Raw genomic sequence first — 57,671 nt, 5'->3', positions numbered from 1 at the left:
GGTGGCGGGAAACGAACTGCCCAATGAAGGGGCCCACGGCCATCGCCGCCGCAACGTACAAGGTCATCAGGCCGGCCACGGTTCCGGCATCCAGGCCCTGCCCCGAGATCAGGAACGGATATCCCCAGGTCATGGCGAAGACGGTGCCGCTGAACTGGATGGTGAAGTGGCTCCACATCCCCAGCCGGGTACCCGGCTGGCGCCAGGCCCGCGCGAGCGAGGCGCCCGTGGCTTTCAACCCCTGCTGCGCCTGCGGCGCGGGCGCACCGGGCGGGTGGTCCTTCAAGAGCACCAGCACCAGGACAACCGCCACGCCCGCCATTCCCGCCAGCATCAGGAAACCGGAGGTCCAGCCGAAGGAATGCAGGACAAAGGCGAAGGGAAGCACACTGAAAAGCTGCCCGAGCTGGCCTGACATGCCCGTCAGCTGGGTGACCAGGGGAACCCTGGCCGGCGCGAACCACAACGGAATCAGGCGGATCACGGAAATAAAGGTCATGGCGTCCCCGGCGCCCACCAGAACCCGCCCCGCCACACCGCCGGGGATGGTGTCGGCGAAGGCCAACTGGAGCTGGCCAAGACCCATCAGGACGGCTCCACCGGCGATCATGGCGCGCGAGCCGAATCTGTCCACCAGCAGGCCCACGGGGATCTGCAGGCCGGCGTAGACCAGCAATTGCAGCACCGTAAAGAAGGAGATGGCGGACGCGCCGGCATGGAACCGCTCGGTGGCCTCAAGTCCCACCACACCGAATGACGTGCGCTGGGAGACGGCCACAAGGTAGGCGAAGATGCCGATGGTCCAGATCAGCCAGGCTCGGGGTGCAGTCACCCCCTCATTATGCCCGGGCTGCTGCCCGGACCAGGGCACGCGTCTGCCAGGCGGACGCCGTGGGGCGGGCTACGGGTGCGGGTTCTCGCGGGCCAGGTAAGCCTCCACTGCCGCGCCCAGCTCGTCCCCGTTGGGCAGTTCGTCATTTTCATCGGCCAGGAGGGAGCGCCGGACGGTGCCTTCGGCCTTCTCGTCGTACCGCTCCTCCAGCCGGGTGACCACGTGCTGGACATCTTCGGAGGCGGCCACCTGCTCGGCGATCTGGCGGCCCACTTCCCGGCCCGCTTCGCGCAGCCGGTCCGCCGGCAACATCAGGGACGTCGCGGCACCGAGGAATTCGAGTCCGGCTACGGCGGCCGGCGGGTATTCCGCCTCAGCGAGGTAGTGCGGAACGTGGATCACGTAGCCGGCAACATTGCGCCCGGCTTCCATCAGCCGCAGCTCCAGGATGTGGCCCACGGCCGCCGGAACGTCAACGGTGGGCTTCCAGACCGAGATGCCCTCGATCAGTTCCGGACGGTTGCCGTGGACGGTCACACCCACCGGGCGCGTGTGCGGCACCGGCATGGGAATGGAGTGGATCCAGGTCACGAGGTTCACGTCCAGCTTTTCCACAATGCCGACGACGGCGCGCGCGAACCGCTCCCATTGAAGGTCAGGTTCAAAACCGGCCAGCAGCAGGAAGGGGCTGCCGAGCCCGTCCGTCAGCTTGTAAAGCGCCAGCTTAGGCTGCTGATAGTCCTGCAAGTGATCTTCCACAAAGGAGATGTGGGGCCGCCGCGACCGGTAGTCGATGAGCTGGTCGGCGTCGAACACCGCCACTGTCTCGGCGTCGAGGGTGTCCAGGAGCTCAACATTGATCTGCTTCACCACGTGGCCGGCATCGGCGAAGCCGGTGAAACCCATCACCAGGTTCAGCCCGTGGAGCGCCGGGCTGTGGAACAGCTCGATGTTGCTCGCATAGAGCGCATCGGGGTCCAGCAGGGAACCGGAAATCCGTTCAAGCACGGCGTCGTCCTTTCAAGGAGTCGGGTGAATATCTTGTATAACGCGGCTAGGCACCCCTGAATTCCGCCAGCGGGTGTGGCGCAGGTCTCAGGAGATTCCGCTGCCGCGGCCCGCAGCGGCTACGATCGTGAATGGCCCGCCGGACGGGTTTACCGGCACCCCGGCGACGTCCCGATCGGACGGCCGCCGGATTTCCATGGCCGAGCGCCTGACATCCATACCAGCGCGAACAGCCTTTTCGAGAATTGAGGACTTACCCCGTGGTCAAGAATACTGAAATCAACCTTAGTACCCTCGCTAAGGACCTGAAGAGGACCCCCAGTGACGCCGTTGTCATCGGCGTGGGACAGGGATCGGACGGCCCCGTCCTGCTTGAGAATCCGCTGACCGCAAAATCGGCTGAAGCGCTCACAGATTCCCTGAAGGTCCTGGGCGTCACCGGCGCCGCTGACCAGGTCGTCCGGCTGCCCGGCCTGCCGGAAACGGGTTCCGGGGTCCTGGTCCTCGCCGGCGTCGGCAAGGTGGCCGCTGGCCGCCCGCTGACCGAAGAGGCCCTGCGGCGTGCCGCAGGTTCCGCCGTCCGCCAGCTCAGCGGCCTGCCCACCGTTGTCCTCGCGCTCCCGACGGCGGGAGTCGCCGACGTCGCGGCGGTCGCCGAAGGTGCCGCCCTGGGAGCCTATTCGTTCACCGAGTACCGGTCGTCCAACGACGGGCTGAAGGATCCGGTCCGCAACGCAGTGATCTACACGGACGTTACCGCCAATGATGCGCTGCGCTCTGCCCTGACGCGGGCAGGCCTGATCGGCAAAGCCGTCAACGCCACGCGGTCCCTGGTCAACCAGCCGCCCAGCCACCTCTACCCCGAATCCTTCGCCGAGGCCGCCAAGGAACTGTCCAAAGGCCTGCCTGTTAAGGTCACGGTCTGGGACGAAAAGCGCCTCGAAAAAGAAGGCTTCGGCGGCATCATGGGCGTGGGCAAGGGGTCCACGCGACAGCCCCGCCTGGTGAAGGTCGAATACGCCCCCGCAAAGGCCACCGCAAAAATCGCCCTGGTGGGCAAGGGCATCACGTTCGACACCGGCGGAATTTCGATCAAGCCGGCCCTTGGCATGGGTGACATGAAGAGCGATATGGCGGGCGCCGCCGTCGTCCTTAATACAGTGCTGGCCATCGCGGGACTTGGCCTGCCGGCGAAGGCGACCGCCTGGCTCTGCATCGCAGAAAACATGCCCTCCGGTGCGGCCTCACGGCCGGCGGATGTCCTTACCATGTTCGGCGGCAAGACCGTTGAGGTGCTGAACACCGATGCCGAGGGCCGCCTGGTCATGGCAGACGGCATCGTCGCGGCGAGCCTCGAATACCCTGACGCCATCATCGACGTCGCCACCCTCACCGGTGCGCAGCTCATCGCCCTCGGCAACAGGACCGCCGGCGTGATGGGCTCTGACAGTGTCACCGGACCGCTCAAGGCCGCCGCCGACCGTGCCGGCGAACTGGTGTGGCCCATGCCGCTGCCGGAGGAACTGCGCCCGAGCATCGACTCCCAGGTGGCCGACCTCGCCAATATCGGTGAGCGCCACGGCGGCATGATGACCGCGGCTGTTTTCCTGCGCGAGTTTGTGGGCAAGGCCAAAGACGGGGAGCAGATCCCCTGGGCGCACATCGACATCGCCGGCCCCTCCTTCAACAACGGAAGCCCTTACGGCTACACCCACAAGCAGGGCACGGGCTGCACGGTCCGCACACTGGTTGCTTACGTGGAGGACATCCTGGCGGCTGCCGCCTGACCCCTGGGGAACCCTGACCTGTGCCCTTGAGTTGTCACGCGGCCGTTTGACCTGCGACCGCAGAACCGGCCGTGATCCGTTGGCCACATGGCCGCGTGACACTCGACACAAGCGCCCCACAAAGGCGGCGCCAAGGTGGAGCATGGATGAGGGGTTCGCTAAGGTGAACCCCGGTAGTCACAAATGCACGAGAACCTGCCTGCTGACATAATCACGGCAGTACAAGTTCCAAGACCAGATGATGCGCACGATCGCGTCATCGTTCACGCGAGGGAGCGTCTAAGTGGCCGATCAGGCAACTGCGCAAGAATTCGACATCCTGGTACTAGGTGGCGGCAGCGGCGGATACGCCACAGCCCTGCGTGCCGTACAGCTTGGCTTGACCGTTGGTCTGGTTGAGAAGGCCAAACTGGGCGGCACCTGCCTGCACAACGGCTGTATCCCCACCAAGGCCCTGCTGCACTCCGCAGAAGTTGCCGACCACGCCCGCGACGGCGCCAAGTACGGCGTCAACGTGGACCTCCAGTCCATCGACATGACCGCCGTGAACGCCTACAAGGACGGCATCGTTGCCGGTAAGTTCAAGGGCCTGCAGGGTCTGATCAAGGGCAAGGGCATCACCGTCATTGAGGGCGAAGGCAAGCTCACCGCCCCGGACACCATCACCGTGAACGGCACGGCCTACAAGGGCAAGAACATCGTCCTCGCCACCGGCTCCTACTCCCGCTCCCTTCCGGGCCTGGAAATCGGCGGCCGCGTGATCACCTCTGACGAAGCCCTGAAGATGGACTACGTGCCCAAGAGCGTCATCGTCCTGGGCGGCGGCGTCATCGGCGTCGAATTCGCTTCAGTATGGAAGTCCTTCGGCGTGGACGTCACCATCGTTGAGGGCCTGCCGTCCCTGGTGCCCAACGAGGACGCTTCGATCATCAAGGTCCTGGAGCGCACGTTCAAGAAGCGCGGCATCAAGTTCAACACCGGCACCTTCTTCCAGGGCGTCGAGCAGGACAACGACGGCGTCAAGGTCACCCTGGTGGACGGCAAGACCTTCGAAGCGGACCTTCTGCTGGTGGCTGTCGGACGCGGACCGTCCACGGCGGGCCTGGGGTTCGAAGAAGCGGGCGTCACCATTGACCGCGGCTTTGTCATCACCAACGAGCGCCTCCACACCGGCGTCGGCAACGTCTACGCCGTCGGCGACATCGTTCCCGGCGTGCAGCTGGCACACCGCGGATTCCAGCAGGGCATCTTCGTCGCCGAAGAAATTGCCGGCATGAAGCCCGTGGTTGTCGACGACATCAACGTCCCCAAGGTCACCTTCTGCGATCCCGAGATTGCCTCGGTGGGATACTCCGAGAAGGCCGCCAAGGAGAAGTTCGGCGAAGACAGGGTTGAAAGCACGGAATACAACCTGGCCGGTAACGGCAAGAGCGCCATTCTGGGCACGGGCGGCATCATCAAGTTCGTCCGCGAAAAAGACGGCCCGGTTGTTGGCGTCCACATGATCGGCACCCGCGTCGGCGAGCAGATCGGCGAAGCCCAGCTGATCGTCAACTGGGAAGCCTACCCGGAAGATGTTGCCGGACTCATCCACGCGCACCCGACGCAGAACGAGGCACTCGGCGAGGCCGCAATGGCCCTGGCCGGTCGCCCGCTACACGGCTAATTACAGCCAGCAGCACAGCAAGACAACAGGGCTTGGTGCACCCGGCGTGACCCGCCGGGTGCACTAAGCTCGAACAAGCCAGCCATCATCCGCACAAAAGATCAATAAGGAGAACGGGGACGACATGTCTGAATCCGTTAACTTGCCCGCCCTCGGTGAGAGCGTCACCGAAGGAACCGTCACCCGCTGGCTCAAGCAGGTAGGTGACCGGGTAGAGGTGGACGAACCGCTGCTCGAGGTTTCCACCGACAAAGTAGACACCGAAATCCCCTCTCCGATTGCCGGCATCATCGAGGAAATCCTCGTAGCCGAAGACGAGACCGCTGAAGTAGGCGCTCCCCTGGTCCGTATCGGCGACGGCTCCGGCGGCGGCGCAGCCCCCGAAGCAGCAGCACCGGCCGAGGAAGCCCCCGCCGCACCGGCTGCAGAGGCACCGGCTGAAGAGGCCCCGGCCGCAGAAGCACCGGCTGCAGAAGCTCCCGCAGCGGCTGCACCCGCAGCTTCGGACGGCGAAAGCCACGACGTCACCCTCCCGGCACTGGGCGAGAGCGTCACCGAAGGAACCGTCACCCGCTGGCTGAAGGCCGTGGGCGACACCGTTGCAGTGGACGAACCGCTGCTCGAGGTATCCACGGACAAGGTTGACACCGAAATCCCGTCCCCCGTCGCGGGAACGCTGCAGGAAATCCGTGTCAACGAAGACGAAACCGCCGAAGTTGGCGCCGTCCTCGCCGTCATCGGCTCCGGCGCGGGAGCCCCTGCAGCCTCCGCACCGTCACCAGCAGCAGCGCCGGAACCCGCCGCCGCGCCTGCCGCACCGGCGCCCACAGCGGCACCGGCACCCGAAGCACCCAAGGCAGAGCCTGCTCCGGCGGCACCTGCCGCGGCAGCAGCACCTGCTCCCGCTACGGCACCGGCAGCCGAGCCTGCCGCCGGCGGCGAATCCGGCTACGTGACGCCCCTGGTCCGGAAGCTGGCCAATCAGCACGGCGTGGACGTCGCATCACTGTCCGGCACCGGCGTCGGTGGGCGCATCCGCAAGCAGGACGTCCTCGCCGCTGCAGAAGCCAAGGCCGCTCCCGCTGCAGCAGCACCGGCCAAGCCGTCCGCCGCTCCCGCCGGCCCGGCTGCCTCCTCCCTGCGTGGCACCACCCAGAAGGCACCCCGCATCCGCCAGGTCATCGCCCGCCGTATGCGCGAATCCCTCGAAATCTCCACGCAGCTCACACAGGTGCACGAGGTGGACATGACCAAGGTGGCCAAGCTCCGCCTTAAGGCCAAGAACTCCTTCCTGGCCCAGAACGGCGTCAAGCTCACCTTCCTGCCGTTCATCGCCAAGGCCGTGGCCGAGGCCCTGAAGCAGCACCCCAAGCTCAACGCTGCGTACGACGAGGACAAGCAGGAGATCACGTACCACAACGCCGAGCACCTGGCGATCGCAGTGGACACCGACAAGGGCCTCCTGGTTCCGGTCATCTCCGATGCCGGCAACCTGAACCTGGCCGGGCTGGCCGCCAAGATCGCCGACGTTGCCGGGCGCACCCGCGACGGCAAGATCGGCCCGGACGAACTGTCCGGCGGAACGTTCAGCATCACCAACATCGGTTCGGTCGGCGCCCTGTTCGACACCCCGATCATCAACCAGCCTCAGGTCGGCATCCTGGGCACCGGGGCGATCGTCAAGCGCCCCCTGGTGGTGGCCGATGAGAACGGTGACGACTCGATCGCCATCCGCTCCATGATGTACCTGTCCCTCACGTACGACCACCGTCTGGTGGACGGCGCGGATGCGGGCCGCTTCCTCCAGACCCTGAAGGCCCGCCTTGAAGAAGGCGCCTTCGAGGCCGACCTGGGACTCTAGCCCCAGGCCAGAACCGCACGACGGCGGTGCACGCGCCGGTGGGAAACCACCGGAAGGCGTGCACCGCCGTCACGGTTTAAGGCGCAGCGCTGTCTCCGCCGACACAGAAACTCTGCGGCCGGCCTTACTACATGGTGTAGAACCCCTGCGTAGACTGGTCGCATGATTATCGTGTACAACATCGTGGTCTTCCTGCACATCGTCGGCGCCGCCATGATCGTCGGCATCTGGATCGGGAACATGAAGACTCCCACGGTCCACCCCCGGCAGTTCGACGGCGCGGCCCTTCAGCTCATCACCGGCATTGTGCTGATGGGCCTGATCCCGGCCCTGGACATGGACGCGAACTACTTCAAGCTGGGCATCAAGTTCGCGATCGCCCTGGCCGTTGGCGTGCTGGCCTTCATCGGACGCCGCAAATACAAAAAGGGCGAAGACATCAGCAAGGGCCTGGCCCACGGAGTTGGCGGACTTGCACTGCTCAACGTGGCCATCGCCACGCTGTGGAACTGAACGCCGGCTGAACCACTAACGACGGCGCCGCTCCCCCTCTGTGGGGTGCGGCGCCGTCGCTGTTTAACGGCCAAGCGGTGACCGCCACGCAGCCGCCAGGCGGCTGGGTTGCACAGTCACAATCCACTGAGAGCGGACACCCTGTGCACGGCCGCCGCTCAATCCCTAGGATTGGAACCGGCGGGGCCAGGCAACGGCCGGTCCCGGTTCGAACCGACTTTGAGGAGTGGACATGGCAGCAACACGCACCGCGCACACAGTATGGAACGGCGACCTGATGACGGGGTCGGGTCAGACCACGCTGGACAGCTCCGGCCTGGGCACATTTGAGGTTACCTGGAAGGCACGCACCGAAGCGGCCGAGGGCAAGACCAGCCCGGAAGAACTGATCGCCGCAGCGCACGCGAGCTGCTTCTCGATGGCGTTCAGCAATATGCTCGCCCAGGCCGGACATGCTCCGGAAGAAGTCAACACCAAAGCCGACGTGACGTTCGTTCCCGGCACCGGCATCACCGGGAGCCACCTGACCATGTCCGCAAAGATTCCCGGCATCTCCGAAGATGAGTTCCAGCGGATCGCCGGCGAGGCCAAGACCGGCTGCCCGGTTTCCGGCGCGCTGGCCAGCATCGAGATCACCCTGGACGCGTCCCTGGAATCCTGATCCGCTCCGGTGGCTGCCGCGTTCGCTATGGACACTGACCGCTCCTGAGACAGAGCAGGCCCTGCCCCGCCCGGACTAACCGGGAGGAGCAGGGCCTTCTTTGTTCTGTGGCGCCGGGCCGGCCTTATTCGCCGTGCCGGCGGGCCGGAAGCGGTGCGGGCTTGAGGCGGCGGTAGCCCTCGCGGACCGGGGGCTTGTCCGTGGGCAGCTCCTGGATCATTTCCTTGAGCGCACCGATCCCGTATTCCAGCTGGGGGTCCCTGCCGGCGGCATAAGCGTGCGGCGGGTAGAGCACTTCGATGTCGGGATCCACGCCGTAGTTTTCCACGGACCAGCCCACGCCGCCACCGAACCAGGTGGCGTACCGCGGCTGGGTCACGCCGGTACCGTCGGCCAGGGAGAACCTGTTGTCGATCCCCACCACACCGCCCCACGTGCGCGTGCCGATCACCGGGCCGATCCCCCGCAGTTTGGAGACCTGGGTGATGATGTCGCCGTCGGACCCGGCAAATTCATCGGCGAGGATGATCACCGGACCCCGCGGCGCGTGGTGCGGGTAGGTCCGCGGACGTTCGCCGCGGGGCATGCTCCAGCCAGTGACCTTCCGGCCAATCAGCTCCGCAACCAGCTGGGACGTGTGTCCGCCACGGTTCCGGCGGACATCCACGATGAGTCCGTCCAGGGCAGTTTCGGTGTCCAGGTCGCGGTGCAGCTGCGCCCAGCCGTTGGCCATCATGTCCGGGATGTGCAAATAACCGAAGCGGCCGCCGGAGGCCTCCCGGACGATCCCGCGGTTCGCGGCCACCCACTCCTGGTAGCGCAGGCGCTCCTCGTCCTTGACCGGGATCACAGCGATCCTCCGCTGCTCCCCTGCCTCGACTCCATGCCCGGCTCCGTTGCGTAATGTCAGCTCCACAGCCCGTCCGGCGGCGCCCACCAGCTGCATAGCGGGGCTCACCGTGGCGGACAGCGGCACACCGTCGATAGCCAGTACTACGTCCCCGGCCATGGCGGCAGCGCCGGGCCGGGTCAGCGGCGAGGTGGCCAGCGGGTCCGAGGATTCGCCGGCCAGGATGCGGGTGATCTCCCAGCCCGCGGGTGTGAACGTGAAGTCTGCGCCAAGCCGTCCCTGGCCATTGCTGCCGTTTTCCGTGACGGCTGCGGGCCGGACGTAGGCGTGCGAGGTCCCCAGTTCCCCGTGCAGCTCCCAGAGCAGGTCCACCAGGTCGTCGTGGGACCCCAACCGGTCAACGATCGGACGGTACCGCTTGTGGATCGATTCCCAGTCCTGTCCTGCCATGTCTTCGGCCCAGAAGAAATCGCGCTGCAGGCGCCAGGCTTCGTCGAACGCCTGGCCCCAGACGCTGAGGGGATCCATCATCACGCGGATGCGGCCCAGGTCCACCTTGACCAGCTGGCCGGATTCCTCATCGGCTTTGGCAGCAGAAGGAACCACGCTGACCTGCTTGTCGTTGACCAGCACTACTTTCTTGCCATCGCCGGAGAGCCGGTAGCTGTCCAGGGCTTCCACCAGCGTGGCGGACTTCCGGCGGGCCAGGTCGAACCGGACCAGGCTGGGGCGGGCGTCCTTGTCTTCCTGGCTGGCTTTGCCGTCGCCGGTGACGCCTGCCAGGGCCCAGTCCAGCCATAGCAGTGCACCCTCCGTTGACGTGAGTGACGTGTAGTTGCCCTGGGGCACCGGAACGCCGATGACACGGTGGGCCAGCCCGGCCGGATCCACGTGGACCGCGGGACCTGCGGTGTCTGCGTCCGTGGTGTCCGCGCTGTCCGTGTTTGCGGCAGGGGACAGGTCAACAGCGGGGCCAAACGGCGACGGCGTCGTGGCAGCCAGTGCCACCAGGTACGGCTTGATGGGGCTGGGGAAGGACAGGTCGAACGAGTGGCCGTCGTACACCGGATCAAAGCTGCGGTTGGACAGGAAGGCCAGGAACTTACCGTCCGGCGTGAAGCTTGGGGACCCGTCGCAGAAACGGCCGTCAGTGACCTCGACAATGCCGCCCGCCAGGTCCGCGGCATTGGCCAGCCGGAGCCGGCTCCGGGAGCCGAACGAGGTGACAGGTTCGGACCAGGCAAGCCACTGGGAGTCAGGAGACCACGCGAGTTCCGCGATGCTGCCCTCGCCGATGCTGGTGACGAGGGAAAGCACACCGGTGGCTGTGTCCGCCACATAGACATCCCCGAAGGAGGTACCCACCGCAAGCCACCGGCCATCGGGGCTCGCTTCCAGGGCGCTGGCGCGTGACGGCGTCGGGAAGGCGATGCGGGTCGGCAGGCCGGACGGTCCTGCGTTGGCGGCGGCTTCCGACGGGCCGTGGGCGGCGTCGGCCGGGGAGTCATCGGCCCGGGAGTCATCAGGCACCGGAACAACGACGTCGGCAGTCACCGGTGCGGACGATGCCGCCGCGGGAACCGGGCGCGGCAGTGGCGCTTCCGATTGGTCCCGGGCGGCTGCAGCGGGCACGGCCGCCGGGGCTGCCGTGACGGCAGGGACCACGCTGTCGGGAACCTGCGCGGCAATCTCCTTGATGTAGATCGCCTCCACGCCGTCGTGATCGGCGACGTAAGCGAGGCGGCCGCCGTCGAGCGGCCTGGGGAGCCGTGCCCGGACACCCGGGGTGGCCTCGACGATACGGGAGGGGCCGTCCTGGTGACGGAGCCAGTGAAGGGTGCCATGGGCCTCCACTGCGCTGGCGGAGCCGCTGTCATCCGGCACCACCGTGCCCAGATGTTTGGAGGTTTTCAGCAGGCCCGGGCGACGCGATTGCGACGCGGAACCCAGCGAGATGTCCAGCCGTACCGCGGCAGAGGACAGATCGTGCAGGATCCAGAGCTCACCGGCAGATTCGAAGATAACCCGCCCGCCGTCGGTGGACGCGTGCCGGACGTAGAAGTCCTCGTGGTCGGTGTGCCGTCGAAGATCGCCGCCGCCAGGCAGCACCGAGTACAGGTTTCCGTAACCCTCGTGGTCTGACAGGAACGCGATGCGCCCGTCCACCCACATCGGATCTGCGAGGTTTCCGTCGAGGTGGGGAACCAGGCGCTCGAACTCCCCGTTTCCGTCGGCGTCAATCCAGAGCTTGCCCGCGGTGCCGCCGCGGTACCGCTTCCACCAGGCCGGTTCACGGGAGAGCACACTGGCCAGGACAACCGGCCGCTCGTCCCCCACTTCCGGACCAAAGGCCACGGATTCGACCGGCCCGAAGGGGAGCTCCTCAGCCGACCCGCCGTCGACCGGGACGCTGTAAGCGTAGGTATGCCGGCTTTCAGCCTGGCGGAACGCGCTGGTCACTACTGCATCGCCGGCTGCCGTGAAGCCTTTGACCTTGGTTGTGGCGTGGCCGAAATACGTCAGTTGCCGGTAGCCACCGCCGTCCACCTCCGCCGAGACCACTTCCGGGGCGGTTCCCTGGACGACAGTCCAGACCAGCCGTTTGCCGTCTGGCGTAAACCGCGGATTGCGGGCGGGCAGCTGCAGTGACGAAACCCGCCAGGCGCGGCCGCCGCTGAGCGGCGCGATCCACACGTCGTCCTCTGCCACAAACGTGACCAGATCGCCGTGGACATGCGGAAACCGGAAGTAGCTCGAAGAAGTCATCGTTCGATCATAGTCAACTCCCGGTACGGTCCCGGGGAGGTACCGACGGCGTGCGGGCCGTGGTGAGATGGATCATGCACATCGTCATTGCCGGGGCCTCAGGCCTGATCGGGACCCATTTGTCCGCAACGCTGCGAGAGGCCGGCCATGACGTGACCACTCTCGTCCGACGCGAGCCCACGTCCGCGGCCGAAATCCGCTGGGACCCCGCAGCGCGCCGCCTGGATCCGGCGGCGCTGGCCGGCGCGGACGCAGTGGTCAACCTCTCCGGTGCCGGGATCGGGGACAGACCCTGGACCAGACGACGGATCGACGAGCTGATGACCTCGCGCTTGGCAGCCACCGGCACCCTGACCGCGGCCATGGCCACGCTTGACGACCCGCCGCGCACGTTTATCAGCCAGTCGGCGTCCGGGTACTACGGCGATTCCGGGTCCGCCCAGCTCCGGGAGAACGCGTCGCCGGGCTCGGGTGTTCTGTCACGTATCTGCGTCGAGTGGGAGGCCGCCGCCCATCGGGCGCCGGCCGGCGTCCGCGTGGTCACACCACGCACTGGTGTTGTTCTCAGCCCCGCAGGTGGCGCGCTGGGCCGGCTGCTGCCGCTGCTTCGCCTCGGGGTGGGCGGTCCTCTCGGCCACGGCCGGCAGTACTGGCCGTGGATCACTCTTCCGGATGTCGCCGCTGCATTTATGTTCCTCGCTGACTCCGGGCTCCACGGACCGGTCAACGTCTGCGCCCCCGAAAGCGCTGACGTCAACGCGTTGGTGGGCGCCTTGGCATCCGCGCTCCACCGGCCGGCATTTTTCCGCGTACCGTCGCCGGCCCTGCGCCTGGTCCTGGGTCAGCTGGCCGATGAACTCATCCTTCCCAGCCAGCGGATGGAACCGGCGGCACTGGAAGCAGCCGGCTTCCAGTGGCAGCACCCGTCACTGGCCCAGGCCGCTGCCTGGGTGGCCGGCAGGCACTGAGCCTGAGTCAACGGGCTGAGTCAACAGGCTGAGGCAACGTGCTGAGGCAACCAGTCAGGTCTCGGGAAGGACATCCGTGATCCGCCAGCGGCCGTCAACGGAGACCAGCACCAGCCGGAGGTTCTGGGCGGCTGCAGGGGCGCCGGCCGCCACGATCGCTCCGGAAGCATCCCTTTCCTCATAGGGCGACGTGGCTGACGTGACACTGACGACAACCTGGCCGGAGGGACTGCCGGGCTGGATCTGCAGATCCGCTACGGAACTCGTGAATCCGGCCAGGACGTGGCCTGACTCCTGGAGCTCGGCTTTAAGGCCTGCATCCGCGGCAGAGGCCGCCGATCCCGGGGCATTAACCAGATCCAGCAGCTCCAGCCGGCCGGAACTGAAGGCCAGGGACCTCACGGCGGCCAATCCCCGGACTGCTTCGAGCGGGTCCGCCGAGTCCAGCTGGGCCGCGGCGTCGGCCGGGACTCCTGCAGCGCCGAGCATGGTGTCCAGCTCGCCAGTGACTAGCTCGCCGGCAGCCGCATTCTCCGCTTCTGCCCGTGCGCCGGTCCTGTCGCCGGCACTGGCAGCGACCGCCCCTGGTCCGGCGGGCACCGCCCACGGCCCCTCCGGCCCAAAAGCGCCGGCGGCCCAGATGGCTCCCGCCACGATGGCACCGGTTCCCACCGCCAGCAGCACCGTGCCCCGATTGCGTCGGGCCATCCCCACACGCCCGCCGCGCCGGTTCGGTCCGGGGCCCACCACCTTCTGCCACGCCACCGTCCGACGCTTCGCCCCGGGGTTTTGTTCGTGATCCTTCGGGCCAGATTCCACGGCATGCCTGCCGCGCGGCGCCGGCTTTTCCCCGTCGACAGCCTGGACCATGGCGGTGACGCGGTCGGCCGCTGGTGCGCTGGCCTCCGGTGCGCGGGGCTTCGGTGCGCGCACCACGGGCATCTCCGCTTTCTCCCCGGCCGGGAACGGAAGGACCTGCCGCACCCCCACCAGCCCGGACCAACGCGACGTCGAGATCCGGCGCCGCCAGGCCCGGAGACCATTCCGCAGTGCGCCGCCGGGATGTTCCGGGACGGGGCGCCGCGTCAGCAGCTGCGGGATAACCGTGGCGTGGACGGAGGAGGCGAGGTCCACCGGCAACGGTGGGGCACTGCGGTAGACCGCCGTCGCCAGCTCAACAGCCGTGGGCCGGAGCCGCCGGTCCTCATTAAGGCCAGCCTCCAGGGCCGCGGCCAGCTCGACTGGAACGTCAGGGAGCAGGAGGGAAAGAGGCGGACGGTCGGCGGTACGGCGTGGCGGCTGGCCCGTTAGGCAGTACCACCCCAGCGCCGCCACCGAGTAAACGTCGCGTTCCGGCTGCAGCCCCGCCCTCACGGCGTCCACCGGTGCCGGATCCATGAACCCTGGGGTGCCATGGTCCGGCACTGCCGAAACATCACCCACCATCCTGGCGATGCCGACGTCGGACAGCATTGGCTTGCCATGGCCTGTAAAGAGGACGTTCCCGGGCGATACGTCACCGTGGGTGAACCCCTGGCCGTGCAGGTAGCCAAGTACCTGGGCAATAGGGGTGAGCACGGTGACCGTCTCCCCGATGGTGAGCTTGGCCCTGCTTGCGACCAGCTCTCCGAGGGAACCGCCGGGCGCGTAATCCAGCAGCAGCCCTACTGTCCCTCCGGCCGTCACTGCTGATCCGGCCGGCTCGCGAAGACGGAGGGCGTCGTGGGCTTTGATGAGGTGCTGGTGGTCAAGGGCAGAAAGAATGCGGATTTCACGGCGGATGGCCTCCTCGGCGTCGGCCCCTGTTTCCGTGCCTTCGCCGGGACCGGTCGCGCCACTGTGCCCTGCACCGAGGCATTTCAGCGCAAACTCGCGGCCGGACCCTTCGTCCGTAACCAGCCACACGGTTGCACTTCCGCCGCGGCCCAACACGCGGCCCACCAGGAACCCGGGAACCACGGGGGCAGTGAAATCATCCATGACTCATGTCTAGCGGAATCCGGGAATGCCTGCAGAAGTTATCCACAGGCCCACTGGATCCGACAAAGCACGAGTCAGTGCATGAGAGGTCCGACACTATAACCGGACCCCTCGCGGATCGGGGTCTAAGCTTGACGGCATGACTCTTGAGTGTTCACAGGTGGGTCTCGCCCCGGACTTCGTTGACTACACGCGCGGCTGGGATCTGCAGCGCAGGATCCACGGCAAGGTCGTCGCAGCCGAAGCGCCCAGCACTGTCCTCATCCTTGAACATGCCGCCGTCTATACAGCGGGCAAGCTCACAGAAGAGCACGAGCGCCCGTTGGACGGCACGCCCGTAGTGGCGGTGGACCGCGGCGGAAAGCTGACCTGGCATGGCCCCGGCCAGCTGATCGCGTATCCGATCCTCAAGCTAAAGAACCGGTCAGGCATCCGAGACTACGTTGAGCGGCTCGAAGCCGTCATGATCGCGGTAATGGCTGACTATGGCATCAACGCAGAGCGCATCAAGGGACGCGCCGGCGTGTGGATCACGGCGGACAGCAAGGGCCCGGACCGGAAGATTGCAGCAATCGGCATCCGGGTCCTGGACGGGGTCACAATGCACGGCGTCGCCATTAACTGCAACAATGATCTGGCGCCGTATGCCCAGATCATCGCCTGTGGCATCACCGACGCCAGCGTCACCACACTGTCCATCGAAACCGACAGGAACATCGCCCCGAGCGATATCGCGGACCGGTTCGTGGAAGAATTTCGCAAGCACGAAGAAGCACTCGTTTCAAGCCCTGAGGGAGCACTCCTGTGACACTGGCACCAGAAGGCCGGAAGCTGCTGCGCGTTGAGCAGCGCAACTCTGCAGTACCTNAGCTCAAGAACCTGGTCAAGAAGGAAGGCCTGCACACGGTGTGTGAGGAGGCCGGCTGCCCGAACATTTTCGAGTGCTGGGAAGACAAGGAAGCCACGTTCCTGATCGGCGGGTCCGAATGCACCCGGCGCTGTGATTTCTGCCAGATCGACACGGGCAAGCCGTCCCCGGTGGACATGTTTGAGCCCACGAAGGTGGCCCGCTCGGTCCTGGCCATGCAGCTGCGCTACGCCACGGTCACCGGGGTGGCCCGGGATGACCTGGCCGATGAGGGTGTGTGGCTGTATGCCGAGACGGTCCGGAAGATCCACGAGCTGAACCCGGGCACCGGCGTCGAACTGCTGATCCCGGACTTCTCCGGCAAGCCCGAGCACATCGCGGCGATCTGCGAGTCCAAGCCGGAGGTCTTCGCGCACAACGTCGAGACGGTGCCCCGGATTTTCAAGCGCATCCGGCCCGCGTTCCGGTATGACCGGTCCCTGGATGTCATCACCCAGGGCCGCAAGCTCGGGATGGTGACCAAGTCCAACCTGATCCTGGGCATGGGCGAGACCCGCGAGGAGATCTCCGAAGCGTTGCGGGACCTGCATGAGGCCGGCTGTGACCTGATCACCATCACCCAGTACCTGCGCCCCTCCGAACGGCACCTGCCGGTGGACCGCTGGGTCAAGCCGCAGGAGTTCGTGGACCTGCAGGACGAGGCCAACGAGATCGGGTTCCTCGGTGTGATGAGTGGGCCGCTGGTCCGTTCCTCCTACCGGGCCGGCCGGCTCTGGGCCACCGCGATGCGCAAGAAGGGCTGGGAAATCCCCGCCGAACTCGCCCACATCGAGTCCTCCGGCAGCACCCGCCAGGAAGCCAGCTCACTGCTGGCCGCACATTCCTAAGCCATAGTTTGGTATCCCTGAGGGCCGGCACCGGACATTCTCCGGCGTCCGGCCCTCAGGCATAAATCACGTAGAATTGAGGAACTATGGCGAACTCCCCTGATTCCAGTAACAGCACTCCGGCGGCCTCTGACGCCCCGAAGCGTGGCCTCTTCTCGCGCAAGCCAAAAGAAGCAAAGGTCAAGAAGCCCAGCCGGCTCAAGCAGATCGGCGAAGTCTTTAACATGACCCGCCGCCATGACCCCATGGTCCCGTGGCTGATGCTGCTGGTGTTCCTGGGTGTTGTGGCTGTCAGCTTCCTGGTGGGTTTTTGGCTGGACAACTGGATCACCGGCCTGCTGATCGGCATTCCGTTGGGCCTCCTCGGCGCCACCCTGATCCTTTCGCGTCGTGCCGAACGCGCCGCGTTCGCCCAGATTGAGAACCAGCCCGGAGCTTCCGGCGCGGCACTGGGCACGCTGAAGCGCGGTTGGATCACCGAGGACCAGCCGGTTGCCGTCAACCCGCGCACGCAGGACGCCGTGTTCCGCGCCGTCGGCCGTCCCGGCGTCGTCCTGGTCAGCGAAGGCCCCACCATCCGCGTCAAGCCAATGCTCGACGCCGAGCGTAAGCGCCTTGCACGCATCCTCCCGAACGTCACGGTCCACATGATCGAAAGCGGCCGCGGCGAGGGCCAGGTTCCCATCAGCCAGGTAGCCAAGAAAATGGGCAAGCTGAAGAATGAACTGACCAAGCTTGAGGTGAATGCGGTATCCAAGCGCATTTCCTCGCTGGGCAACCGCCTCCCGATTCCCAAGGGAATCGACCCCTACAAAGCGCGCCCCAACCGCGGACGCTAAGACCCTTGAACCGCCCTGGTTCCGGCTTGCCGGAACCAGGGCGGTTTTTGTCTGCCAGACGCCGCCGAACAGGCGGGCACATTGATTGGAAGTAGCATCATGACCATTCCCGTTAGAACTCTTGTTATCCGGGCCTTCCGCGTCCTGGCTGTTGCCGAAGCCTTCAGCTGGGCTGCCCTGCTGGCTGGCATGTACTTCAAGTGGATCGCCAAGACCACCGAACTGGGTGTGGAGATCGCCGGCCCTATCCATGGTGCGCTGTTTGTGGGCTACGGCATCGCCGCCCTCGCCCTGTGGCGTCTCCAGCGGTGGCCCTTCGTTGTGGCCCTGTTCGCGGGACTGTCGGCGGTGTTCCCGTTCGCCACTGTCGCGTTCGAACGCTGGGCCGGAAAGCGCGGCTACCTGACGCCCGGCACGGCCGTTCCTGCCGGGACAAAGGAAACAGTGGGGGTCTGACGGCGCACTGCCCTGTATTCGGGGCCGTCAGGTGTTCGGGGGCGTCAGGTGTTCGGGGGAGTCAGGTGCCGGCGAACCGCCACGGCCGGGTCCCGATTACTGCTAGCGCCGCACGAGGATGGTATTCATCGCCTTGTCGTGCAGTCCCCGCTGGTCCGGATCGAAAATTACGGCGGGAATCACCAGGCACAGCAGCACTGACCTCACCACGGCAGCCATTGGACCCGCGGGCCCGCCGCCCAGTCGCAGGACCTGGATCCCGGCAACGCGGTGGCCGATGCTGTAACCGAGGGTGCCCACAAGCAGCATCTGTTCCGCGGCGAAAATCGCCAACGTGGCCCAGGAGTCACCGCCGAAGGCAAAATTGCTGATCAGCAGGGAAATCCCCCAGTCAAGGACGATTGCGAGGATGCGCCTGCCCGCCCTGGCGATGGAGCCGGAACCGGATTCGGGCAATCCCAGGCGCTCCCCCGGGTACTTTGAGATGCCGGACGTGTCCGGTCCGCTGAGCCAGGAGCCAATGTCATTGCGATCTACCACCGTCCAAGCTTACCGACTCACCGCCGACCACAGAGTGGAAACCGTTGGACCACACTACGGACACCGGATAGCGTTACCTGATCAGGACAATTCTGTAACCTGAACGGGGCATTCTGTAACCTGCCCGAAACAATGTGGACACTGACGGGAAATGACGTGTCCATAGGCTGATAGCAGTTTCAAGCAATACCTCCCAAGCAGGGAAACTTGGTTTCCCTGCCCTTCGGATTGCGCTGGATCAGTTGGCTTGCCAGCCAGATATTACATATGCGTAAGGAGCATAGATGTTCAAGACTGCGGACGAAGTCCTCAAGTTCATCAAGGACGAAGATATTAAATTCGTCGATATCCGCTTCACCGATCTCCCGGGTGTGCAGCAGCACTTCAACGTGCCGGCAAAGAGCGTCGACGCGGACTTCTTCGTCAACGGCCAGCTCTTCGATGGTTCCTCCATCCGCGGATTCCAGGGCATCGCCGAATCCGACATGCAGCTGATCCCGGACGTCACCACCGCATTCCTGGACACCTTCCGCATGGAGAAGACCCTTGCGCTGAACTTCTCCATCGTGAACCCCCGCACCGGAGACCCTTACCACCGCGACCCCCGCGGCGTGGCCGAAAAGGCTGAGGCCTACCTCGCCTCCACGGGCATCGCCGACACCGCGTTCTTCGCTCCGGAAGCCGAATTCTTCGTCTTCGACAACGTCCAGTACCAGTCCTCCCCCGAGGGCAGCTTCTACAAGATCGACTCCGAAGAAGCACACTGGAACACCGGCCGCGAAGAAGACGGCGGAAACCTCGGCTACAAGACCCCCATCAAGGGCGGCTACTTCCCGGTTTCCCCCACCGACAAGCAGGCTGACCTCCGCGACGCCATGTGCATCGCCCTGGATGAGGCCGGCCTCGAGGTCGAGCGCAGCCACCACGAGGTAGGCTCCGCCGGTCAGGCTGAAATCAACTACAAGTTCACCACCCTGACCCACGCCGCAGACGACCTGCAGAAGTTCAAGTACGTCGTCAAGAACACGGCCGACGCCTGGGGCAAGTCCGTGACCTTCATGCCGAAGCCGGTCTTTGGCGACAACGGTTCGGGCATGCACTGCCACCAGTCGCTGTGGACCAACGGCGAGCCGCTGTTCTACGACGAAAAGGGCTACGCCGGCCTGTCCGACATGGCCCGCTGGTACATCGGCGGCCTGCTGAAGCACTCCTCGGCCGTCCTCGCCTTCACCAACCCGACGGTGAACTCCTACCGCCGCCTGGTCAAGGGCTTCGAAGCTCCGGTCAACATGGTGTACTCGCAGGGCAACCGCTCCGCCGGTATCCGTATCCCCATCACGGGTTCCAACCCCAAGGCCAAGCGCATCGAGTTCCGCGCTCCGGACCCCTCGTCCAACCCGTACCTGGCCTTCGCTGCCCAGCTGATGGCCGGCATTGACGGCATCCGCAACCGCATCGAACCGCCGGCTCCGATCGACAAGGACCTCTACGAGCTGCCCGCCGAGGAAGCCAAGGACATCCCGAAGGCTCCGGGCTCGCTGGAAGAGGCACTGGAGGCCCTGCGCGAGGACAACGAGTTCCTGCAGGCCGGTGGCGTGTTCACCCAGGACCTGATCGACACCTGGATCGAGTACAAGTACGAGTACGAGATCCGCCCGCTGTCCCTGCGCCCGAACCCGTACGAGTTCGAGCTCTACTACGGCGTCTAGCCAGATCCGCGGCTGAACCCGTTCAGTCCGCCAAAAAGTCCGCCCGGGCTGCCAGCGTCAATGCTGCAGGCCGGGCGGACTTTTTTGTCCTAAGGTGGGAGCTGACTCCAGACGTGCTGAGACCAGAAGCCAGCCCCCTGACATGTGCTCCCCGAGACGAAGACTTTTCAAGCCTTCCCCCCAACAAGGTTTGAAGAACACCGCCAATCCACATGATCGATCAATGTGGAGCCGGAGGCAATGCCCGGCCGCCGTGTCTGGACGAATTATCCCGTGAAGCTCCGGTACATGATCCGTTGCGGTCCGGAACTGCCGCCCAGGTACTGCCCCTGGTCCACAAAGCCGGCGGTCCTGTACGCGGACAACCCGGCCGGATTGGCTTCGTTGACGGAAAGCACGACGCCGGCCTCGTGGGTTCCGCGCCTGGCGGTCAGTTTCGCGGCCGCCTCCACCGCGGACATTGCCGCCAGCGGCCCGAGGCCTTGCCCCTGGTGGCGCCTGTCGATCAGGAAACCCCGCAACAGCCAGGCCGAATCCTCGTCCGGCCAGCCGGCCAGGCGCGCGGCACCGGCCTGGAGGGTCAGCACGCCCACAGCGTAGCCCGCGGCCTCCACGACATAAGGGAACCGCGAATCCTCTTCCAGTCCCGCCAGGACCATGCGAAGCGGGTCACCAACGAAGTTGCTTTGCCCTGGACCCAGCTCAATGTTTGCCACCTCACCCAACTGGATGGCAAGCGCATCCGCACTGAGGTCATCCAGGGCAATTAGCCAGACGGAATCAACCCGGGTTTTCAGGTCAGCTGTCCGTCGGATCCGGCGGGAGCCCCGCCCTCGGCCGATGGGCCGGCAGGGTCCATCCACATGACTTCCCACAGGTGGCCGTCCGGGTCCTGGAAACTGTGGTTGTACATAAAGCCGTAGTCCTGGACCTCCTGGGACGGGGTGCCGCCGGCGGCCAGCGCCTTGCGTACCGTTTCGTCCACGGCTTCTTTGCTGTCCACAGAAAAGGCCGTGATGGCCTCGGTGGAAGTGGTGGCATCGGCCACGGACCGGGACGTGAACGTCTTGAAGAAACCCTCCACGAGGAGCATCACAAACGCGTTGTCGTTGATGATCATGCAGGTCGCGTTTTCATCGGTGTAGTCCGGATTAAAGGAGAAGCCAAGGGCGGTAAAGAAATCGACGGACCGCTTCAGATCCTTCACGGGCAGGTTCAGGTAGATTTGGGTAGCCATGGCCCCCAACCTAGCACCGCACCGCGGCAGCTGTCTGCTGCCTTCCGGGAGAACCTCAGGCAGCCGCTAATGGCCGTAGAAGGCTTTCTCGAACACCGCACGGGCCCGCCGGCTCAAGCGGAGGTAGTCCTCTTCCAGGGCGGCCGCGTTGCCAGGTTCGTAGCCGCACCAGCGGGCCACCGCCTCAAGGTCCCCGCGGGCGGACGGCAGCGTGTCCGACGCCCTGCCGCTCCAGATGACGTTGGCGGACCGGATCCGGCTGGCGAGCCGCCACGCGTCGGCCAGCAGCTTCGCGTCAGGCCCGGTGAGCAGGTCCAGTGAAGCCGCCGCTTCCAGGGCCTCCACGGTTGACGTGGTCCGCAGTTCCGGGTGCTTGGCCGCGTGCTGGAGCTGAAGGAGCTGCACCAGCCACTCGACGTCGCTCAGTCCTCCGCGGCCAAGCTTCACGTGGCGTGCCGGATCCGCCCCGCGCGGCAACCGCTCCGCTTCCACCCGCGCTTTGACCCTGCGAACCTCCCGGACGTCCTGCTCCGAAATCGACTCCGGGTACCTAATGGGGTCGATGAGGGCCAGGAAGTCCTCGGCCAGGGCATCGTCGCCCGCCATGGGCCGGGCACGCAGCAGCGCCTGCGCTTCCCAGATCAACGACCACCGGCGGTAATATTCGGCGAACGAATCGAGCGAGCGGACCATGGCCCCGTTTTTGCCCTCGGGCCTAAGATCCGCGTCCATCTGCAGCACCCGCTCGGCCATGATGGCCGGCTTGAGCGGCTGCGTGAGCAGGCTGGAGACCTTCGCGACAATCCGAGCCGCCTGATCCTGCGCTTCCTCGTCCGTATAGCCCGGCAACGCGCGGTGCACGTACATGACGTCGGCGTCGGAGCCGTAGCCGATCTCGCGGCCGCCCTGGCGGCCCATGGCCACCACCAATATCGCGGTCTTGAGCGGTCCCGCAGCAGAGACGATGCCTTCGGCCACGCGCAGCGCGCCCAGCACCGCTGCCCGGTCGGTGTCAGCCAGCGCCGCGCCCACCTGGTCCTGGTTGAGAAGCCCGGCAGAGTCGGCGATCGCGATCCGGAGGATCTCCCGGCGCCTAATGAGCCGGATCAGCCTGATGGCGTTTTCCGGGTCCGAGTGGCGCGACATTTTGGACGTGATCTCCTGCCACTGGGCTTCGAAGCCCAGCGGCACGAGGTCTTTGTTGGTGCCTAGCCACGCCACCGACTCCGGCGAAACCTCCAAAAGATCCGCAATCAGGCGTGAGTTCGAGAGCACGTTGCATAGCCGTTCAGCCGCCGCTGTGGAATCCCGGAGCATGCCCAGATACCAGTGGGTGGTGCCAAGGGCCTCACTGACGCGCCGGAACGCGAGCAGCCCGGCGTCGGGATCAACACCTTCGGCGAGCCAGTCCAGCAGGATGGGCAGCAGCTGGCGTTGCAGGGCTGCCCGCCGGCTGACACCGGCGGTGAGTGCCTCGATATGCCGCATGGCACCCCGCGGGTCACGATAGCCCAGCGCGGCGAGGCGGCCCTGGGCGGCCTCCGGCGTCAGCTTGGCGTCCTCGCTGCTGAGTTTGGCAGCGGTGTTAAGCAGCGGACGGTAGAAAATACGTTCGTGCAGTTCGCGGACAGAGCGTTTGGTCTTCTGCCAGGTGGCCAGCAGCGAAGCCGGCGGCGGCCTGTCATTGGAGAAGGGGCTAAGCACTGCCTTTGCGAGGGCGCGCTGTGCCGCTTCGCTGACGGGCATCAGGTGTGTCCGCCGGAGCTGGAACAGCTGGATGCGATGTTCCAGGAGTCGAAGGTACCGGTACGCGTGATCGAAAGCGGCGGCGTCGGACCTGCCGATGTAGCCTCCGGCTGAGAGTGCCGCTATTGCTGCGGTGGTATCCCTGCGCCGAATGGTTTCGTCGGATTTTCCGTGCACCAGCTGGAGCAGCTGCACGGTGAACTCCACGTCCCGGAGGCCGCCGCGGCCGAGTTTGATCTGCCGCTGTTCTTCCGCCGCCGGGATATGCTCGGTAACCCTTCGGCGCATCGCCTGCACGGACTCCACGAACCCTTCGCGGCCCGCGGAGCTCCAGATCAATGGGGCCACGGCTTTTTCGTAGCGTTCCCCCAGGTCCTTGTCACCGGCGATGGTCCGCGCCTTCAGGAGCGCCTGGAATTCCCAACTCTCTGCCCAGCGGGCGTAGTAGCTTTCGTGTGAGGCCAAAGTTCGGACCAGTGGGCCGGACTTGCCCTCCGGCCGCAGGTTGGCGTCCACTTCCCAGAGGCCGGGTTCACGTGCCACGGAGGAGATCGCCCGGGAAATACCGGTGGCCAAGGCTGTGCCGATAGTACTGGCACGGGCGTCGTCCAGGTCGCCGGCGTCGATCACGTAGATGACGTCGACGTCGGAAATATAATTCAGTTCCCGCGCTCCGCATTTGCCCATCCCGATGACGGCCAGGCCAACGGCGGCCACCTCCCCGGCGCTGAACTGCTCAGCAGCCTCGGCACGGGAAACTGCCAGCGCAGCCTCGATCGCGGCCCCTGCCAGGTCAGCGAGTTCAGCTCCGACGGCGGGCATAAAGTCCAGCGGGTCAGCAGCGCACATGTCCTTGACCGCCAGGTCCACCACCCCGCGGCGGTATGCCGACCGCAGCGCGGCATAGGCGTCGGCTCCGGTCATTCCCGCCACGGGCCGTGCTGACCCGGGTTCCGCGCGGACGGATTTCAGGAGGACAGAGCGGAGTTGTTCCGGGTCTCCCTGAAGTGGCTCGGGACTGGCCGTGACGTCGAAGGCGTCCAGGTGCTCAGGGTGCCGGATGAGGAATTCCCCCAGCGCTTCGGAGGCCCCGAGCACCCGGTAGAGCGGCTCGCTTGTCTCCGGATCGGCCGCGGCCAGCTCCCGGAGACCGGGGTGCTTTTCGATCAGCCGCACCAGTGACTGCAGTGCGGTGTCGGGGTTGGCGGCCAATTGCAGGCCGGCGAAAATCCTGTCCGGGTCCAGGCCGTCCAGTTCCGGGGCAGCAAGGAAGCGCTCACCCTTCTCCAGGTCACTGAAGCCGGCTGAGATGAGGCGGCGTGCGAGGCTCACCGCCGCCTAGAGAATGCCGAGGTTGCGCTGCAGTTCGTAGGGCGTCACCTGGAGCCGGTAGTCCTGCCATTCGGCACGTTTGTTGCGCAGGAAGTGCTCGAAGACCTGCTCGCCGAGGATCTGGGGCATCAGTTCGGAGTCCTCCATGGACCGGATGGCATCGTGAAGGCTGGCGGGCAGGGGGTCGTGGCCCATGGCACGGCGCTCGGCGGAGCTCAGTGACCAGACGTCGTCCTCTGCTGCGGCGGGCAGGTCGTAGCCTTCTTCGATCCCCTTAAGCCCGGCCCCCAGCAGGACGGCGTAGGCAAGGTAGGGGTTCGCTGCCGAATCGATGCCGCGGTATTCGATGCGGGCCGACTGGCCCTTGCCGGGCTTGTACAGCGGGACCCGCACCAGCGCCGAACGGTTGTTGTGGCCCCAGCTGAGGTAGCTTGGCGCTTCGCCGCCACCCCAGAGCCTCTTGTAGGAGTTTACGAACTGGTTGGTCACAGCCGTGAACTCGGGAGCGTGCTTCAGGATGCCTGCGATGAACTGGCGGGCCGTCTTGGAAAGCTGGAATTCGGCGCCCGCCTCATAAAAAGCGTTGGTGTCGCCCTCGAAGAGCGAGAAGTGCGTGTGCATCCCGGAGCCGGGGTGGTCGGTGAAAGGCTTGGGCATAAACGTGGCGTAGGTTCCCTGCTGGAGGGCCACTTCCTTGATCACCGTGCGGAACGTCATGATGTTGTCCGCGGTCTGCAGGGCGTCCGCGTAGCGCAGGTCGATCTCGTTCTGGCCGGGACCGGCTTCATGGTGGCTGAACTCAACCGAAATGCCCACGGATTCCAGCATGGTCACGGCCGTGCGGCGGAAATCCTGCGCCACGCCTCCGGGAACGTGATCGAAGTAGCCGCCCTCGTCAACGGGTACCGGAGCACCGTCGGGCCCGGGCTGCTGGGACTTGAGGAGGTAGAACTCGATCTCCGGGTGCGTGTAGCACGTAAACCCCATGTCCGCAGCCTTGGCCAGCGTGCGCTTGAGGACATTGCGCGGATCCGCGGCCGACGGTTCGCCGTCCGGAGTCAGGATGTCGCAGAACATACGCGAGGTCTGTTCGGTCTCGCCACGCCAGGGCAGGATCTGGAACGTGGACGGATCCGGCTGCGCCAGCATGTCCGACTCAAACACGCGTGCCAGGCCTTCGATGGCTGAACCGTCGAAACCGAGCCCTTCCTCAAACGCACCTTCAACCTCGGCCGGGGCAAGTGCCACAGATTTGAGTGAACCTACGACGTCGGTGAACCACAAACGTACGAACCGTACGTCGCGCTCCTCGATTGTGCGCAGGACAAACTCTTGCTGGCGGTCCATGATGGCCTCTTCTCCGGTCAATCGTTCATGCCCCGGGTCCGCGGAAGCGGCAGCCGGCAGCAGTTCACCATCACTTTACTAAGCAATCGGCTCCAATGCGGGCGACGGCGCCGCACGTAACACAGCGTTTACACAGCAACCATTGACGGCCGCGCCCACAGATGGCAAAAATGCCCTTGGCGGGCACGTGAATATGACGCGGATCACGGTCCGCCGGCCCGTCTGCGGTGGCTAGGACTGCTGCTGCCGCATTACGCTCTTGCCATGGCCTCAACCAATAGCTCTGAGTCAAGCGCGTCCGCTGAAGTACACGCACCTTACGGAAACGGGCCTGCACCGGTGCAGCCGCCGTCGTCGGAAGTGAACGCGAAGCCCGCACCCAGGGTGCGTATCCACCACCTGCAGCAGGCCAAGCGGGATGGCAAACGTTTCGCCATGCTGACCGCCTACGAGCAGTACAGCGCGGAGATCTTCGACCAGGCTGGCATCGAGGTCCTCCTGGTAGGCGACTCGGCGTCCAACAACGTATTCGGCAACGAGACCAGCCTGCCGGTCACGGTGGATGAACTCCTGCCCCTCTGCCGCGCCGTGGCGCGGTCCGCCAAGCGGGCCCTGGTGGTGGCAGACCTGCCGTTCGGCAGTTATGAAGTCTCGGCGCAGCAGGGTGTGGAAACAGGTGTCCGGTTCCTCAAGGAGGGGCTGGCACATGCCGTCAAGATCGAGGGCGGAAAATACTACGCGGAAACCGTCCGGGCCATGGTCCAGGCCGGCGTCCCGGTGATGGCCCATATCGGCTTCACCCCCCAGAGTGAACACGCGCTGGGCGGATACCGGGTCCAGGGCCGCGGGGATGACGCCCAGCGATTGATTGACGACGCCGTGGCGCTGGTGGAGGCGGGGGCGTTCGCCGTCCTGATGGAAATGGTTCCGGCGGACACTGCGGCCGCCGTTGACGCGGCGGTCAGCGTGCCGACGGTGGGGATCGGCGCCGGCAACGCCACCACGGGGCAGGTGCTGGTGTGGCAGGACATGGCCGGGTTCCGCGGCGGCAAGATGGCGAAGTTCGTCAAACAGTATGCCGACCTGCGCACTACCCTCAGTGACGCGGCGAAGGCGTACGGCGACGAGGTCCGAACAGGTCAGTTCCCCGGACCGGAGCACTCCTTCTAGCGACTGACGCGCTCCCCAAGCTCGCAAGCTCGCCAGGGGCCCCTCGCGCATCAGTCTTGGTCGTCCTGCTTCTCCCACGCGTCGTTGCGGGCCCGGACCTTTTCGAGGGCGTGTTCGGCCTCTTCCCGCGTTTTGTAGGGGCCGATCAGCTGGCTCCAGTCTGAGAGTGCGTCCTCTTCCACCTCGTGGGTGTTCACGTTGTACCAGTACTCAGTCATCGGTCCTCCTCGTTCCAGCTGGCCAGGCCCTGCCGTGATCCACGTAACGTAAACGTGGATGCGGACAGCTTGGGGCTTCCAGTTACTTGGCCTAATGCGGTGCCTTATATGATCAATCTATGCCTTCCCTAGCCTCGACTGCACCCACCGGCACCCTTACCCGCGGAACCGTCAGCCCGCAGCTCCCCGTTCCCGCGTCCATCCCGCGCCCGGAATACGTAGGCAAGCCCGGCCCGGCCAAGTTCACCGGCTCCGAGATCAAATCCGCCGAGACCGTTGAGAAAATCCGGATCGCCAGCCGGATCGCCGCACAGGCCATCGTTGAGGTGGGCAAGCACATTAGGCCCGGCGTTACCACCGACCAGTTGGACAAGGTGGGTCACGAATTCCTGCTGGACCACAAGGCCTACCCGTCCACGCTTGGCTACCGCGGGTTCCCGAAGTCCCTGTGCTCGTCGCTGAATGAAGTGATCTGCCACGGCATCCCGGACAGCACCGTGGTCCAGGACGGCGACATCCTCAACATCGACATCACCGCTTTTATCAACGGAGTCCACGGCGACACGAACCACACCTTCCTGGCGGGCGACGTCGACGACGAGTCGCGCCTGCTAGTGGAGCGCACCCGGGAATCCCTCAACCGGGCCATCAAAGCCGTGGCTCCCGGCCGGGAGATCAACGTGATCGGCCGGGCCATCCAGTCCTACGCCAAGCGTTTCGGCTACGGCGTGGTGCGGGACTTCACCGGCCACGGCGTGGGCGAAGCGTTCCATACGGGCCTGATCATCCCCCACTACGATGCAGCGCCGGCCTACAACACAGTCATCGAGGCCGGCATGGTGTTCACCATCGAACCCATGCTGACCCTCGGCACCATCGAATGGGACATGTGGGAGGACGACTGGACAGTTGTCACCCGCGACCACAAACGTACCGCCCAGTTTGAGCACACACTGCTGGTGACAGAATCCGGCGCCGAAATCCTCACGCTCCCCTGAAATTTTTTCGGGTCAGCCGCCCGGCCGACCTGCCGCCCTGCCACGAACGGAACAACATTGGCCAAGAAGGACGAGAAGTCGCACAAGAACGCCCCGCTGATCGGCATTGACATCGGCGGTACGGGAATCAAGGGCGGCATTGTCGACCTGAAAAAAGGCAAGCTGCTGGGTGAGCGGTTCCGCGTGCCTACGCCCCAGCCCGCCACCCCTGAGGCCGTAGCCGACGTCGTGGCGCAGGTGGTTGCCGAGCTTTCCAGCCGCCCGGAGGCCCCGGCCGCGGATTCGCCCGTGGGCGTCACCTTCCCCGGCATCATCCAGCATGGCGTGGTCCATTCGGCGGCCAATGTGGACAAGACCTGGCTCCACACCGACATTGATGCATTGCTGACCGCACGCCTTGGCCGCCCGGTGGAGGTCATTAACGACGCCGACGCCGCCGGGCTGGCGGAGGCCCGCTTTGGTGCGGGTCAGGGGGTGGATGGCACTGTCCTGGTGATCACCCTGGGCACCGGAATTGGCTCAGCATTCATCTTCGATGGCCGCCTCGTCCCCAACGCAGAACTGGGGCACCTGGAGATCGACGGCTTTGACGCCGAAAGCAAAGCCTCAGCCGTGGCCCGCGAAAGGGACGGACTGAGCTGGGAGGAATACAGCGTGCTGCTGCAGCGCTACTTCTCGCACGTGGAGTTCCTGTTCTCGCCCGAGCTGTTCATCGTGGGCGGTGGCATCTCCAAGCGCGCAGACGAATACTTGCCGCACCTCAAACTGCGCACCCCGATCGTTCCCGCCGAACTCAAGAATGAGGCCGGGATCGTCGGTGCCGCCGTTGAAATTGCCATAAAGCACAAACTCACGAAGTAGCCAGTGGCTGACCGGCGTCGAGGGGCAGCCGGTGCCGGTGGTGGCGGCGGCTTCCCCTCCGCGGCCACCACCGGAGCTTATAGGGGGCTCTTTTCGGAGCTCTTCGCGGGCGCCGCCGCGCGTTGGGCGCCTTCTTCCCCGGACTCGTGGCGGAGCAGGGCAATGGCGGTCTCGAAGTCCTCAAGGGATTCGAAGGCCTGGTACACACTGGCAAAACGCAGGTAGGCCACCTGGTCAAGCTTCTGCAGCGGACCAAGGATGATCAGGCCGACTTCATGGGCGTCGATCTCGGCCGCGCCCGAGGCACGGATCTGCTCCTCCACCTCCTGGGCAAGGAGCGCCAGGTCATCTTCGCTGACCGGCCGGCCTTGGCATGCCTTGCGCACGCCGTTGATGACCTTGCTGCGGCTGAAGGGTTCGCCCACCCCGGAGCGTTTGATCACCGAAAGGCTGGTGGTTTCCACGGTGGTGAACCTGCGGCCGCATTCCGGGCACTGCCGGCGGCGGCGGATGGCCGAGCCGTCATCGGCCATACGGCTGTCCACAACGCGGGAGTCCGGATTGCGGCAAAATGGACAGTACATGGTGTCCCCTCCCTCGATGTCTTCCGGCGCCGATGTTTCGGGCCCCGGCGGACCTCTCCGTCTCTCAGTTTACGACTACATGTAGCGGAATAACAATCCTGTAATTACCACATGTAGTGGTGCCCTCAGCCTTCCCCGCAGACCTGCTCAGTCAGCGGGCCTCGCGGAAGCGTGCGGTGACAGCTTCACCGTGCGCCGGCAGGTCCTCGGCACCGGACAGGCTCACGATGTGGCCGCTGACTTCCTGCAGTGCGGCCCGGCTGTAGTTGATGACCTGGATGGCGCGCAGGAACGTGGTGACGTTCAGTCCGGAGGAAAACGCCGCGGTACCGCTGGTGGGCAGGACGTGGTTGGAGCCGGCACAGTAGTCGCCCAGGCTGACAGGACTGTAGTCCCCCACAAAAATCGCCCCGGCGTTCCGTATCCGGGCAGCCACCGCCGGCGCGTCGGCGGTCATGATTTCAAGGTGTTCAGCGGCGTAGGCGTCGCAGGCTGCGATTCCTTGTTCCAGGTCCTCCACCAGGACAACTCCGGACTGCGGGCCGGACAGCGCCTCGCAAACGCGCGCGGAGTGCTTGGTGCCGGCCGCCTGCCGGTCCAGTTCGGTGCGGACTGCGGCGGCCAGGTCCTCCGAGTCAGTGATGAGCACAGAAGCGGCCTGGGGGTCGTGCTCCGCCTGGCTGATCAGGTCCGCCGCCACCAGGTCAGGTTGCGCCGTTGAATCTGCCAGGATGGCGATTTCGGTGGTCCCCGCCTCGGAATCGATTCCCACCACACCTTTGACCAGGCGCTTCGCCGTGGCCACAAAAATGTTTCCCGGACCCGTGACCACATCAACGGGCTCCAGCGCCGGGCCGCCGTCATTGGCCGGCACGCCGTAGGCGAACGCAGCGATGGCCTGGGCGCCGCCAATGGCGTAGACCTCGTCGATGCCGAGCAGGGCCGCGGCCGCGAGGATGGTGGGGTGCGGAAGGCCGCCGAAGTTCTTCTGCGGCGGCGATGCCAGGGCGATGGACTGCACTCCCGCAGCCAGCGCCGGGACGACATTCATAATGACGGACGACGGATAGACGGCGAGGCCGCCGGGGACGTACAAGCCTACCCGCGATACCGGCACCCAGTTCTGGCTCACCAGCGCACCGTCGCCGAGTTCGACGTCGAGATCCCGCGGCCGCTGCCCGTCCGCGAAGCGCCGGGCCCGGCTGATGGATTCTTCCAGCGCGCTGCGTACCGCCGGATCCAGCTCCGCCAGCGCCCGGGCCAACGAGGCTGCCGGGACGCGGGGGTGGACCTGCTGGACTCCGTCGAAACGGAGTGCCAGGTCGCTGAGGGCTGCGAAGCCGTCCTCGCGGACGGCTTTGATGATGTCCACCACCTTCTGTTCCGCATCCGACATGGTGTGCTGCCGGGCGCGGGGAACAGCGGCGCGCAAACCGGCAAGTGTCAGGCCCCTGCCCCGAAGGTCGACCGTCCGGAAGCTGACAGCGGCGGCAGGCGGGGTGGCAGGAAGTTCAGGAGAAATGGTCACCGGTCCATTTTACGCGCCGGGCGCGTTGCCTTCGGCTACCGGCGTGCCCGCACTCGCGGGCCCGCTCCTGAGCAGGTTTATCAGGCTCAGGACAAACACGGACGTGGCAGTCGCGGCCGGCCACAGGATCAGCACGGGCAGGGACCGGAGCGAGAACGCGACGCTGGCATTGACAGACGTATCTGCGGGGCCGCCCCACAGCTGGCCCGCAAGCACGCCGGTCAGCCACGCGATCAGGGCGCCGCCCAGTCCGCCGGCCAGGCCCAGGAGGAAGGCCGCCTGCGCATCGCGGCCGCCTTTATCGGTCAGGAAGACGGCCACCAGGCACCCTGCGAACACACAAAGCCCAGCAAGGGTGAGGTCCCTGAGCAGCCATACCTCCGGATTGGTCCCGTCGGCCAGGGCGGGGTTGCGCGTGATCAGGTTCATCCCCCCTGGGGCGAGCAGCCACCACAGGAGGCCGACGGGAACACCACCGGCGGCAGCAGCGGCAAACCATTTCCACGGCAGCCGGGAAGACCGGCGGCTGATGTGTTCTCTCATGAAACAAACCTTAACAAATGTAGGGTGTGGCCGGTTCGATGACGTGGGCAGTCTGAACAGATGACGTGCCGGGTCAAGCGATTGCTCCCTGTCCGGCGGGGACTAATACCCTTAAGGAAGAGTCCATTTCAGCCTGCTTTTCAGGGAGCAAATCTCAAGATGACAGACAAAACGCCGTTCGAGGGCACGTTCAAGGAAATGTTCCGGCGGCATGCTGCCGGGGTCGCCATCATCACCGTGAACTACCAGGGCGAGCCCTACGGCTTTACCGCCACGTCCGTGGCGTCACTTTCCGCACAGCCGCCGCGGTTCACTTTCAACATGGCCCGCAGTTCAAGTTCCTGGCCGGCGGTGGCCAACGCTACCCACCTCGGCGTCCACATGCTGGGCCTGGAAAACCAGGCGCTGGCGGACCGTTTCGCGCGTACCAAGGACAGGTTCGGCGGGGACCACTGGGAAGTTGGCCCGCACGAGGTCCCGATCCTCAAAGACGTCGCCGGCTGGCTGATCGGCAAGATCCAAATGCGGCTCTCCTTCGAGAACAATGCCGTGGTAGTGGTTGAAGTTGTGGACGGCGAAGTGGGCGACGACGGTTCGCCGCTCCTGTACCACGCCGGCGGCTATGGCCAGCCGGTCCCGCTGGACTACGAGATCTGACTAACGGGACCTAGTTATCCAGGCAGGTTGGGCCCAGGAGCACCTTCAGGTCGCCGAACAATGACGGACTGGGGTTGACCCTGAGATGGACGGGGAGGCCCATGACTTCCGTCCGGGTGTCCCCCTGCAGGTGAAGCCGGACTTCCGAGTTCCCCCGATGGTTCCGAAGCACATCGCCCAGTTCGGTGACAACAGCCTCGGTTGCCTTGTGCGTAGGCATCGAAATGAGCACGGGGCCGTTGGTTCCCTCACTGAGGTCCGGAACGGACAGCTCCATACAGTTCAACGTGACCGCACCATCGTCCCGCCGCTGCAGGCGGCCCTTGACCACCACGATCAGGTCCTCGGCAAGGACCGAAGCGATGGGGCCATAGACCTGGCCGAAGAACATCACCTCCATGGAGCCGCCGAGGTCTTCGATTTCGGCACGGGCATACGCGTTGCCGCTCGCCTTGGCGATCCTGCGGCTCAGCGAGGTGATCATGCCCGAGATGGTGATGATGGCGCCGTCGTGCGGCCCGTCTTCGCCGATGATCGAGGTGATGGACTGGTCCGCGTGCTGGCTGAGGAGTCCTTCCAGGCCCTGCAGCGGGTGGTCTGACACGTACAGGCCGAGCATGTCGCGCTCAAACGAGAGCTTGTCCTTCTTCTCCCATTCCGGCAGGTCGGGAATCTCAATGCTCAGCGACGCCTCGGATTCAGCCTCCTCGAAACCGGCGAAGAGATCGAACTGGCCGATTGCCTCGTTTCGTTTGAGGGTGATGACGGAGTCGATGGCCTCTTCATGGATCATCGCCAGCGCGCGCCGGTGGTGGTTCAGGGAATCGAAGGCTCCGGCCTTGATCAGGGATTCAATGGTCCGCTTGTTGCAGACCACCGCGGGGACCTTCATCAGGTAGTCCTTGAAGGACGTGTAGGCGCCTTCCTTTTCGCGCGCGTCCACCATGGCTTCGACGGCGTTGACGCCCACGTTGCGGATGGCGCCCATGCCGAAGCGGATGTCGGTGCCCACCGGGGTGAAGTTCAGCGCGGATTCGTTCACATCCGGCGGCAGCACGGTGATTCCCATGCGCCGGCATTCGTTGAGGTAAATTGCCGATTTGTCCTTGTCGTCACCGACCGACGTCAGCAGGGCAGCCATGTATTCCGGCGCAAAGTGCGCCTTCAGGTAGGCGGTCCAGTAGGAGATCACGCCATAGGCGGCGGAGTGGGCCTTGTTGAAGGCGTAGTCGGAGAACGGCAGCAGGATGTCCCACAGGGTCTTGACGGCGGCCATGGAATAGCCGTTGTCCTGCATGCCCTGGGAGAATCCGGCGAACTGCTTGTCCAGCTCGGATTTCTTCTTTTTACCCATGGCGCGCCGCAGGATGTCTGCCTGCCCGAGGGAATAGCCCGCGAGCTTCTGGGCTACGGCCATCACCTGCTCCTGATAGACGATCAGGCCGTAGGTTCCGCCGAGGATTTCAGCAAGGGGTTCCTTGAGTTCGGGGTGGATCGGAATGACTTCCTGGATCCCGTTTTTGCGCAGCGCGTAGTCGGTGTGCGCGTTGGCGCCCATCGGGCCTGGCCGGTAGAGCGCGAGCACTGCGGAGATGTCTTCGAAGTTGTCAGGCTTCATCAGCTTCAGCAGTGAGCGCATGGGGCCACCATCAAGCTGGAACACGCCCAGGGTGTCGCCCCGGGCCAGCAGCTCATAGGAAGCCACGTCATCCAGGGCCAAGCTGTCCAGGTCCAGGTCCAGGCCCCGGTTGAGCTTGATGTTCTCCAGGGCGTCGGAAATGATCGTCAGGTTCCGCAGGCCGAGGAAGTCCATCTTGATCAGGCCCAGGCCCTCGCAGGTGGGGTAATCGAACTGCGTGATCACCTGGCCGTCCTGGATGCGCCGCATGACCGGGATGACATCGATGATGGGGTCCGAGGACATAATGACGCCGGCGGCGTGCACGCCCCACTGGCGTTTCAGCCCCTCAATGCCGAGAGCCGTCTCGAAGACCTTGGCGGCCTCGGGATCAGTTGCGATCAGCTGGCGGAAGTCACCGGCCTCGCCGTAACGCTTTGAGTCTTTGTTCTGGATGTCGGCGAGAGGGATGTCCTTGGCCATCACGGCCGGCGGGAGCGCCTTGGTCAGCTGCTCGCCCATGCTGAACGGGTAACCCAGCACGCGGGAGGAGTCCTTCAGCGCCTGCTTGGTCTTGATGGTGCCGTACGTGACAATCATGGCCACGCGCTCGTCGCCGTATTTCCGGGTCACATAGTCGATGACCTCGGACCGCCGACGGTCATCGAAGTCAACGTCGAAGTCAGGCATGGACACACGGTCCGGGTTGAGGAACCGTTCAAAGATCAGGCCGTGCAGGAGGGGATCCAGGTCTGTGATGCGCATGGCGTACGCCACCATGGAGCCGGCTCCGGAGCCACGGCCCGGACCGACGCGGATGCCGTTTTTCTTCGCCCAGTTGATGAAGTCGGCCACCACCAGGAAGTAACCCGGGAACCCCATGGAGGTGATGACTTCGAGCTCGTAGTCAGCCTGGGTGCGGACTTTGTCCGGGACACCGCCCGGGTACCGGTATTCCAGTCCGGTGGCAACTTCCTTGACCAGCCAGGATGTCTCGTCCTCGCCCGGCGGGCACGGGAACCGCGGCATGTAGTTAGCACCGGTGTTGAACGAGACATCGCAGCGCTCGGCGATCAGCAGGGTGTTGTCGCAAGCATCCGGGTGGTCCCTGAACAGCTCCCGCATCTCCTGCGGGGATTTGAGGTAGTAGCCGCTGCCGGAGAACGCGAAGCGGGAACCGCCGTTGTCATACGATGGCTCCAGCAGCGTGGAACCCGACTGGATGGCAAGCAGGGCCTCGTGCGCCTTGGCGTCGTGTTCGTGCGTGTAATGCAGGTCGTTGGTCGCCACCAGCGGCAGGTTCAGGTCCTTGGCCAGTCGCAGCAGGTCCCCCGTGACCCGGCGTTCAATGTCCAGGCCGTGGTCCATCAGTTCGCAGAAATAGTTCTCCGCACCGAAAATGTCCCGGAATTCCGAGGCGGCTTCCACGGCCTCGCGGTACTGGCCCAGCCGCAGCCGGGTCTGGACCTCCCCCGAAGGGCAGCCAGTAGTGGCGATCAGGCCTTCGGAGTATGTGTTCAGGAGCTCACGGTCCAAACGAGGCCACTTGCCGAAGACTGCGTCCAGCGAGCCAATGGACGAGGCCCGGAAGAGGTTGCGCATGCCGACGTTGTTATAGCTCAGCAGCGTCATGTGGGTGTAGGAGCCACCGCCGGAGATGTCGTCCTTGCGCTGGTGTTCCTCGCCCCAGCGGACACGGCTTTTGTCCGTCCGTGCGGTGCCGGGGGTGACGTAGGCTTCGACGCCGATAATCGGCTTGATCCCCTGGTCCGTGGCGCGCTTCCAGAAATCGAAAGCCCCGAAAAGGTACCCGTGGTCGGTGGTGGCCAGGGCCGGCATCCCGAGGCGTTCAGTCTCGTTGAAGAGCTCACCCAGGCGGGCTGCGCCATCCAACATGGAGTATTCGGTGTGGTTGTGGAGATGGACGAACGAGGCATTGCTGGAAGTCACCGCACCATTCTAAGCGCTGGCGGACCGCCAAGGGCCCAGCGACCCAGCCGCTAGGCCTCCCCGGACTCCAGGACTTCGAGGGCAAAGGCCAGGTCCTGCGGGTATTCGCTGGTAACGGTCACGCGCTCCCCCGTTGCCGGGTGGTCGAAGCCGAGCTGCCGGGCATGGAGCCATTGCCGGGTCAGGCCCAGGGTGGCGGCGAGCCGAGGATCCGCCCCGTAGGTAAGATCTCCGGCGCATGGGTGCCGCAACGCAGAGAAATGGACACGGATCTGGTGTGTACGCCCGGTCTCAAGGTGCACCTCCACCAGCGTGGCCTTGCCAAAAGCCTCCAGCACCTCATAATGCGTGATCGACGGCCGGCCGTCTTCGATCACGGCAAAGCGCCAGTCGTGTCCGGGGTGGCGACCGATTGGTGCGTCGATGGTGCCCTCCAGCGGATCCGGGAGCCCCTGGACCACCGCGTGGTACACCTTCTCCACGGTGCGCTCCTTGAAGGCCCGCTTCAGGGCCGTATAGGCGCGCTCCGTTTTGGCCACCACCATCACCCCGGACGTGCCGACGTCGAGCCGGTGCACAATCCCCACCCGCTCAGGGGAACCCGACGTCGAGATCCGGAAGCCGGCTCCGGCGAGACCGCCGACCACGGTGGGCCCTACCCAGCCGGGCGACGGATGCGCGGCAACGCCCACCGGCTTGTCCACCACGACAAATTCGTCGTCGTCCAGCAGGATTTTCAGGCCTTCCACAACTTCCTCCACCACTTCGAGCGGGTCCCGTCGTTCAGGCACCGTCACTTCCAGGACATCGCCGGCAACCAACCGCGCGGACTTTCCGAGTTTCTTGCCGCGGCTCACCACGTTGCCTTCAGCAATGAGGGTCGCGGCCATTGACCGGGAAATCCCCATCAGCTTGGCGAGCCCTGCGTCCGCCCGCGTTCCGCCGAATTCGTCGGCGACCACCACACGCTCAGACACCGTCCGTGTCCTTCGGCTGTGCCGACTCTTTCCGTGCCGCCGCGACGTGGCGTGAACCGTCAAGGGCGATCCCCCTAAGCGTGAGGATACAAATGATGACCACCGCTGAGACCACCGCGGAATCGGCGATGTTGAAGATCGCAAAATTGGGCAGCTGGATGAAATCCACCACGTGCCCCATGCCGAACGAGGGCTCCCGGAAGAGCCTGTCCGTCAGGTTGCCCAGGGCCCCGCCCAGGAGCAGACCCAGTGCCAGCGACCACCAGGCCGAGCCCAGCTTGCGCACCTGGAACAGGATGGCGATGGAGACGCCGGCCATGATGATGGAGAACACCCACGTGACATTTTCCCCGATCGAAAATGCGGCGCCGGAATTGCGGATGAAGTACCAGTGCAGGAGCGGTGGAAGCACCGGGATGCGTTCACCCTCCACCATCGAGGACGTCACCCAGAGTTTTGTCAGTTGGTCCAGGACGTACGCAAAGACCGCAAAACCGGCGAAGAGCGAGAGCAGGAGTGCCCGCCGGGGGCGGGCCGATGAAGGAGAAGGGTTTGCGGCGTCAGCGGCGAGGTGGTCAGTCATGGTGCTTTCATTTTGTAAAACCGATGTTAAATCCCAAAAACCGGCGGCCGAGGAATCCTCAGCCACCGGTTCTCAGAATACGTGCTTGACGAACTAGTTCGCTTCAACCTCAGGTGCCGCCACGGAACCGCGGGCGTCAAGGTCGCGCAGCTGGCCTTCAATGTAGGCCTTCAGGCGTGAGCGGTAGTCGCGTTCGAAGCCGCGGAGTTGCTCTACCTTGCGTTCCAGGACGGAGCGCTGCTGCTCGAGGGCACCGAGGATCTTCCGGGACTTCTCCTGGGCATCGTTGACCAGGCTGCTGGCCTCGATCTGGGCCTCTGCGATGATCTTGTCCTTCTGGGACTGACCGTCGGCGACGTGACGGTCGTGCATCTGCTGCGCCATGGCGAGCAGGCCGGCAGCGGACTCGGCTGAAACCGTGCTTCCGTTGGCTGCGGTGGGCTCAGCAGCCGGGACGGCCGCAACAGGTGCTACCACCTCGGCTTCCTTCTTCTTGGCGGCGTCGGGAGCTTTCGCCTCGACCTCGGCCTTCGCCGGGGTCTCAACCTTGTCAGCCTTGACGGGTGCGGGAACCTTCTCGACCACCGGGGCGGACGCAGCGGAGCTGGCCGGCACACCGGAACCTGATTCTGCAAGCTTCTTGCGGAGCTCGTCGTTCTCCTGGTTCAGGCGCCTGAGTTCCACAACGATCTCGTCCAGGAAGTCATCAACTTCATCCTGGTCGTACCCTTCGCGGAACTTGGTCGGCTGAAAGCGCTTGTTGACAACGTCTTCTGGCGTCAAAGCCATCTGGTCACCTCATTGGTCTAGTTAGTCAGTAGGCCTTCCGGCCGTCAAAACTACGGTACCTAAATATTGTCTGGTTCCTCTAATTCAACACTGGGTGTCAAACCGGAGATTTCTTCGCGGCTCAGAGGGAGTTCCAATTCCAGGAACTTCGCCTGCGCCGCTAGGTCTTGTCGAAGATTACGCGAAACCCCTGGTGACCGCCATCGCGATGCTGACGGCGATGAACAGGACCAGAAACCCGAGGTCCAAAGTCACCCCGCCGAGCCTCAACGGCGGGATCAGCCTCCGGAGCCCCTTGAGGGGCGGATCGGTGATCGAGTACACCGTGTGGGCCACCACGAGGGCAACACCACGCGGACGCCATTCCCTGGCAAACATCTGGACCCAGTCAAAGACCAGCCGGATGATCAGCGCCACGAAGAACAGCAAAAGGGCGATATAGACAAGTCCGAAAACAATTCCCATGACTTAACTCATATCTCCATGTCCATTCCGGATACCGCGGTGCCCTGCCAATGTTTCTTGTCTATTTCAGCACAGATGCCAGACAGGTGTACCTGTCTGGCATCCGGAATAAGCTCAGGGCTAACTTTGATTGAAGAAGCTGGCCTGGGTCTCGCTGACCTTCTTGTCATCGCCAATGACCTCAATGTACGACGGTGACAGCAGGAAAACCTTGTTGGTGACGCGTTCGATGCTGCCCCGGAGACCAAAAACCAGGCCGGCCGAGAAGTCAACGAGACGCTTGGCGTCCGCTTCGCCCATGTCGGTGACGTTCATGATGACCGGGATGCCGTCCCGGAAACTCTCACCGATGAGCTTGGCGTCATTGTAGGACCGCGGGTGGATCGTGGTGATCTGCCGAAGCCCGGACGGTTCTTCGCGGCTTGAGGCCGCACGCTTGATGGGGGTCACTGGTGCGCGGTATTCCTCTTCGGGGGCGTGTGATGACTCGCGGCTGACGTCGCGGACGGGTGCCGGTGCACGGCGTTCCTCGCGGTCAACTTCCATCGAATCGTCCTCGTCCTTACGTGTTGTGGTGTGCTCGGACTCGTAGTGTTCATCGCCATCGGCGAGCCCAAGATAGATCATTGTCTTGCGCAGAGCGCCGGCCATGGTCGACTCCTAATCGTGTCCGTAGGCGGGCCGCCCAATGACTTGACAGCCTTGAATCCCCCGCCATTCACTTCCTATGAGATCGACGCTACCCCACGTCAGGACGCGATCCGAGAATATCGGAACCGATTCGCAGGTGTGTCGCACCGAAACGGATGGCCGCTTCCAGGTCCTGGCTCATGCCCGCCGAGATGGCGGTTGCGCCGGGATGCTCCGCTACCAAGGCCGCCGAGATGGCTGCCAGCTTTTCAAACGCCGCCTCAGGACTGGTGCCCAACGGGGCGACAGCCATAACGCCCGCCAGTTCCAGTCCTGCCGCAGCGGCCAGCCGTTCGGCCAGGAGTGGTACGTCCGCCGCAGCGGCGCCGCCGCGATGCGCGCCGGCGTCGTCGTCGAGGCTGACCTGAATGAAGCACTCCAGGGCTCCCCGGCCGGTCAGTTCCTGTTCCGCGGCGACGGCACGCTCGAGGCCATCCACCAGGGCCAGCCGGTCCACGGAATGGAGCGCATGGGCATACTTCGCCACGGATTTCGCTTTTTTGCTCTGCAGCTGCCCGACGAAGTGCCAGTTGAGTCCGAGGCCTGCCAGTTCGGCCGCCTTCAACGAGGCTTCCTGATCCCGGTTCTCGCCGACATCACGGACGCCGAGGGCAGCCAGGCGCCTGATGTCGGCGGCCGGATGGAACTTGGTGACCACAATCAGCGTCGGCACTTCCCCCGCCCGGCCCGCATCCTGGACGGCCGCATCAATACGACGCTGCACGGCGGCGAGGCGCTCCGCCAGATCAGCCATCCGTTCGGCGTTGTCCTCCACAGTGCCCTCATTCATGCGACCACACCAGTCCCGCGAAGCGCCCGGTGGTGTTGGACCTGCGGTAAGAGAAAAGCTCTTCGTTTTCAAGCGTGCACGGACCCGCATATTCGATGACGACGCCGGCAGCTTCAAGTTGGCTCTTCGCCCCTGCTGGGAGATCCAGTGCGGGCGTGCCCCAGGACGTGGCAGCCCACGTCGCCGGCACCTGGGCAGCTACTTGGGCGCGCAGTTCGGCGGGCACCTCATAGCAACGCCCGCAGATTGACGGGCCCAGCCAGGCACGGATGGCGGTGGCCCCGGCTGAGCGCATCCGCTCCACTGCCGCCGGGAGAATGCCGTTTTCTATCCCCGGGCGGCCTGCGTGCACGGCGGCGAGGACCGGACCGTCTGGTCCTTCCCCTACGAGTACTGCCGGGATGCAGTCGGCCACCATCACCGCAAGCGGCAGCCCCCGCGACACCATGGCATCGGCGGTCGGCGCTGGCGTGGCCGGCTCCATCATTTCCACCGCAGTCCCGTGGACCTGCTCCATGAACCGGAGGGAACCACGGGTTAGGCCGGCAGCGTTCTCCAGCGCCTCCCGGCGCTGGAGAACATCAGCGGCGTTGTCCCCGACGTGCAGGGCAAGATTGCCGGCCTGGGTGTCTGTGAACGCCACACTCACGCCAGCAGACACTTCGGCCCGCCAATAGAACAACCCGGGCCCTACTTCAGGAAGTCGGGGACATCCAGGTCATCGGCGCGGTTCCCCGAGAGGTCCGGCTCCACTACCGAGGGCAGGTCGACGTCGAAACCTGAATCGGCGGGGACCGACGACGGGCGCTGCTGGCCCCAGTTGCTCAGGCCTGACGCGCCGACTCCGGCGTGGACCGGCTGGACGTTGTGCTGGTGGCTGCCACCCGAAGTGGGGGCCTGAGCCGGTGCGGGTGCCGCTGCGGGCCGCTGCGGCGCAACCTGCGGCTGCGACTGGTCCATGGAGGGAGAGGTGGCCTTGACGTCGTCGAAACCGGCGGCAATGACCGTGACACGAGCCTCGTCACCGAGCGCGTCGTCGATCACGGCACCGAAGATGATGTTGGCTTCGGGGTGGGCCACCTCCTGGACCAGGCGGGCAGCTTCATTGATTTCGAACAGGCCGAGATCGGAACCGCCCTGGATGGAGAGCAGGACACCATGGGCGCCGTCGATGGAGGCTTCCAGCAGCGGCGATGCAATGGCGAGCTCGGCAGCCTTCACCGCACGGTCTTCACCGCGGGCGGAGCCGATGCCCATCAGCGCGGATCCTGCGCCCTGCATCACGGACTTGACGTCCGCGAAGTCGAGGTTGATCAGGCCGGGGGTGGTGATGAGGTCAGTGATGCCCTGGACACCGGACAGCAGGACCTGGTCAGCGGAACGGAAAGCGTCCAGGACGGAGACGTTGCGGTCGCTGATGGACAGAAGCCTGTCGTTCGGGATCACGATCAGGGTGTCCACTTCGTCGCGGAGGGCGTCGATGCCCGCCTCTGCAGAACCCGCACGACGGCGGCCCTCAAACGTGAACGGGCGGGTCACCACACCGATGGTCAGGGCACCAAGCGACCGGGCGATGCGTGCCACCACGGGGGCGCCGCCGGTGCCCGTGCCGCCGCCTTCGCCAGCGGTGACAAACACCATGTCCGCGCCGCGGATGACCTCTTCGATTTCCTCGGCGTGGTCCTCCGCAGCCTGCTTGCCCACCTCGGGGTTCGCACCGGCTCCCAGGCCGCGCGTCAGCTCACGCCCGATATCGAGTTTGACGTCTGCATCGCTCATCAACAATGCCTGCGCATCGGTGTTGACCGCGATAAATTCGACGCCGCGAAGACCGACCTCGATCATGCGGTTGACTGCGTTCACGCCACCGCCGCCGATGCCGACGACCTTGATGACGGCCAAGTAATTCTGCGGAGCTGCCACGTTACGTGTCCCTTGTTCGTGTCCTATTGCGAAAACTGTGGAGTCGGGCTTGAAGCTTCGAACCTTAACCTTCGAGTTGAAGGTTATAGTTATGTCAAGTAACTCATGTCTGGAACGCTATTTCCTATGGTTCGGACATTCAATAACCGGAGCCGCGTGTCGCGGGAATACCGGGTAAATAACGCTTTCAGCGCGTCACGGGATGCCGGGGCGCGCTCACATCGTACACACGCACGGGGTTCTTCGGGTCCGCGGGAACCTTGAGCAGGGCTTCAAGCACCTTGGCCTTGAGCTCCTTCTCCCCCGCATTACCCCAAATGATGGTCTGACCGTCCACCAATTTGAGCTCCACGGCATCCACGGACTGGGCGGACGCGTTGGACAGCTTCGACAGCACATCCAGCGGGAGCGCACCGAGGACCGCTGCGGTGGCCTGGAAGAGGTCCTTGCCGATGGTTCCGGCGCCGCCGTCGATCACGGGCAGGGCCACCGTGGCCGGGTCCGCAGGGCTGGCCAGCACCACGCCGTCCACATCCACCAACTGGTACTGCTCCCCCTGCTTGACCAGGGCCACCGGAACGCGCTCCAGCACCTGGACCACCAGCCCGGACGGCGGCCGTGCCTGGGTTGAGACGGACTTGATCTGGACGAGGGGCGCCAGGAGGCGGCTGACCTCCTCATCGCTGATCTGGGGCAGGGGTTTGCCCTTCAGGGGTTCCAGTGCGGCCTGGACCTGTTCCGTGGTGACCAGCCGGGTCCCGGACACCGATACAGTGCCGACCGCAAGGACCGGCGAAAAAATTGCGGCGGCCAGCAGCGCGCAGACCAGGGCCAGGACTGTGCCCAGGGTCACCAGGATGTTCCGCTTGCGGCGCTTTCCGGGGGGCTCCGGGAAGGCCAGCACATTGTCAGTGGCCGCAGGTGCCTTGCTTGCCGGTGCCTTGCCCACTGATGCCTTGTCCGCGGGCGGGTTCCGGTCGGCGTCCTTCGCTTTCTTGCGGCCGGCGTCCTTCGCATTTTTGCGGCCGGGCAAAGAAGGGGTGTCCGCCTCGGGGGCGCTTTTGGAGGCCGAAATGACCTCCGGTTCCGCCGGAGCGGAAGGCTGCCGCCTGCCCGGCGAAGCGTAGGTGGGCCGGCGCGGACTACCCACCGAGAGCCTGCACGATCTGCGGTCCGAAGGCCGTGACATCCCCTGCCCCGACGGTCAGGATGATGTCGCCGGGCCCGGCGGCGTCCGTAAGGGCAGCAACCGCCCCGCCCGGCTCCACCAGGCGTCCGCCGGGCGACAGGTGCTCGGCGATGAGCTGGCTGCTGACTCCCGGGATGGGATCTTCGCGCGCGGGGTATATGTCCAGGACCAGGGCGGTGTCTGCCAGGTTCAGCGCATCTGCGAACTCCCTGGCAAACTCCCTGGTGCGGGAGAACAGGTGTGGCTGGAACAAAACATGGACGCGGTGCCCGCCGGCCACTGACCGTGCAGCCGTCAGGGCGGCCCGGACCTCGGTGGGGTGGTGGGCATAGTCGTCATAGACGCGCACCCCGCGCGCCTCCCCTTTCAGTTCAAAGCGCCGCGAAGCGCCCGAGAAGTGCGCCAGGGCACGCGCGGCAGCTTCGGCGTCGACCCCCAGCTCCAGCGCGACGGCGACGGCGGCGGCGGCGTTCAGCGCGTTGTGCCTGCCCGGAACCTGCAGGTCCAGGGCGAACCGCCCGGCGGGTGAGGAGACCGCCACGTCCCCGGGGCCGCCGTCGTGCAGCACCAGGTCCGACCCCTCCGAGGTGCCGTACAGCACCACCCGGGTGTTGCCGCGCGCGAGCGTGCGCTCTGCGAGGGCTGCGGCGCCGGCGTCGTCAGCGCAGGCAATCAGGACGCCGTCGGCCGGAAGCAGCGCCGTAAAGCGGTCGAAGGACTCGTAGACGGCCTCGGCGGTGCCGTAGTGGTCCAGGTGATCGGGTTCGACATTGGTGACCACGGCAATCTTTGGCCGGTAGTTCAGGAAGGAGCCGTCCGACTCGTCCGCTTCGGCCACAAAGACCCCTGACGTGCCGTGGGCGGCATTGACGCCGAGCGCAGGCACGTTGGCGCCGATGGCAAACGACGGATCCATCCCGGCGCCCTGGAGCAGGACCGTGATCATGGAGGTGGTGGTGGACTTGCCGTGGGTCCCTGCCACGGTCACCACGAGGTCGTCCCCCATGGTGGCCGCCAGTGCCTCCGAGCGGTGCAACACGGGCAGGCTGGCCGCACGCGCGGCCACCAGTTCGGGGTTGTCCGCACGGATCGCCGAGCCGGCCACCACGGTCTGGGCATTGCCCAGGTTGGCTGCGGCGTATCCGACGGCGATCCTCGCGCCGGCGGCAGCCAGCTCCGCCATCACCGGAAGGTCCTTGGCATCCGAACCGCTGACGGCGACGCCGCGGGCCACCATGATGCGGGCCACGGCGGACATTCCCACCCCGCCGATGCCGATGAAATGGACTCGGCCCAGGGACTCCTGGCTGCGGATGCTTGCGGGGATCATGCGGATACCGCTTCCAGGACAAGATCAGCCATGCGCTGATCGGCGTTTCTGATGCCAAGGCGGCGCGAGCTGGCGGCCATGGTGGCCAGGCGGCCGGGGTCGGTGACCAGCGGGATGAGCTTGCTGGCCACCCACTGCGCGGTGAAGTCCTTATCCTGGACCAGGAGTGCGCCACCGGCGTTCACGAGCCCCGCCGCGTTGAGCGCCTGCTCGCCGTTGCCGATGGGCAGCGGGACAAACACTGCCGGTACACCCACGGCGGCCACTTCGCAGACGGTGGCTGCGCCGGACCGCGCCAGCAGCACGTCCGCGGCGGCGTACACACGTTCCATGCCGTCCACGTACTCCAGCTGCCGGTAGCCCGGCGCGGCGAGCGGGCCGCCGTCGGGCCCCAAAACCGTCTTGCCGCGGCCGGTGATGTGGAGTGTCTGGATCCCCGCCGCGCCAAGGTCCTCGACGGCGGCAGCGACCGCGCGGTTGATGCTCTGGGCGCCGGAGGAACCGCCGGTCACAATCAGCGTGGGCGAAGTGGGATCCAGGCCCAGTTCTTCGCGCGCGGCGGCGCGGGCAGTGTCCCGGTCCAGGCTGGAGATTTCGGTCCGCATGGGCATGCCCACATGGCGGGCGTGACGCAGGCGCGTGGTGTCGAAGGCGGTGGCAACGTGACGGGTCAGGAACGATCCCACCCGGTTGGCCAGGCCGGGCCTGGTATTGGCCTCATGGATCACGATGGGGATTCCCCGGCGCCGGGCGGCGAGGTACAGCGGTGTGCAGACGTAGCCGCCGACGCCCACCAGGACGTCAGCCGAGGCGTCGTCGAGGATGCGTCCGGACTGCCTGACCGCCCCGGCCAGCCGTGCGGGCAGCCTGAGCAGGTCAATGGAAGGTTTCCGCGGAAACGGCACCCGGTCGATGGTGGCCAGATCCAGGCCGGCGGCGGGCACCAGCCGGGTTTCCATGCCGGCGGGCGTGCCCACAGCGAGCAGCCTCGCTCCGGGCGCGGCGGCACGCAGGGCGGCCGCGATGGCCAGAAGGGGGCTGATGTGGCCGGCGGTTCCGCCGCCCGCCAGGACAATGGACAGGTTCTGGGAAGTCATCTGGTGCTACGTACGCTTTCTTGCGGTTGTTGTGGGGCTGGCGGTCTTGCGGGCAACGGTTGTCGTGCCGGCGGTTTTCCGGCCAGCAGGTTTGCGGCCAGCGGCTCCCCCGGCCTTCTTGGCGCCGAATTTGAGCAGTTTCTTCGGCCTGAGGGCAGGCGCCATCTGTTCGCGGGCGAGCGACAGCACCACCCCCACGGCGCAGAGCGACATCAGCAGTGCCGAACCGCCGTAGGAAATGAACGGCAGCGGCACGCCGATCACAGGCATCAGCCCTGTCACCACGGCCATGTTCACCGTGGCCTGCCCCAGCAGCCACACCATGATGGTGCCAGCCAGCACACGGTGGAACATATCCTCCTGCGCCACCACTACGCGGTAGATGGCGGCGCCAAGGATGGCAAAAAGGACAAGCACGACGACGGTGCCCACCAGGCCGAGTTCCTCGCCGATGATGGCGAAGATGAAGTCGTTATGGGCTTCCGGGATCCAGCTGTACTTCTGCCGGCTTTGGCCGAGGCCAACGCCGAACCAGCCCCCGGACGCGAGCCCGTACAGCCCGTTGGTGGCCTGGTAGTTGGCGTCAATGCCGTCGGCACAGGACTGGCCTGTCCACCACGAGGTGATGCGGCACATGCGGTTTGAGCTGGTGATGGCCATGACGGCCGTGCCGGCGGCCGCGGCCAGGGCGGCGAACCCGAACAGGTACAGCGGTACGCCGGCGAAGAAGAGGGCGGCAGCAGTGATCATCATGATGATCATGGCCGTGCCAAGGTCATTGCCCAGCAGGACCAGGCCGATGACCCCGCCCGCCAGCGGCACGGCCGGGATCAGCACGTGGGGCCAGCGCCGCAGCAGCTTCCCTTTCCTGGCCAGGACGGTGGCCATCCACAGCGCCAGAGTCAGCTTGGATGCCTCGGACGGCTGGAAGGTGATGCCGCCCAGGTCGATCCAGTTCTTGTTGCCGTTGACTTCGTCTCCGATCAGCTGCACCAGGACCAGGAGCACAAGGGCCCCGCCCAGTCCCGGCCAGGCCAGGCGCTTCAGCCAGACCACGTTGATGCGCGAGAGGACAAACATGGTGAAGATGCCGATGGCGGCGAACATTCCCTGCTTAAGGGCGTCGCCGTAGGGCGATTTTCCGGCAGCGATGGATTCGACGCTGGAGGCCGACAGCACCATCATGATGCCGATGGCGGTCAGGGCCAGCGTGGAACCAAGGATCAGGTAATACGTTGAGCCGTTCTTGGAGGTGCCGGTTCCTTCCAGCGTGGACCAGAAGGCTTGGTACGAGTCCCGGATCCGGTCCGGCAGGGTGATGGTGGACTTTACGGGAGAAGCGGGTTTCCCGGCGCGCGGCCGGGGGGCCGGCGACCGGGTGGGCGTGCTAACCATTGTTACTCCTCGCCGGTCTGGGCCTGCCCTTCCACCAGCTCGCGGACAGCTTCAATAAAGGCGTCGCCGCGGTGAGCATAGGAAGAGAACTGATCCATGGAAGCAGCTGCCGGGGCCATCAGCACGGTGTCGCCTGATGCCGCCAGCTGCGCCGCTGACGCAACGGCCCGGGACATCACGGCCGCACCGGAATCCGGCGAGCTGTCCGTGGTGGCTCCGCCCGTTGCGGCAGTCTGCATATTTTCAGTGTCGCCCGGCGGCGTCGTGATCACGGGGACATCCGGCGCGTGTCGCTGCAAGGCCTTCGCAAGCGCGGCGGTGTCCGTACCGATGAGTACCACAGCCTTGAGCCGGGCGGCGTGGTCCCGGACCAGGTGGTCGTAGCTGACGCCCTTGGACAGGCCGCCGGCGATCCAGATAACGTTTTCAAAGGTGGCCAGTGACGCGGCTGCTGCGTGCGGGTTGGTGGCCTTGGAATCGTTGACCCAGAGCACGCCGTTCTGCTTGGCGACCGGCTGGATGCGGTGGTTCCCCGGCACGTAGTCCTGGATGCCCTGGCGCACGGCCTTCGCATTCACCCCGTAGGCCCGGACCAGGGCTGCAGCCGCCAGGGCGTTCGCCACCATGTGCCGGGGCGCAAACTGCCCCAGGTCGGTCATCGAAGCCAGCTCGGCGGCGCTGTCCCTGCGTTCCTCGATAAACGCGCGGTCCACGAGCAGGCCCTCCACCACGCCGAGCATGCTGATGGCCGGCGTGAGTGTGGTGAAGCCGACGGCCCGGCAGCCCTCCACAACGTCCGCGTCCTCAACCATCCGTTCGGTCTCGATCTGTTCCGCGTTGAAGATGCAGGCCTTCTGGGTCCGCGCATAGACCTTGGCCTTGTCCGCGAGGTAGGAATTGTAGGAACCGTGCCAGTCAACGTGGTCCTCAGCCACGTTCAGGCAGACGCTGGCCACCGGCGAAAGCGTTTCAGCCCAATGCAGCTGGAAGCTGGATAGTTCAACCGCGAAGACGTCGTATTCCACGGGGTCGCGGAGGGCGTCCAGGATGGGGGTGCCCACATTGCCGACCGCGATGGCCTTCAGGCCGGCGGCCTGCAGCATCGACGCCGTCAGGCCAACCGTGGTGGTCTTGCCGTTGGTGCCGGTGATGGTCAGCCAGTCAGCGGTCTTGTGCCCGGCCCGGACCCGCAGGCGCCAGGCAAGCTCGACGTCGCCCCAGACCGGAATGTGGGCGCGCGCAGCGGCCGCCAGGAGCGCCTGGTCAGGCCGCCAACCCGGGGAGGTCACGATGAGGTCGGGGAAGCTGCCATCGATCTTGGGGATCCTGTTGACGGCTTCCTCGCCCAGGAGCACGTCCACGGCGCCGACGATCTTCAGGGTGTCGGCCTGAGCCTCAGCTGTCTCGGACGTGGCGGCATCAACCACCACCACCCGGGCACCGAGTTCGATGAGCGTATCTGCCGCGGCGAACCCGGACACTCCGATGCCGGTGACTGCAACGCGCAGCCCTGCCCAGTCAGAATCCCAACTGACCAGGTTTTGCAGGCGGGGAGAAACAGTCACAGGAGCACAACCCATTCAGCGTAGAAGACACCCAGGCCCACGGCCACGAAGAGACCGCCCAGGATCCAGAACCGGACCACCACCGTGACTTCTGCCCAGCCCTTGAGTTCGAAGTGGTGCTGCAGCGGTGCCATCTTGAAGACGCGTTTACCGCCGGTGGCTTTGAAGTAGCCCACCTGGATGATCACGGACAGGGTAATCAGAACGAACAGGCCGCCGATGATTCCCAGCAGCAGTTCCGTCCGCGACAGGATGGCGAAGCCGGCGATCGCGCCGCCGATGGCCAGCGACCCCGTGTCACCCATAAAGATCTTGGCCGGGGAGGTGTTCCACCAGAGGAATCCCACGAGGGCGGCGCTCAGGATGGCTGCCAGGAGCGCCAGGTCCAGGGGGTCGCGGACGGAGTAGCAGCCGCTGCCGGCTTCCCGAGGCGACCCGCAGGCCTGGTTGTTCTGCCAGATTCCCATCAGCGTGTAAGCACCGAAGACCATGACCGAGGCGCCGGCAGCGAGACCGTCCAGGCCGTCCGTCAGGTTCACGCCGTTGGTCGCCGCCGTGACGATCAGGTTGGACCATAGGACAAAGAGGATTGCGCCGACCACCGTGCCGGCGAAGGCCAGGTCCAGCCAGGGAATGTCGCGGACCAGGGAGATCTTAGTCGAGGCCGGCGTCAGGCCGTCCGGGTCGGGAAAGTTCAGGGCCAGAATGGCGAAGGCTATGCCTACCGCGGCTTGGAGGATGAGTTTGGCCTTCGCGTCCAGGCCAAGGCTCCGCTGGCGGGAGATCTTGATGAAATCGTCCAGGAAGCCCACCAACCCCATGCCGACCATCAGGAAGAGCAGGATCAGGGCCGAGGCGGAGGGGCCTGCCGAGTCCGGGTTCATCATCCACATAATCAGGTGGGTCAGTCCGTAGCTGAGCAGGACCGCGCCCACCACCACAGTGCCGCCCATGGTGGGCGTACCTCGTTTGGTGTGGTGGGATGTGGGTCCGTCATCACGGATGAATTGGCCGTAGCTCTTGCGGACAAGCAAGCGGATAAACAGCGGCGTTCCCACCAAGGCAAACAGCAGGGCAAGTCCTGCGCCGATAAGAAGTGCAATCACAGCAGCTCGCTCCCTTCATCGGTGGGTTCCGTGGATTGTGGGGGTAATGCTATCCGATCGCCCAGGTGCCGCAGTCCAACGCTGTTGGACGACTTGAAAAGCACCAGGTCGCCGGGCTCAAGCTCGGCGTTCAGGAGCGCATAGGCGTCCTCGGCGGTTTCGGCAAAGACGCATTCGTCGCCCCAGGAACCCTCCTGGACGGCGGAAACGTAAAGTGCACGGGCTTCGCGACCGACGACGACCAGCCGGGAAATGTTCAGGCGGACCACTTGGGTGCCCACAACGGTGTGTTCACGGATCGAATCTGGTCCCAGTTCCAGCATGGCGCCCAGGACGGCCCAGGTGCGCCGTCCGCGGCCAAGGTCGGCCAGCGTGCGCAGGGCCGCCCGCATGGACTCCGGGTTGGCGTTGTAGGCGTCGTTGATGATGGTCACGCCGTCAGCACGTTCAGTGCGTTCCATCCGCCAACGGCTGGCTGCTGACTGTGTGCTCAGCGATACGGCGATGTCCTTGCCGGACACTCCGGCCGCGTGCGCGGCCGCTGCTGCGGCGAGGAGGTTGCCGGTGTGGTGGGCGCCGATGAGGCGGCTGCTGACGTGTAGGCCTGTTTCGGCGCCGGGCAAGACGAGCTCGAATTCCGGGTTGCCCTCAGCGTTTGTGTCCGGATTCTCGGCCCGAACGGTCGCGTCAGGGCGTCCTTCGGCCGAGAAGCCCAGCACGGTGGCGCCGGTGCGGCTGCGCATGGCAGCGACGCGGTCGTCGTCGAGGTTGATGACGGCCGTGCCGCCGGCGGTGAGGGCCTCCACCAGTTCGCCCTTGGCCTGGGCAATGTTGTCCACGCCCCCGAACTCTCCGGCGTGGGCAGTGCCGATGCCGAGGACGACGCCGATGTCAGGCTTCACCATGTCGGCCAGGTAGCGGATGTGCCCGATGCCGGTGGCGCCCATCTCGATCACCAGGTACCGCGTTTGGGTGTCGGCGAGGAAGACGGTGAGCGGTACGCCCACCTCGCCGTTGTAGGACCCCTGCGGGGCAACGGTGACGCCCTGCTGGGTGAGGATGCCGGCGAGGAGGTCCTTCGTGGTGGTCTTCCCGGCGGAACCGGTGATCCCGATGACGGTCAGGGGGTCGCCTGCGGCAGAACGGGCCAGGCGGATCCGACGGACCGCTTCGGCGGCCAGCGCGCCCATGGCCAGCACGGCATCCTCTACCAGGACGGCCGGATAGTTGACGCCGTCCGGGCCTGTTACGGGGCGCTCGGCGAGGACCAGCACCGCACCGCGGCTGAAGGCGGCGGCAACGAAGTCGTGGCCATCAGCGTGCTCGCCAGGTTTCGCCACGTATAGCGACCCGGCGGCAGCCTCGCGCGAATCGGTGACCACCGAAAGGGGCGTGATCCCCGGATCGGCGTCCAGGCGTCCGTGTGTGATATCGGCGATTTCCGCCGCAGTAAGTGCAATCATCTCGGTCTAGGACTCTATCCGGTCGTCTCGGAGAACGGTGAATCCCCTGGCTGTCAAGGCGTTCCGCAGTTCCACACGGTCGTCCAGTGCAAGATTGACGCCCTTGACTTCCTGCCAGACCTCATGGCCGCGGCCGGCCACAAGAATGGTGTCGGCCGGACCGGCCAGTTCCACGGCGCGCCGGATGGCGGCGTCGCGGGGATAAACCTCTTCGATGACACACTCCGGAGACTCCTGTTCGCGCGCCGACCGTGCGCCCGCCAGCACATCTGCCCTGATGGCCGCGGGGTCCTCGTCGTGGGGGTCGTCATCCGTGACTATGACGAGGTCGGCCATCTTTGCGGCGACGGCGCCCATGGCGGGACGCTTGCCCTGGTCGCGCTGTCCGGTGGCTCCGAAAACCACGATCACCCGGGAGCCGGGCAGCGGTGACCTGACCGCTTCCAGTGCCCGTGCCAGGGCATCAGTGTTGTGGGCGAAGTCCACGACGGCCGCCGGTTCTTCGGAGACGAGCTGCATCCGTCCCGGTACCGCCACGGTGAACGGGTCGTGGTGGTCCAGGGCGGCCTGCACGGTGGCGGCGTCTATTCCGCTGGCCAGGACCATTACCGTGGCCAGTGCGGCGTTGGCGACGTTGAAAGCGCCAGGCAGGCCGGTGTGGACATTCAAGGTAACTCCGTCGGGTCCCTGCAGGCTGAAGCCGGTACCCAGCCCACGCGCGGACGTGGACGTTACGGTCCAATCGGTGGGAGCTCCGCCGGGTGTCATCGAGAGGGTAGTGACCGGGATCCGTGCCGTGGCCGCAAGCCTGCGACCCCATTCGTCGTCGACCGTCACCACAGCCCTAAGGGCACGGCCGGGCGTGAACAGCTCCGCCTTTGTGGCGAAGTAGGCCTCCATGGTGCCGTGCAGATCCAGATGGTCCTGCGTCAGGTTCGTGAAACCGGCAACGTCGAAGAGCACACCGTCCACACGCTGGAAGGATACGGCGTGTGAGGAGACTTCCATGGACGCGGCGTCCAGTCCCCGTTCCCGCATGAGGGCGAGCAAGCCGTGGAGATCCGGTGACTCAGGCGTGGTCAGGAGGCTGGGAACCGGTTCTCCGCCGGCCAGGATTTCGATGGTTCCGATCAGGCCGGTCTGCTGCCCGAGCGCACGGAGCAAAGCGTTGATGAAGTACGTGGTGGTGGTCTTGCCGTTGGTTCCCGTCACACCATACAAGCGCGGCGTCCGTCCGCCTGCTGGCTGGCTCTGGTAGATCATGGCGGACAGCGGCCCCACCACGTTGCGCGGTCCGTCCACCACCAGGACGGGGACGGCGGTATCCGCAGACAGCGCGAGAAGGCGTGCGCCGGCGTCGTCGGTCAGGACGGCCACCGCTCCTCTGTCGACCGCCTGCGACACGAAGTCTGCGCCATGGCGGGAAGCACCAGGCAGCGCCACATACAGGTCGCCCTGCTCCACGGTTCGCGAGTTCAGTGAAATTCCCGTGACGCTGACGGCAGCGGAGGCGCCCGGGACCTGCACACCGATCGCGTCGCCGATCGTGTCCAGGCTGACGGCAGCAACTGCCGTAGGCCTGAACCGCGCGGGTGCCGGTTCCCCTGCCGGCCCCGCGTTGCTGGCTGATGCGTTCTGCTCTGACAAGGGAATCTCCGATGGTGGTGCTAGTGGATCATGCCCGCGGGAGACTGCTTCCGCTGCGGGCGTGGGGGGAACTGCTGCCTGGCTTGATGCTACTTGGCGTACTGCGGCAGCCTGGCCGGTTCGCCCGTGGACGGCTGGACGTTGTAGGTGCGCAGCGCCTGGCTCATGACCGAACGGAACACGGGCCCCTGCGTAATGCCGTAGATATTGCCCTTGGGCCGCTGCAGCACCACCTCAACAATAAACCGGGGATCATCCATCGGTGCCATCCCCACAATTGAAGCGGTGTAGCCGCAGAACCCTGACTTCCCGTCGTCGCACGGCGATTCAGAGGTACCGGTCTTTGCCCCCACCCGGTATCCGTCGATCGCGGCGTCCTTGATCTGGCCTTCGGTAACTGCGCTTTCCAGGATGTCCTGGACCTGCTGCGCGGTGCCGTCCGACACCACCTGGCGGGAAGGCTGCGGGGCGACTTTCTCCTCTGTTCCGTCCGGTGAAACGTACGCGTCAATCAGGCGCGGCTGGAGCATCACACCGTTGTTGGCGATGGTCTGGAAGGCTCGAACCGTCTGCAGGGTGGACTGCGATACGCCCTGTCCGAACAGCACCGTGTATTCCTGGCGGCCGTCCCACTGGTCCGCCGGTGTGAGAATGCCGGAGGCCGTAGCCGGCAACCCAATGTCGGGGGCTTCGCCGATGCCGAATTTCTTAAGCCAGTCGTACCGTTGTTCCTTGGTCAGCCGCGACCCGGCCGCCACGGTGCCGGTGTTCATTGACCAACCCAGGATTCCGGCGAGCGTGCGCTCCTCGGTGCCATGGGTAAATGCGTCTGTGAAGGTCTGGCCGTCCACGGTGTACGACGGTCCGAGAGTGAACGTATCCAGGGGGCTGGATTTTCCTTCTTCAATCAAGGCGGCGGCCGTGATCATCTTCTGTACCGAGCCGGGCTCATACGCTGCGGTCACGGAGCGCACGCCGCGGTCCTTGGCGGCCACCCGTCCGGGATCGTTCGGATCCGGGGCATTAGTGTCCGCCATCGCGACAATGTCACCGGTCTTGGCATCCATCACGGTGATGACACCCCACTCGGCGCCCTGTTTGTCTGACTGGCTCTGAATGGCCTGCTGGGCGAAATACTGGAGATCGGAATTGAGCGTGAGCTTGACGTCCTTGCCGTCCTCCGGCGGTGTCAGCTCATCCACACCGACCGGAATCCGGAGACCGTCGGCACCGATCTCGAAGAGCCGCTTGCCGTCCTTCCCGCGCAGCAGCCCATCCTGCGTCTGCTCGATCCCCGCCTGGCCCGTGTTGCCGTCCTGGAGGAAGCCGATAATACCGCCGGCCACGGAACCGTTGGGGTACACGCGTTTGCTGACGCCCTCAGTGACGATGCCGGGAATACTGAGATCCGAGACCCTGAGCTCAACGTCCGGCTTCAGGTCCTTAGCGACGATGTGGTACTTCGATTCGCCCGTCACGGCGTTCCTGAGTTCGTCAGCGTCCATGCCCAGGACAGCCGCGAGTTCGCTGATGCCCTGCTCCCGGCTGACTTCAACAAGTTTGTCCACGCCCTCCTCCAGGCGCCAGAACTTCTCTGTCTTCGTGTTGGTGGTTTGGTCCACCACAATGTTGTAGCGGATCACACTGTTGGCCAGGACCGTCCCGTTGGCGCTAAGGATGCTGCCGCGTTCGGCGGGGAGGGAGGTCTCGCGCATCCGGTAATCGAGCGCAGCTGCGGCCATCCCGCCGACGTCGAGCCCTTGGACGAAAAAGAGCTTGCCGCCCACCACTAATAGCAGCGTCAGCATAATGCCCAGGCCGAGGCGCAGCCGCTTGGTGGCGTTAGGGGCCTTGCCGCTTTTTGCCTTGCCCGTCCTCTGCGCCACCGTGATTCCCTTGCTGCTCGCCTTGTTGCCTGTTTATTACCTGACTGGCTGTCCTTCAGCGGCTACCGGTTAGACCCGGGCACCTTCTGTTCGGGTGCTGGAACCGAACCGCCGTGGAGCTCCACGGCACGCGCCGGTGGTGCGGGCGCTTCAGCCGGCGATGCTGCAGCGGCAGGTGCCGCTGCACGGGCCGGTGCAGCGGCCGCAGCAGGGGCCGGTTCCTCGGCAGCCGGTTTACGGTTCCTCAGCGGCTCCCACTTCGTTGCCGGGGGAACCACGGTGAGCACTCCCTCTACGGCTGGAGCAGGGATAACCGATCCAGCCGCGCCACCCTTCACCGCCGGAGTTGCCTTGCCCGTGACGGCAAGGGTGGAGAGGTCGATCTGGCCTTTGACGGTCGAAGCCACCATGCCCAGGTCTGAGGCCTTTGCCGCCAGGTTCTGGGGCGCCTCGAAGTTTTGGACCTGCTGTGTCAGGTCCTGGTTCTGCTTGGTCAGAGTGCTTTGCTTACCCCTCAGTTCCACCAGCTGGTACTGGGAGGTAGAGACAGAGATGTTCAGGACCAGCACGGCTACGAGCGCAACAGCGAGCAGGGCGAAACACATCACCACAAACGGCGCACGGCGCTTCTTGGGGGCGGAACGCACCACAGACAGGGGTGTGCGTTCCCTGCGGCCGGTGCCAGAAGGAAGCGACCTGATCGCCGGGGCGCTGCTGCCGGAGACGACCGGAAAGTTCTTGACGGCGGCAGTACTCATGCTTCTCTCCTGGCTCTGATACGTTCCACGGCCCGCAGCCTGGCGGAGGCTGCGCGCGGATTTTCTGCAATCTCGACGGCGGTGGGTACCTCGGTGCCCTTGGTCAGGGTTTTGAGGAACGCCTTGTGTTCCTCAAGCTCCACCGGAAATCCGAGCGGCGCGGAGGATTTGGAGCCAGCCTGGAAAACTGATTTGACGATTTTGTCCTCGAGGGAGTGGTAAGACATCACCACGATGCGTCCGCCCAGGGCCGTTGCTGCCACGGCGGCAGGAACAGCGCGCTCCAGCACGTCGAGTTCCTCGTTCACTTCAATACGCAGTGCCTGGAACGTCCGTTTGGCCGGGTGGCCGCCCGATTTGGCGGCTGCCGCCGGCACCACGGAGCGGATCTGTTCCACGAGTTCCCCGGTGGTGGCGAAAGGCTTAACTGTCCTCGCCGCCACAATCCTGTTGGCGATCCGGCCGGCGAACTTCTCCTCGCCCCACTTCCGGATGATCCTGACGAGATCCTCTTCGCTGTAGTTGTTGACCACATCTGCTGCGGTCTGGCCGCGGCTGGTGTCCATCCGCATGTCCAGCGGAGCGTCAAAGGAATAGGCGAAGCCTCGCTCACGCTCGTCCAGCTGCAGGGATGAAACGCCCAGGTCCATCAGGATGCCATGAACCTGTGCCACGCCCAGGTCTTCGAGGACGTCGGCGATTTCGTCGTAGACGGCGTGGACCAGGTCAGTCCGGGAAGCGAAAGGCGCCAGCCGCTCCCCTGCCAGTGCCAGGGCTTCCTCATCACGGTCGATGCCGATCAGGTGCAGATCCGGGAAACGCTCCAGCATGGCTTCGGAGTGGCCGCCCATGCCGAGGGTCGCGTCAATCGCGATGGGGGTTTCACCTCGGAGGCGGGCCGCTTCGAAGCCGGGGGCCAACAAATTGATGCACCGGTCCTTGAGGACCGGCACATGGCGTTCGGACGTTGGCTTCGGGTCATCGTTCATGCCTTCGTCCTTTCCTGCCGTGGGTGTTGGTGGTGCTGCTTCTTGAGCCAGATCCCCATCCGCGCCTATCGTCCTGCCGGCCTGGCTCCGGGGAAGTGAGCCAGGTTGACTGTTCGATGGGCGGCTGGAGATCTCGTTCAAGAAGCATCCGCCGGGCCGTTCAGGTGATCACAGGATCCCCGGAATGGCGTCGTCGGTTTCGGAGAAGGCGGTTTCCTTCTCCGCGAGGTACTCGTTCCAGGCCTGGGCATCCCAGATCTCGGCCCGGGTTCCTGCACCGATAACGGCCAGCTCCCTGCCGAGGCCTGCGTACTCCCGGAGCGCGGCCGGAATGGTTATGCGCCCCTGCTTGTCAGGTACCTCGTCCGAGGCTCCAGAGAGAAAGACGCGGATGTAGTCCCGGGCCTGCTTGGAGGAAATGGGCGCCTCCCGCATTTGCTCGTGGACACGTGCAAATTCCTGCTCACTGAAGACGTAGATGCAACGTTCCTGTCCCCTGGTGAGAACAAGCCCGCTGGCAAGCTCCTCACGGAACTTCGCAGGGAGGATAATTCGGCCCTTTTCGTCCAGACGTGGCGAGTGGGTGCCCAGAAACACTGGCCCACCGCCTGTCTGCCGTCAGGAACTGCACATCCCCTGTGTTGCAACTACCCTCTTATGTCCTCCACATTACTCCACTTTCCACCACAGTCAACGCAAATCAGGCCAATATTCCCCCATTTCAGGCCTTTGTCCCCCAAATGGCGCGGGAGCAGGCGGTGGATGGAAGTGGAGGGCCTGGCGCCGTTTCGGCGCGAACCATAACTGCCCGACGGCGGTGCCAGGCCGCCGTCGGGCTCTCATCTGACGCCGGCGGCGGATCCGCGGTCCCCGGGCTCCCCAACCACGTAGGAGTAGGTGCCGGTTTGAGCGCTCAAACAGACCCCTGGCGCTACCTGCCTCCGGGTTAAAAGCAGAAGACCCGCCGGGGCGGGTCTTCTGCTGCGGTCATCCTGACCGTGGGGAGGGAAATGGAGGACGGCACGGCCTATCGCCGTGGAACCGTTCCT

49 protein-coding genes (1 of these 49 running past the window's edge) are annotated in these 57,671 nt (G+C 65.3%); 15 read left to right on the top strand and 34 right to left on the bottom strand.

What is annotated here, in order from left to right; translation table 11 throughout:
• Positions 1-832: the 5' portion of an MFS transporter gene (locus ACX80V_RS07345; protein WP_485842580.1), read on the bottom strand. The gene continues 530 nt to the left of window position 1, outside the view; only the first 832 of its 1,362 coding nucleotides appear in the window; it begins with the start codon at positions 830-832; its stop codon lies beyond the left edge, outside the window.
• Between the two features lie 69 nt (positions 833-901).
• Complete coding sequence (locus tag ACX80V_RS07340) at positions 902-1,840, bottom strand: proteasome assembly chaperone family protein (RefSeq protein ID WP_485842579.1); 939 nt, start codon at positions 1,838-1,840, stop codon at positions 902-904.
• 260 nt (positions 1,841-2,100) lie between these two features.
• On the opposite strand from ACX80V_RS07340, the gene ACX80V_RS07335 reads away from it, so the two are divergent.
• The 5 genes from ACX80V_RS07335 (at position 2,101) to ACX80V_RS07315 (ending at position 8,328) form a co-directional block, all read left to right on the top strand.
• Positions 2,101-3,627: a leucyl aminopeptidase gene (locus tag ACX80V_RS07335; RefSeq protein ID WP_485842578.1), complete on the top strand. Its 1,527-nt coding sequence runs from the start codon at positions 2,101-2,103 to the stop codon at positions 3,625-3,627.
• Positions 3,628-3,910: 283 nt separating this feature from the next.
• A complete protein-coding gene (gene lpdA, locus ACX80V_RS07330; RefSeq protein WP_485842577.1) occupies positions 3,911-5,293 on the top strand; it encodes a dihydrolipoyl dehydrogenase in 1,383 nt (460 codons plus the stop codon).
• A 124-nt stretch (positions 5,294-5,417) separates the two neighbouring features.
• Positions 5,418-7,154 carry a 2-oxoglutarate dehydrogenase, E2 component, dihydrolipoamide succinyltransferase gene (gene sucB / locus ACX80V_RS07325; RefSeq protein ID WP_485842576.1) on the top strand — a complete coding sequence of 579 codons (1,737 nt, stop codon included), beginning with the start codon at positions 5,418-5,420 and terminating at the stop codon, positions 7,152-7,154.
• A 162-nt stretch (positions 7,155-7,316) separates the two neighbouring features.
• On the top strand, positions 7,317-7,667 hold the full coding sequence (locus tag ACX80V_RS07320; RefSeq protein WP_058929351.1) for a hypothetical protein: 351 nt from the start codon (positions 7,317-7,319) through the stop codon (positions 7,665-7,667).
• 232 nt (positions 7,668-7,899) lie between these two features.
• Positions 7,900-8,328: an OsmC family protein gene (locus ACX80V_RS07315; RefSeq protein ID WP_058929352.1), complete on the top strand. Its 429-nt coding sequence runs from the start codon at positions 7,900-7,902 to the stop codon at positions 8,326-8,328.
• Between the two features lie 124 nt (positions 8,329-8,452).
• Here the strand turns inward: ACX80V_RS07315 and ACX80V_RS07310 are convergent, their stop codons facing one another.
• Positions 8,453-11,944: a S41 family peptidase gene (locus ACX80V_RS07310; protein WP_485842575.1), complete on the bottom strand. Its 3,492-nt coding sequence runs from the start codon at positions 11,942-11,944 to the stop codon at positions 8,453-8,455.
• 74 nt (positions 11,945-12,018) lie between these two features.
• On the opposite strand from ACX80V_RS07310, the gene ACX80V_RS07305 reads away from it, so the two are divergent.
• A complete protein-coding gene (locus ACX80V_RS07305; protein ID WP_485842574.1) occupies positions 12,019-12,912 on the top strand; it encodes a TIGR01777 family oxidoreductase in 894 nt (297 codons plus the stop codon).
• A 54-nt stretch (positions 12,913-12,966) separates the two neighbouring features.
• Here ACX80V_RS07305 and ACX80V_RS07300 read toward each other — a convergent pair whose 3' ends face one another.
• A complete protein-coding gene (locus ACX80V_RS07300) occupies positions 12,967-14,892 on the bottom strand; it encodes a serine/threonine protein kinase (protein WP_485842573.1) in 1,926 nt (641 codons plus the stop codon).
• Between the two features lie 139 nt (positions 14,893-15,031).
• On the opposite strand from ACX80V_RS07300, the gene lipB reads away from it, so the two are divergent.
• The 4 genes from lipB (at position 15,032) to ACX80V_RS07280 (ending at position 17,942) form a co-directional block, all read left to right on the top strand.
• On the top strand, positions 15,032-15,700 hold the full coding sequence (gene lipB / locus ACX80V_RS07295; protein ID WP_485842572.1) for a lipoyl(octanoyl) transferase LipB: 669 nt from the start codon (positions 15,032-15,034) through the stop codon (positions 15,698-15,700).
• Positions 15,697-16,647, top strand: a complete 951-nt coding sequence (gene lipA / locus ACX80V_RS07290) for a lipoyl synthase (protein ID WP_485842571.1) — start codon at positions 15,697-15,699, stop codon at positions 16,645-16,647. The genes lipB and lipA overlap by 4 nt, the downstream gene beginning before the upstream one ends.
• A gap of 86 nt (positions 16,648-16,733) precedes the next feature.
• Positions 16,734-17,486 (top strand): DUF4191 domain-containing protein, encoded by a 753-nt coding sequence (locus ACX80V_RS07285; protein WP_485842570.1) that lies wholly within the window; start codon positions 16,734-16,736, stop codon positions 17,484-17,486.
• 99 nt (positions 17,487-17,585) lie between these two features.
• Positions 17,586-17,942 (top strand): DUF3817 domain-containing protein, encoded by a 357-nt coding sequence (locus ACX80V_RS07280; RefSeq protein WP_485842569.1) that lies wholly within the window; start codon positions 17,586-17,588, stop codon positions 17,940-17,942.
• 102 nt (positions 17,943-18,044) lie between these two features.
• Here the strand turns inward: ACX80V_RS07280 and ACX80V_RS07275 are convergent, their stop codons facing one another.
• Complete coding sequence (locus tag ACX80V_RS07275) at positions 18,045-18,482, bottom strand: RDD family protein (RefSeq protein WP_485842568.1); 438 nt, start codon at positions 18,480-18,482, stop codon at positions 18,045-18,047.
• Positions 18,483-18,766: 284 nt separating this feature from the next.
• Between ACX80V_RS07275 and glnA (ACX80V_RS07270) the strand changes: the two genes are divergently transcribed.
• The gene (gene glnA, locus ACX80V_RS07270) at positions 18,767-20,191 is read left to right on the top strand and encodes a type I glutamate--ammonia ligase (RefSeq protein ID WP_248761641.1); all 1,425 of its coding nucleotides are present in this window, start codon (positions 18,767-18,769) and stop codon (positions 20,189-20,191) included.
• 266 nt (positions 20,192-20,457) lie between these two features.
• Here glnA (ACX80V_RS07270) and ACX80V_RS07265 read toward each other — a convergent pair whose 3' ends face one another.
• The 4 genes from ACX80V_RS07265 to glnA (ACX80V_RS07250) form a co-directional block, all read right to left on the bottom strand.
• Complete coding sequence (locus ACX80V_RS07265) at positions 20,458-21,006, bottom strand: GNAT family N-acetyltransferase (RefSeq protein ID WP_485842695.1); 549 nt, start codon at positions 21,004-21,006, stop codon at positions 20,458-20,460.
• Entirely contained in the window at positions 20,985-21,428 is a 444-nt protein-coding gene (locus tag ACX80V_RS07260) for a VOC family protein (RefSeq protein WP_485842567.1), read from the bottom strand. Before ACX80V_RS07260 ends, ACX80V_RS07265 begins: the two co-directional genes overlap by 22 nt.
• 66 nt (positions 21,429-21,494) lie before the next feature.
• Positions 21,495-24,506, bottom strand: a complete 3,012-nt coding sequence (locus ACX80V_RS07255; protein WP_485842566.1) for a bifunctional [glutamine synthetase] adenylyltransferase/[glutamine synthetase]-adenylyl-L-tyrosine phosphorylase — start codon at positions 24,504-24,506, stop codon at positions 21,495-21,497.
• A gap of 6 nt (positions 24,507-24,512) precedes the next feature.
• Positions 24,513-25,853 (bottom strand): type I glutamate--ammonia ligase, encoded by a 1,341-nt coding sequence (gene glnA / locus ACX80V_RS07250; protein ID WP_056342417.1) that lies wholly within the window; start codon positions 25,851-25,853, stop codon positions 24,513-24,515.
• A 264-nt stretch (positions 25,854-26,117) separates the two neighbouring features.
• On the opposite strand from glnA (ACX80V_RS07250), the gene panB reads away from it, so the two are divergent.
• The gene (gene panB / locus ACX80V_RS07245) at positions 26,118-27,023 is read left to right on the top strand and encodes a 3-methyl-2-oxobutanoate hydroxymethyltransferase (RefSeq protein ID WP_058929364.1); all 906 of its coding nucleotides are present in this window, start codon (positions 26,118-26,120) and stop codon (positions 27,021-27,023) included.
• 50 nt (positions 27,024-27,073) lie between these two features.
• Here panB and ACX80V_RS07240 read toward each other — a convergent pair whose 3' ends face one another.
• Entirely contained in the window at positions 27,074-27,241 is a 168-nt protein-coding gene (locus ACX80V_RS07240; protein ID WP_157768924.1) for an SPOR domain-containing protein, read from the bottom strand.
• Positions 27,242-27,360: 119 nt separating this feature from the next.
• Here ACX80V_RS07240 and map point away from each other — a divergent pair, with 119 nt between their 5' ends.
• Both map and ppgK read left to right on the top strand, forming a co-directional pair.
• On the top strand, positions 27,361-28,239 hold the full coding sequence (map, locus tag ACX80V_RS07235) for a type I methionyl aminopeptidase (protein WP_485842565.1): 879 nt from the start codon (positions 27,361-27,363) through the stop codon (positions 28,237-28,239).
• A 57-nt stretch (positions 28,240-28,296) separates the two neighbouring features.
• Complete coding sequence (gene ppgK / locus ACX80V_RS07230) at positions 28,297-29,100, top strand: polyphosphate--glucose phosphotransferase (protein ID WP_485842564.1); 804 nt, start codon at positions 28,297-28,299, stop codon at positions 29,098-29,100.
• Positions 29,101-29,177: 77 nt separating this feature from the next.
• On the opposite strand, the gene nrdR is transcribed toward ppgK, so the two are convergent.
• The 3 genes from nrdR to ACX80V_RS07215 all read right to left on the bottom strand — a co-directional run bounded on the left by nrdR (position 29,178) and on the right by ACX80V_RS07215 (position 31,755).
• Positions 29,178-29,684 (bottom strand): transcriptional regulator NrdR, encoded by a 507-nt coding sequence (gene nrdR / locus ACX80V_RS07225; RefSeq protein ID WP_485842563.1) that lies wholly within the window; start codon positions 29,682-29,684, stop codon positions 29,178-29,180.
• 151 nt (positions 29,685-29,835) lie between these two features.
• Positions 29,836-31,212, bottom strand: a complete 1,377-nt coding sequence (hisD, locus tag ACX80V_RS07220) for a histidinol dehydrogenase (RefSeq protein ID WP_485842562.1) — start codon at positions 31,210-31,212, stop codon at positions 29,836-29,838.
• 9 nt (positions 31,213-31,221) lie between these two features.
• Positions 31,222-31,755, bottom strand: coding sequence for a hypothetical protein (locus tag ACX80V_RS07215; protein WP_485842561.1), 534 nt, complete (start codon positions 31,753-31,755; stop codon positions 31,222-31,224).
• A 159-nt stretch (positions 31,756-31,914) separates the two neighbouring features.
• Here ACX80V_RS07215 and ACX80V_RS07210 point away from each other — a divergent pair, with 159 nt between their 5' ends.
• Complete coding sequence (locus ACX80V_RS07210; RefSeq protein ID WP_056342199.1) at positions 31,915-32,412, top strand: flavin reductase family protein; 498 nt, start codon at positions 31,915-31,917, stop codon at positions 32,410-32,412.
• A gap of 10 nt (positions 32,413-32,422) precedes the next feature.
• On the opposite strand, the gene dnaE is transcribed toward ACX80V_RS07210, so the two are convergent.
• The 21 genes from dnaE to mraZ form a co-directional block, all read right to left on the bottom strand.
• Positions 32,423-35,980, bottom strand: coding sequence for a DNA polymerase III subunit alpha (dnaE, locus tag ACX80V_RS07205; protein WP_485842560.1), 3,558 nt, complete (start codon positions 35,978-35,980; stop codon positions 32,423-32,425).
• A 50-nt stretch (positions 35,981-36,030) separates the two neighbouring features.
• Complete coding sequence (locus tag ACX80V_RS07200; RefSeq protein ID WP_058929372.1) at positions 36,031-36,957, bottom strand: RluA family pseudouridine synthase; 927 nt, start codon at positions 36,955-36,957, stop codon at positions 36,031-36,033.
• A complete protein-coding gene (gene lspA, locus ACX80V_RS07195; protein WP_485842559.1) occupies positions 36,950-37,540 on the bottom strand; it encodes a signal peptidase II in 591 nt (196 codons plus the stop codon). Before lspA ends, ACX80V_RS07200 begins: the two co-directional genes overlap by 8 nt.
• A gap of 93 nt (positions 37,541-37,633) precedes the next feature.
• A complete protein-coding gene (locus tag ACX80V_RS07190; RefSeq protein ID WP_485842558.1) occupies positions 37,634-38,329 on the bottom strand; it encodes a DivIVA domain-containing protein in 696 nt (231 codons plus the stop codon).
• A 177-nt stretch (positions 38,330-38,506) separates the two neighbouring features.
• Positions 38,507-38,794, bottom strand: coding sequence for a YggT family protein (locus ACX80V_RS07185; RefSeq protein ID WP_056342216.1), 288 nt, complete (start codon positions 38,792-38,794; stop codon positions 38,507-38,509).
• 120 nt (positions 38,795-38,914) lie between these two features.
• On the bottom strand, positions 38,915-39,445 hold the full coding sequence (locus tag ACX80V_RS07180) for a cell division protein SepF (RefSeq protein ID WP_056342219.1): 531 nt from the start codon (positions 39,443-39,445) through the stop codon (positions 38,915-38,917).
• An 88-nt stretch (positions 39,446-39,533) separates the two neighbouring features.
• Positions 39,534-40,274 carry a YggS family pyridoxal phosphate-dependent enzyme gene (locus ACX80V_RS07175; RefSeq protein ID WP_485842557.1) on the bottom strand — a complete coding sequence of 247 codons (741 nt, stop codon included), beginning with the start codon at positions 40,272-40,274 and terminating at the stop codon, positions 39,534-39,536.
• Entirely contained in the window at positions 40,267-40,956 is a 690-nt protein-coding gene (locus tag ACX80V_RS07170) for a purine nucleoside phosphorylase YfiH/LACC1 family protein (protein WP_485842556.1), read from the bottom strand. Before ACX80V_RS07170 ends, ACX80V_RS07175 begins: the two co-directional genes overlap by 8 nt.
• A gap of 8 nt (positions 40,957-40,964) precedes the next feature.
• Positions 40,965-42,197: a cell division protein FtsZ gene (gene ftsZ, locus ACX80V_RS07165; RefSeq protein ID WP_485842555.1), complete on the bottom strand. Its 1,233-nt coding sequence runs from the start codon at positions 42,195-42,197 to the stop codon at positions 40,965-40,967.
• 187 nt (positions 42,198-42,384) lie between these two features.
• Entirely contained in the window at positions 42,385-43,347 is a 963-nt protein-coding gene (locus ACX80V_RS07160) for a cell division protein FtsQ/DivIB (protein ID WP_485842554.1), read from the bottom strand.
• Entirely contained in the window at positions 43,340-44,716 is a 1,377-nt protein-coding gene (murC, locus tag ACX80V_RS07155; RefSeq protein ID WP_485842553.1) for a UDP-N-acetylmuramate--L-alanine ligase, read from the bottom strand. Before murC ends, ACX80V_RS07160 begins: the two co-directional genes overlap by 8 nt.
• Positions 44,713-45,813, bottom strand: coding sequence for an undecaprenyldiphospho-muramoylpentapeptide beta-N-acetylglucosaminyltransferase (gene murG / locus ACX80V_RS07150; RefSeq protein WP_485842552.1), 1,101 nt, complete (start codon positions 45,811-45,813; stop codon positions 44,713-44,715). The genes murC and murG overlap by 4 nt, the downstream gene beginning before the upstream one ends.
• Before the next feature lie 6 nt (positions 45,814-45,819).
• On the bottom strand, positions 45,820-47,208 hold the full coding sequence (gene ftsW / locus ACX80V_RS07145; protein ID WP_485842551.1) for a putative lipid II flippase FtsW: 1,389 nt from the start codon (positions 47,206-47,208) through the stop codon (positions 45,820-45,822).
• 2 nt (positions 47,209-47,210) lie between these two features.
• Complete coding sequence (gene murD, locus ACX80V_RS07140; RefSeq protein ID WP_485842550.1) at positions 47,211-48,788, bottom strand: UDP-N-acetylmuramoyl-L-alanine--D-glutamate ligase; 1,578 nt, start codon at positions 48,786-48,788, stop codon at positions 47,211-47,213.
• Positions 48,770-49,879 carry a phospho-N-acetylmuramoyl-pentapeptide-transferase gene (mraY, locus tag ACX80V_RS07135; protein WP_056342244.1) on the bottom strand — a complete coding sequence of 370 codons (1,110 nt, stop codon included), beginning with the start codon at positions 49,877-49,879 and terminating at the stop codon, positions 48,770-48,772. The genes murD and mraY overlap by 19 nt, the downstream gene beginning before the upstream one ends.
• The gene (locus ACX80V_RS07130) at positions 49,876-51,342 is read right to left on the bottom strand and encodes a UDP-N-acetylmuramoyl-tripeptide--D-alanyl-D-alanine ligase (RefSeq protein WP_485842549.1); all 1,467 of its coding nucleotides are present in this window, start codon (positions 51,340-51,342) and stop codon (positions 49,876-49,878) included. Before ACX80V_RS07130 ends, mraY begins: the two co-directional genes overlap by 4 nt.
• A gap of 6 nt (positions 51,343-51,348) precedes the next feature.
• Positions 51,349-52,989 carry a UDP-N-acetylmuramoyl-L-alanyl-D-glutamate--2,6-diaminopimelate ligase gene (locus ACX80V_RS07125; RefSeq protein WP_485842548.1) on the bottom strand — a complete coding sequence of 547 codons (1,641 nt, stop codon included), beginning with the start codon at positions 52,987-52,989 and terminating at the stop codon, positions 51,349-51,351.
• 89 nt (positions 52,990-53,078) lie between these two features.
• On the bottom strand, positions 53,079-54,875 hold the full coding sequence (locus ACX80V_RS07120) for a peptidoglycan D,D-transpeptidase FtsI family protein (protein WP_485842547.1): 1,797 nt from the start codon (positions 54,873-54,875) through the stop codon (positions 53,079-53,081).
• Between the two features lie 62 nt (positions 54,876-54,937).
• Positions 54,938-55,633 (bottom strand): cell division protein FtsL, encoded by a 696-nt coding sequence (ftsL, locus tag ACX80V_RS07115; RefSeq protein WP_485842546.1) that lies wholly within the window; start codon positions 55,631-55,633, stop codon positions 54,938-54,940.
• Entirely contained in the window at positions 55,630-56,622 is a 993-nt protein-coding gene (rsmH, locus tag ACX80V_RS07110; RefSeq protein ID WP_485837210.1) for a 16S rRNA (cytosine(1402)-N(4))-methyltransferase RsmH, read from the bottom strand. Before rsmH ends, ftsL begins: the two co-directional genes overlap by 4 nt.
• 168 nt (positions 56,623-56,790) lie before the next feature.
• Positions 56,791-57,219, bottom strand: a complete 429-nt coding sequence (gene mraZ, locus ACX80V_RS07105) for a division/cell wall cluster transcriptional repressor MraZ (RefSeq protein ID WP_058929387.1) — start codon at positions 57,217-57,219, stop codon at positions 56,791-56,793.
• Positions 57,220-57,671 lie beyond the last annotated feature (452 nt).

The sequence above is a fragment of the Pseudarthrobacter arbutini genome (assembly GCF_054510915.1).
The sequence above is the reverse complement of the archived record's forward strand: the minus strand, read 5'-3'. Positions and strand labels throughout refer to the sequence as shown.

Bases quoted from the DNA above. Each gene is read 5' to 3' on its own strand.
- ACX80V_RS07305 (WP_485842574.1), top strand. From the start codon at position 12,019: ATGCACATCGTCATTGCCGGGGCCTCAGGCCTGATCGGGACCCATTTG.
- ACX80V_RS07315 (WP_058929352.1), top strand. From the start codon at position 7,900: ATGGCAGCAACACGCACCGCGCACACAGTATGGAACGGCGACCTGATG.
- ACX80V_RS07190 (WP_485842558.1), bottom strand. From the start codon at position 38,329: ATGGCTTTGACGCCAGAAGACGTTGTCAACAAGCGCTTTCAGCCGACC.
- ACX80V_RS07180 (WP_056342219.1), bottom strand. From the start codon at position 39,445: ATGGCCGGCGCTCTGCGCAAGACAATGATCTATCTTGGGCTCGCCGAT.
- ACX80V_RS07130 (WP_485842549.1), bottom strand. From the start codon at position 51,342: ATGATTGCACTTACTGCGGCGGAAATCGCCGATATCACACACGGACGC.
- ACX80V_RS07215 (WP_485842561.1), bottom strand. From the start codon at position 31,755: ATGAGAGAACACATCAGCCGCCGGTCTTCCCGGCTGCCGTGGAAATGG.
- map (WP_485842565.1), top strand. From the start codon at position 27,361: ATGCCTTCCCTAGCCTCGACTGCACCCACCGGCACCCTTACCCGCGGA.
- sucB (WP_485842576.1), top strand. From the start codon at position 5,418: ATGTCTGAATCCGTTAACTTGCCCGCCCTCGGTGAGAGCGTCACCGAA.
- ACX80V_RS07280 (WP_485842569.1), top strand. From the start codon at position 17,586: ATGACCATTCCCGTTAGAACTCTTGTTATCCGGGCCTTCCGCGTCCTG.
- ftsW (WP_485842551.1), bottom strand. From the start codon at position 47,208: ATGGTTAGCACGCCCACCCGGTCGCCGGCCCCCCGGCCGCGCGCCGGG.
- lipB (WP_485842572.1), top strand. From the start codon at position 15,032: ATGACTCTTGAGTGTTCACAGGTGGGTCTCGCCCCGGACTTCGTTGAC.
- murC (WP_485842553.1), bottom strand. From the start codon at position 44,716: ATGATCCCCGCAAGCATCCGCAGCCAGGAGTCCCTGGGCCGAGTCCAT.
- ftsL (WP_485842546.1), bottom strand. From the start codon at position 55,633: ATGAGTACTGCCGCCGTCAAGAACTTTCCGGTCGTCTCCGGCAGCAGC.
- murD (WP_485842550.1), bottom strand. From the start codon at position 48,788: ATGGGTTGTGCTCCTGTGACTGTTTCTCCCCGCCTGCAAAACCTGGTC.
- ACX80V_RS07260 (WP_485842567.1), bottom strand. From the start codon at position 21,428: ATGGCTACCCAAATCTACCTGAACCTGCCCGTGAAGGATCTGAAGCGG.
- ACX80V_RS07300 (WP_485842573.1), bottom strand. From the start codon at position 14,892: ATGGATGATTTCACTGCCCCCGTGGTTCCCGGGTTCCTGGTGGGCCGC.
- ACX80V_RS07285 (WP_485842570.1), top strand. From the start codon at position 16,734: ATGGCGAACTCCCCTGATTCCAGTAACAGCACTCCGGCGGCCTCTGAC.
- ACX80V_RS07320 (WP_058929351.1), top strand. From the start codon at position 7,317: ATGATTATCGTGTACAACATCGTGGTCTTCCTGCACATCGTCGGCGCC.
- murG (WP_485842552.1), bottom strand. From the start codon at position 45,813: ATGACTTCCCAGAACCTGTCCATTGTCCTGGCGGGCGGCGGAACCGCC.
- ACX80V_RS07310 (WP_485842575.1), bottom strand. From the start codon at position 11,944: ATGACTTCTTCGAGCTACTTCCGGTTTCCGCATGTCCACGGCGATCTG.
- lspA (WP_485842559.1), bottom strand. From the start codon at position 37,540: ATGACTGACCACCTCGCCGCTGACGCCGCAAACCCTTCTCCTTCATCG.
- nrdR (WP_485842563.1), bottom strand. From the start codon at position 29,684: ATGTACTGTCCATTTTGCCGCAATCCGGACTCCCGCGTTGTGGACAGC.
- ACX80V_RS07210 (WP_056342199.1), top strand. From the start codon at position 31,915: ATGACAGACAAAACGCCGTTCGAGGGCACGTTCAAGGAAATGTTCCGG.
- rsmH (WP_485837210.1), bottom strand. From the start codon at position 56,622: ATGAACGATGACCCGAAGCCAACGTCCGAACGCCATGTGCCGGTCCTC.
- ACX80V_RS07240 (WP_157768924.1), bottom strand. From the start codon at position 27,241: ATGACTGAGTACTGGTACAACGTGAACACCCACGAGGTGGAAGAGGAC.
- glnA (WP_056342417.1), bottom strand. From the start codon at position 25,853: ATGGACCGCCAGCAAGAGTTTGTCCTGCGCACAATCGAGGAGCGCGAC.
- panB (WP_058929364.1), top strand. From the start codon at position 26,118: ATGGCCTCAACCAATAGCTCTGAGTCAAGCGCGTCCGCTGAAGTACAC.
- ACX80V_RS07185 (WP_056342216.1), bottom strand. From the start codon at position 38,794: ATGGGAATTGTTTTCGGACTTGTCTATATCGCCCTTTTGCTGTTCTTC.
- glnA (WP_248761641.1), top strand. From the start codon at position 18,767: ATGTTCAAGACTGCGGACGAAGTCCTCAAGTTCATCAAGGACGAAGAT.
- ACX80V_RS07175 (WP_485842557.1), bottom strand. From the start codon at position 40,274: ATGAATGAGGGCACTGTGGAGGACAACGCCGAACGGATGGCTGATCTG.